The organism is Streptomyces sp. NPDC034111, assembly GCF_055575375.1.
On the sequence record NZ_JBVIST010000002.1, the window covers coordinates 565,144 to 620,418 of the forward strand.

Sequence of the window (55,275 nt, forward strand, 5' to 3'; positions counted from 1 at the left end):
ATCCACGCGGTGATGAGGCCGAGACCGTCGCGTTCCTGGCCAAGCTTTCGGGGCAACAGAACGCCCTGGAACTCGCGGTGGGCACCGGCCGGATCGCGCTGCCCCTCATGCAGGCGGGGGTGCGGGTGGACGGGATCGAGCTGTCGCAAGACATGGTCGATCGGATGCGCGAGAAACCAGGTGGCGATCAAGTCGACGTGACCATGGGCGACATGTCCCGCGTCACCACCGGCCGCACCTACGGGCTGGCCTACCTGGTCTTCAACACGATCGGCAACCTTCTCACCCAAGAAGACCAGGTCCGATGCTTCCAGAACGCCGCCCACCATCTCACCGACGACGGCGTGTTCGTCATCGAATGCCGCATCCCCACCGCACCCTCACGCCCCGGTCATCAGTACCTCGACACCGAGCACGTCGGCCTCGATCACGTCGACCTCGACGCCGGCCGGTACGACCCACTGACCCAGGTCCTCGACCTGAACCACATCCGCATCAGCAGCGGGGGCATCAGGCTCTCCCCCATCAGGCTACGCCTGGCCCACCCGCCCGAGTTCGACCTCATGGCCCGCATCGCCGGACTCCGCCTACGCGACCGGTGGGGCGGCTGGAACGGCGAGCCGTACACCGCCGCAAGTTGGCGCCACATCAGCGTTTACGAACGCGCAGACAGCACTGCGTAACAGACACCCAGCGAGACGCACTACGACCCGCCCGTAGGAGGCGGGCAGTCGGGGGAGGGTTACGGTCGGCGTCCCCAGGCGGAGATCATCGGGGCGGTGGCCAGGTCGAGGCGTCCGGTGGCGATGTTCGCCAGGTGGCGGTCGATCTCCTCGTCGGTGGCGAGTCCTTCCGCCACCAGACGGTGGCGGATCTGCCGCACGGTCGCGGCCTCAAGGACGGCACATGCCGGCGAGGTGATCGGGAAGTACGCGTCGGCCTGAACGTCGTCCAGACCGGCTTCGCGCAGCAGCCTGGGCAGGGTTCGCCCGTACTCGAGGTCCGCGCCGCGTGCCGCCATCAAGGTGCGGAAGCCGGATCGCAACCGGTTGGCGAGCTGCCGCTCGGGGCCCGATTCGTCCCGATACAACAGCGGCTGCAACGCCGGGTCGGCGTCCTCCAGGAGCAGCCAGCCGCCGGGCCGCAGCGCCTGGACCATCTGGCGCAGCGCCTTGGTGCGGTCGGTGACGTGTATCAGGACCAGTCGGGCGTGGACGAGGTCGAAGCCGCCGGGCGGCGGGGGTTCGGCCGCCACGTCGTGGCGCAGTACCTCGATCACGCCACCGGCGATGTCCCGGGTCCAGGACACGTCGATGTCGGTGGCGATCACCGTTCCCGTGGGGCCGACGCGCTCGGCCAGCCCGAGGGGTACGGACGGACCACCGGCACCGACCTCCCAGCACCGCATGCCGGCAGCGATCCCGAGCTGGTCGACGTGCCTGAACGTCACCGGATCGAACAACTCACTGAGGGCATCGAATCGGATCCCTGCCTCCGATTGCTGATTGTCCAACAGGTAGCCGTGCTCCGGGTCGCGTTCAGCCATGCCGCGATTCTGACAGAGGGGCAGTCGGACCCTGGTCGCCGGGTTTTGGGCTGCCAGCGGTCATGCTCAAGATGGTCTTGGCTTGGTGCAGAGGAAACACCCCTCCCAGCGCGGGAGCGCGCTAAGGATCCGGTGTTGTGCACATGAGGCGATGGCACGTTCGTCCGGTCCGGGGAAGTCTCCGATGAGACGGGTGTCGTCGGTCGGCTCGAAGGACTCGACCATGGTGTTGAACTGGTACAGGTAGTCACGGGCGAAGGGAGGGTCATAACCCAGCTCGCTCCAGCGGTGGCGGCTCAGTGCGAGTGCGGTGGCACGCAGCACGAAGTCCCTGACGCGCTCGGCGCGTGGTGTACGCGTGGACGACCCACGCCGCTCACCGCTACGCGTACGAGGCCCGTCACCCGCAACCCGTCACCTCACCCGCCCGGAGCGCCGCACCCCGCCCACCTAACGCGCCCCGGCTACTCGCATGAGATAGGCGACCCATGACACAGCGACCCGCCAACACCCCCTACAACAGTGGCATGTTGAGCAATGACGCGCATCGTGAAGGTGACCGCTTGCAGTCCATCCAACGCAACGTCGACGCGTTCACCACCGGCGTCCTCGACGGCCTTCCCATCGAAGCCTCCTGGGACTGCCTGGAACTGGGCGCAGGCGCCGGCTCCATCGCCTACTGGCTCGCCGGACGCTGCCCGGACGGACGCGTGGTCGCCGTCGATCTCAATACCCGCCACCTCGATGCGGGCCGGGCCACGAATCTGGAGATCCAGGAAGCTGACATCACACACGAGGACTACACGCCCGGCAGCTTCGATCTCATCCACGCCCGCTACCTGTTCTGCCACCTCCCGGAGCGCGACGAGATGATCGCGCGGGTCGCTCGCTGGCTCTCCCCCGGTGGCTGGCTCATCGTCGAAGAGCCCTACCACCTGCCGGCCATCACTTCCCCCTTCCCCGCGATCCAGCGCATCCTCGACGCCTACCAGCACATGTACCACCAGCACGGCGCCGACTTGACCTGGGTCCGCGGTCTACCGGCCCTCCTGGCTCGCAACTCACTGACCGAGGTGGCCTTTGCCGGAAACCCCGGCTGCATGGGCGGACTCGACAAGGACCGCTGGCTCCCCCTCATCACCCAAGCAGCCCCCACCCTTCTCGCCGACGGTCTCATCACGAAGGCCGACCTGGAAGAGTTCGCCACCCTGCTGAAGGACCCAGCCTTCATCGACATCCCCCAGATCACCATTTCCGTGTGGGGCCGTCGTCCTACGGAAGGGACGACTACGGCGATCTGAGCAGAAGACCGACACACCTCACGATCAAGCCCCTCGGGGGCATGGGGGGCGACCGGCTCCAGGCCGCCGGCCCGGAGGGCAATGCCAGCCCGCGCGCGCCCCTGTCTCCTCCTGCCTTCTGCGGCCTTGATGGTGCACATCTCGGCGATTTGACCGAGGAGCTGGCCGGTCCCTGGACGGCGCGGTGCGAGTCGGTTCTGCGGGAACGGCGAGGCCGCAACCGTCGGCGTGCGGCTGGCGCTGGACCGGATCGCCAGCTTGTCTTCGTCGACCGGGTGCTGGTCACTCTGGTCTACCTGCGGCTGCAGCCCATCCCTCGGACCGGGTTGGGCGGGATCCCACCCGGCGAGCTCCATCAAGGCCAGGCCCAGCAGCACGAGCCCGAACAGGTCGACGAGGGCGAGCGCCACCAGGGTCGCGCCCCCGGTGAGGGTGAGCGGCACCAGCGTGCCGCCCGGGTCATCCCCAACCGCCGGTCGGGTCCAGCTCCTCGCCGTCGTCTTCGTCGTCCTCGTCGAAGGGATTGGCGAAGATCGACGACAGCGTTTGTTCGACCGGGTTGCCGACCTCGTCCTCAGTCATGAGGATCCCGCGGAGCATGTTCAGCGGGTACAGGTAGCTTTCCGGGTCACCGGCGACGCCGACGCAGGGATGATCGAGGGGGCCTTCTCCTGCGGGGTCGAAGAACGGCTCGATCTTCCCGCTGACGATGTCGGGGATGTACTTCCACACCATCTTCTGGTTGCGGCAGAACACCTCTCCCACGTACCAGATGGCGCCTTGGATGAAGGGGCTCATGCGCCGGTCGGTGATCTCTTCCATGGTGCTGGCGGTCTCCCGGATCAGTTCGTCCAGGATTCCCAGGGAGGCGGGGGTGAAGTCGAGGACGCCCGCGAAGCTGGTCTGTTCGGCCCACCTTTCGTGGGCGGTCCGGCGCTCGCCGAGCCACCTGAGCAGGTCGGGGTGCCGGGTCGGGTCGTAGGTCTCGTCAGGTTCGGTCATGCCGTCGACGGTAGTAGACACCACTGACACCACCATCGCAGTGTTGACGATTCGACACCCAACACGCTCAACAACCCTTTGTACGCGAGGCGTTGGGAGCCTCTAATGTGTTGGCCGGCGGTCGGCGAAAAGCTGACACGGGGGCCCCAACCAGCCGCCCGCCCGCACCACCTGAGTCCCGTACGTGGCCCCCACGACCAGGGACACACATGAGAACACAGATACCCATCCGTACCCGGCTCCGGCGGCGCCTGACCTCGTGCCTCGCGGTCGTCTCGGCGGCCGGGATGATGCTCGTCGGCCTCCCCGCCACCGCGAACGCGGCGCCCGGCGACTACGCCAAGGTCACGTCCGGCGGACGCTGCGACAAAATGCACCTCGGCAAGACGTTCCCCCGCACCCCGAACAACTCCGGTGCCCCCACCGGCCAGCACCATTGGACCAAGGGTGGTCCGGACGAGGAGTACTACTTCAACCTGGAGTTCAAGGGCTTCGAAGACGTCACCGCACCCACCCGCGCCGACCTGAAACACGTCGGCGACACCGACGCCGACGTCAAGAAGTGGGATGACGCCTACCGGGCGTCGAAGAACCCCGAGGACATGAAGCGCGCCATCTGGGCCCGCTACGCCCGCTATGCCAAGGGGAAGCCGTCCCCGAAGTCGTTCAATAAGTGGGTGCCGCAGAACCTGATCGGCGCTCAGCATTCCCGGAACAAGGGCGGTACCTTCGAGCGGAAGACCGTTCAGGACTACAACCTCATCGGCCCGGACTGGCAGTGTGAGGTCACGGTCGAGATCTTCGACAAGGACGGCAACAAGATCGCCTCCCGCCGGTACGACGCCTGGAACCAGCGGACCGGGGACCTGGGCGAGTTCAAGGCCGACGGCAAGCGGAAGCCCGGCCAGTTCAAGAACGACAAGATCATCCTTCGCCACAAGGACGCGAAGTACGACTTCACAAAGTCGAAGTTCACCATGTTCGCCGGGGAGAAGCCCAACGGGGCCACCACCAAGGAGTACAAGGCGGAGAACGCCAAGCTCCGCGCCGAACGAGGGTCGGGCAACAACCCGATCCGGATCGCGGAGCGACGGGCGACGGCGAAGGGGCTGTGGCCGCAGACGAATTACACCAAGACCTACCCGGTGTTCAATCCGCGGCCGAACACCGGCACCCAGGGCCCGATCAACTCCATCGCCTACGGCTCCGGGAAGAACCCGGCGCAGGCGCGGCAGATCCAGAACCAGCACAACCAGATGAACACCCGCGGTGCCCTCGGCCGCGGCCCCGGCGGCGTCGACTTCTCCACCTTGGAGCTCCAGTACGTCGGCAGCCCCGTCAAGGGCAAGGGGCTGGACTACAGCATGAAGGCCGACTTCATGCCCGACGAGGACAACAATCCCGGCTGGGGCGGGCAAGCGAAACTTGAGCTGGCCTCGGACGCCCTGTTCACGTGGCTGGCCCTCACCCCCGACAGGCAGTGGGTGAACCTGAATCCGGATCAGCCGGACAAGATCATGGATAAGGGGTTCGGGGAGACCGACGCCGGACGCGTCCTCCTCGAAGCCGACATGGAGATGAAGCGGGACTTCTCCCGCGCCATGGACCCCAAGAAGTCCCCCGGCAAAGAGTTCATGAGCGCCACCCCCAAGGTTGACGGGGTGCCGTGCTGGGGATCCGGCCGCAACTGGATCGTTCCCGGCCGGGCGAAGGTCCGCGAGCAGGACGGCGGCATCTACATCCTCGACGCCCCGCTCAAGGTCAACCACGCGGCGATGGACTTCGACACCCCCGTGCAGGGCGAGGACTGCTCGAAGAAGCTCACCAAGGCGGAGAAGGAGCGCAGCCACCGGCTGATCACCCGCTACCTCGTTCCGCACGTTGAGAAGCAGATCAACACCGAGAAGAAGTACGCCGACCTGCGCCGCGTCTACAAGTCCCGTGTAGCCGCCGAGTGGATCCGGCAGCAGGACGCCAAGAAGGCCACCGACTTCCGGCCCATCATCAACAGCAACAATCTCAAGCGGTGGCCGCTGCGGGGTGAGAACGCCGACTGGGACAAGCGCACCGTATGGAAGGAGATGGTGAAGTCCTTCACCAAGGGCGACTTCACGTATGAATGGCCCCTCGGCGACGGACGCATCTGCACCTTCTTCGTCGGCGGCGTCGACTTCTCCAAGGCCCCCAAGCGCAACATCACCCCCGTGGAATTCCAGCTCCAACACCGGCGCCTTCCCCAGACCACGAAGGACAGCGTGCGGGCGCAGACCTCCGCGCGGGATGCCGATGTGACGTTCCTCGGTGGGAACGGGGCCGCGCAGACCGACGACGGCAAGCCCGACCCCACCCCCACGCCGACCCCCACGGACACGGGGAAGCCGACGCCGACCGACGCCCCGTCGACTCCGGCGCCGGATCCCACCACCCCGGGCCCCGGTGACACCGGCAAGCCCACCCAGCCCCCGGCGAACGACCCTGACGGCGACCTCGCCGACACCGGATCGGATACCCCGGTCGGCCTGATCAGCGCCATCGCCGCCGCCGCCGTCGCGGCAGGCGGAGCGCTGACGTGGTGGATGCGCCGCCGTAAGGCGGACACCACCACCAGCTAAGAACAACCCGTAGCTACAGCTACGCGAAGAGGCCCCCTCCCCGCTGCTTGCGCTGGGGAGGGGGCCTCTCGCATGCTCAGGGCCGCCGCGGCCCGGTCAGTTGCCCTCTCCGGTGGTGACGTAGTCCAGAATTTCCCTCCGCGGCCGGCGAATGGTCGAACCGGGGAACACGCGGGCCCTACACACCATGTAGGCGTGTAGGGCGGCAGCGGCCTCGACGTTGCGGTCCTCACCTGCTGCCCGGGCAACGACCAGGCGGTCGAGCACGTTCGCCAGGGCGCCAGGGGCGCGAGCGCACACGTGCCCCAGCCGCTCTGCTTCGATGATTCCCCTCATGCGGTTGGGGAGAAGGTGAGTGGCCAGAGCCAGACCTGCCAACTGGTCCGCGGCTTGAGGGCGTTGACCGCGCTCGTACCCGCCCGGCTTTCGGAGCGCGCCTGCGGATCGTCACCGTGCGCCGAGAGCGTAGGCGTCAGTTGACGTAAGTTGACGCAAAACCTTCGCTTTGCTCCTTCTTTGCTTGTCTTTGAACCTCAATCGCCAGTAGCGTCCGGGCCTGGTCGGGTGATCCCGACCAGGCCCGAGCAACGTCCGAGGCATTCTGCGTCGGAGACGTTTCCGTGCCCAGGCCATACAGGCGGCTGGGGTTGGCCCAGCACGCCACCTGCTCGGCGGCTCTTCGTGAGCTGTTGGATGTCACCGGAGGATGCATGCCCTCGTCTATCGCTGCCGCAATCGCCGCGTCCGCGCTGAGTCTCGGAGCCCTCGCCTCGGGTACAGACGTTGCCACGGCGGCCCCGTCGTCCCCCGCCGCCCGACCTGCTGGCGACGCGCCGTCGTTCCGGCCAGCGATCAACGCGCGTGCCGCGGCCGTTGACCGGTGCAGCTACCAGGTGGTCCGCTCCCACGACTCCCGCTACGTCTACTCCGTGAGCGGGGCCGGCGACGGTGGCGCCCGCGAGCTGAAGATCCAGGCGGAGGACGATGTGAGGGTGTCCGACGACTGGCGTAAGGTCACCCAAGTCGATGCGTGCGCGGGCGGACAGAACCAGGTTCCCGCGACGCTCCGCGTCACAGGAAAGCTGCAGAACCCGGAGCACTACGATCCGTCCGTACCGCGGACCATCCACAGCGACGCACTCAAGCCCGCTGCCGCCTCGGTGATCCCGAAGGCACCGCCGATGACCTCCATCGACCGCCTCGACGCGGCGACCGTCCGCGTCACCTGGAAGCCGGCCCCAGGCAACCCCGACCAGGTCAGCCTGATGGAACGCAAGCCCTTCTACAGCAGCGAGGTCGGGCTGTGGCATCCGTACACCTTCCAACGGAACGTACAGGTCGGCGCCACCTCGATGGACCGCAAGCTGGAGCGTGACCCCGACATCCCCCCTGCGGCCCGCACGCACGCCTACTGGATTCGCGTGGTCAAGGACGGCTTCGTCAGCGACCTGCGCGCCGAGAAGCCGCTCGCCATCGAGCCGTAACCACCTGCCGATGTGTGCCGCGTTCTGCGATACCGACCGCCGTGAGTGATCGGGCAGCGCGGCGACCGCACTGCCCGCCGGCGGTCCAGCACCCGTACCGTCGGCAGCCCGGAGGCCGCAGGGCGCCGTACCGACTGACTTCCCTCAGGCAGCGGAATTCGCGGTGAGTGCGGTCGGTGGAGCGCTGGCGGCGGGCCTGGCGCGAGGGCGGGACGGAGGCCCTGCGCTCGGCGGGGCCGGCGAACACCCGGCCCGTCAGCGATGCGCAGTTCGCCGTGCTCGAGGAAGAACTCGCCAAGGGCCCGGCCGTGCATCGTTTCGCAGACCAGCCGTGGACTGTGGCCCGGGTGCAGGCGGTGAACCGCCGCCTGCGCCAACTGAGTCTGTCGGTGTCGACGGTATCGCGGTTGCTGAAGCGGGCACGGCTGGTTGTGGCAGGGGCTCGCATCCGATGCGGGATGTGACGCGAGCAAGGCTCGGCCTGGTGTCCAAAGGTGCCGCGGGTTCCCCCTCTTGGGGACCTGGTGGTGCGTCGGTGATGTCGGCCATGCCGTCGATAGCGCCATCGCCCGCCTCCGCCCGTTCCCCGCGGTGCCGCGATCACGCCGCGATCACGCCGCGAGGACCGACCGTTCCACCTCCGGGCACGCCTAGTCAGGCCGTACGGAATCGAGCAGGGCGGCGCAACGGGCGAGCAGGCCGACAAGTGTTGCCCGCTCCTCGTCGGTGAACTCGGCAGCCAGTGCCCGCTCCACCCGTACCGCCCGCGCGTCGGCGTTCTCCATGACGGCGCGGCCCTCATCCGTGAGCCGGATCTCCAGGACGTTCTTGTGCCACTCGTGCGGAGTGCGCTCGACGAAGGCGCGGTCCTGGAGGTTCTTCAGCACCGTGTTCATCGTCGGCGGCGTCACTCCGCACGCCCGCGCCAGCGCGGCGGCCGAGATGCCAGGCCGCTCGGAGCTGTAGAGCAGAGCCGCGTACTGCGGGACCGTCAGACCGGCCGGCCTCAGCGCCGCGTGCTTGGCGCCGTTCAGAGCCTGCTCGGCGCGTTTGATGGAAGAACCGAGGCGCTCGGACACGGGCATGGACGTCATCTCCGCATCGTAGCGGCCCTAAAGCAGGGAAGCCCTCACCCGACAATGAGCACTCATACGGAGATTAGAACCTTGACGAAGATTAGAGTTCGAATATAGCTTCGTGCACATTCGATCGCATGCGGACGACGCTCGCATGCGCCGACAACGGGGAGGCACCCACCCATGTCCCAAGCGATCACACGCCGCGCTCTGAGCTCGGCCGCCCTGGCCCTGACCGCCGTCGTCGTGCCGCTCGCCGCCACCGCGAGCAGCCAACCCGCGACCAGGTCACCCGCCGCGCACACCGCCGCCCGGCATGAGACCCGCGCCCGCGTCTCCACCGCGTATGACCTGCCTGGCGCCCGCGTTTACCCGGAAGGCATCGCTGCCGACCCGCGCACCGGCGACACCTACGTCGGCTCGTACGCGACCGGCGCCGTCTACAAGGCGACGCCGGGGCACCGCACCGCCCAGGTCTTCCTGCCGTCCGGCACCGACGGGCGCACCACCGCGAACGGCTTGAAGGTCGACGGCGCCGGCCGGCTGTGGGTCATTGACTCGACCGACGGCGTCGCCGTCTACGACCTGCACGACCGCAAGCTCATCGCCCGCTTCGACGTAACCGGAAGCGCCAAATCGTTCGTCAACGACCTGGCGATCGCCTCGGACGGCAGCGCGTATCTGACGGATAGTTACCGGGGTGTCCTCTACCGCGTCACGCCCCGGCAGCTGGCGCGGGCCGCCGCGCACGGCGGGCGTGCCGAGCTGACCACGGCCTACGACCTGGCCGGTGCGCTCCCCAACGCCCCGGCCGGCGGCGTCGCACTCAACGGCATCGTGGCCGACCCCTCCGGCCGCTATTTGCTGACCGTCGACATGACAGCGGGCACCCTCTACCGCGTCGAGGTGGCGTCGGGCGCGGTACGCCAAGTCTCCCTGCACGGCGGAGACGCGCTGCACGGCGACGGCCTCGAAATGCGCGGCAACACCCTCTGGGTCGTTCACAACGTGACCAACGCCATCAGCCGGTGGAAGGTCGGCGACGACGGTGCGTCCGCCCGCATGGAGCGCCGCATCACCGACCAGGAGCTCCAGATCCCGACCACGATCGTCCACAGCCGCGGCCGGACGCTCGTCGTCCGCTCCCAGTTCGACAAGGGCGGCCCGATGGGCCCCGGGACGCCGCGCCCGTTCACGGTGGCCACGGCGGATGGCATCTGAACCGTTGTCCCGACGAGGAACTTCGAGCGGGTGACGGGAACCGAACCCGCGCTCCGGGCTTGGGAATCAGGGCGCTTTCGCGGGCACCATGCCGCCCTGGCCAGCGACGACACCGCAGCCGTTCAGGGTGTGCCCGGCTGCCTCTCTGTCCCCTGTTGACCGTTGTTTACCGGCCCACCTGGCACGGCATCGGCACAGTGGGCCGTGCGGCCCCGGAACGGAAGCATTCCCGTAGGGGTCGGGTTGCTACGCGCCACGGGCACTGCTTCCTCGCCGGGCACGAAGGCGTTGGGGGTCTCCACGGAGGAGCCGTTGACCTTGGTCAGAGCGTCTGGGGCAGGGTGGGTCGATCACGACCTGGGGTTCGCCAGGGACGGTTTCAAGCTCCAGAAGGGTGGCCGGGCCGGCGGTCCCCAAGATCCCGAGAACGTATTGGCACGGTGGCGGACCGCCCGGAACCGGCTACAGCTGCCGCTTCCAGCGCCAGCCGGATCGGCCTCTCATTCCTGACCTGCCGAAGATGCGCTGGGCCGTTGGTCACGTGGTTGGTCACGCCACTGCCCAGACATGAAGAAAGCCCCTCATCAGGGGCCGTTCTTCGTGGTGTCCGAGGGGGGACTTGAACCCCCACGCCCGATAAAGGGCACTAGCACCTCAAGCTAGCGCGTCTGCCATTCCGCCACCCGGACTAGGTGTGATCTTCACGGGGCGTTCCCCGCGGCGACATGGACAACCATACCAAGGTTTCGGAGAGCCTTTCACCTGCGTATCCGTGCGGACCATAAGCCGCACTTATCGACGACAGGGGGCAAATCGTCCGATCAGCCCCCGTCCCGATGCGTAAGGGATCGGGACGGGGGCTCACGGGCGACGGCCATCGGCCATCGCCCGTCGGCCATCGGTGATCGGTGATCGGCTACGGCATCAGGTGGTAGTCCGGGAAGTTGCCCGGCAGGCGTTCTCCGGCCGGGCCCTCGGTCACGGCGTGGACGAGGAGTTCGCCGCCGACGAAGGCGCCGCTCCAGGAGTTGCCGAAGCCGCCGAAGAGCTCATCGCGGTCGCCGCGGGAGCGTGGCTTGCCGTGGCCGACCTTGAAGGCGCGGATCTGCGGGGCGAGGCGGTCGTAGGTCTCCTTGTCGTCGCAGGAGAGGCTGGCGACCAGGGCGCCGTTGCTGGCGTTCATGGCGGCCAGCAGCTCGGCCTCGGTGTCGACGAGGACGAGGGTGTCGACGGGGCCGAAGGGCTCGGCGTGGTGGAGCGGGGAGGACGGGGGCGGGGCCAGGAGGGTGGTCGGGGGGAGATAGGCGGAGGTGTCCTGGCCGGGGAGGAAGTGGCCGTCGGCGAGGGTGCCGCGGTGGAGGGGGACGGCTCCGCGGGAGATGGCCTCCGTCGTGAGGTCGGCGAGTTCCTTGGCCTTGGCGGCGTTGATCAGCGGGCCGAAGTCGAGCTCGGGGAGCGGGTCCTCGGGGGCGGCGACGGCCAGCGGGTGGCCGAAGCGGACGCTGCGGACGGCCGGGAGGTAGGCGGTGAGGAAGTCGGCGAAGGCCTCGCGCTGGACGACGAACCGGGGGTAGGCGGTGCAGCGCTGCTTGGCGTAGTCGAAGGTCTTGCGGAGGAGGGGCGTGAGGGACTGCCAGTCGGTGAAGTTCCAGATGCCCCAGGTGTTGAGGCCCTCCTGTTCGAGGACATGGCGTTTGCCGAGGTCGGCGACGGCGGTGGCGACCCGGGCCCCGGTGTCCCGGCCGCCGACGAAGGAGACACAGCCGATCTCCGGTGCGCGGACCAGGGCGGGCGAGAGCTCCCCGCCGCTGCCGCTGACCAGGGTCGCCGGGATGCCCTCGCGGGCCGCCAGGGCGCAGGCGAGGGTGAGGCAGACCAGGCCGCCGTCGGTGGGCGTCTTGGCGATCACGGCGTTGCCGGCCAGCGCCTGGACCAGCATCGCGTGGATGAGCACCGACATCGGGTAGTTCCAGCTGGCGATGTTGCTGACCGGGCCGGGGAGGGGAGTGCGGTCGGTGAGCATGCCGTCGATCTCGTCGACGTACCAGCACACCCCGTCGATGGCGCGGTCGACATCGGCCTGGGCGAGCTTCCAGGGCTTGCCGATCTCCCAGACGAGGAGCAGCGCGAGCAGTTCACGGTGTTCGGTGAGGGCGTCGAGGGTGGCGACGATGCGCGCCTTGCGTTCGGGGAGCGGGACCTGCCGCCAGGCGCGGTGCTGATCGAGGGAGGCGCGTACGGCCTGCCGCGCGGTGTCGGCGTCGAGGCGGGGCGGGCCGGCGATGGGGGTGCCGTCGATGGGGCTGGCGGCGGGCAGCGGATCGCCGTCCGGGTGCCAGGTCGCGGCCCAGAGGTTGCGGGCCCGGTCGTCGTGGAACGCCTCGGGGGCGGCGCCCAGGCTGCGCTGCCAGGCGTCCTGCCAGGACGTACCGGGCTTCAGGATGAGGGTCGGGGCGCTTGCGGGTGTGATGGCCATCGGTGTCTCCGCTCTCGGTGCACGGCCGGAGGGGCAGGGTGGTGGCGCTCGGGCGGCTCCCGGGGAAGCCGCTACTGGACGGTAGTGGGCGGGCTGGCACAGCGGGACGGTCCGGCGTCAGGTATGGCGAGTGTCACTCTTCGTGGGCGAGAGGACCACCTGGGTGAGGCGACCGGTGGGTGGGAGAGGCGACCGCAGTGGAGAGACCGGTGGGTGGGAGAGGCGACCGGTGGGTGGGAGTGGACGAACCGGTGGCGGGAGAGGACGAGCGCGCCAGCTCGGGGAGCGGGAGGGCGCTGCGCTTCAGTCGCCTCGACGGCGGGCATCAACTCGCGGTGGCGGTCGGTGAGTTCGGTCGGCGCTCGGTGGTACGTCGAGGTGACGGCGTGCTTCACCAGGGCCGCTGCGGCAGCTGGGCGGACGCGGGCGGCCGGGCCGCGTACGAGGTCAGCCGGCGGCGGGTTCGCTGGGCTCGGTGGGGACGGCCGGGGCGGCGGGGTCCCCCGCCTTCTCCTGCGTACGGTCGGCGATCGCCCGGTGGTGGCGGACCACCTCGTCGATGATGAAGTTCAGGAACTTCTCGGCGAACGCCGGGTCCAGCCGGGCGTCTTCGGCCAGCCGTCGCAGCCGCTCGATCTGGGCGGCCTCACGGGCCGGGTCGGCGGGCGGCAGGCTGTGCCGGGCCTTGAGCTCGCCGACCTGCTGGGTGCACTTGAAGCGCTCGGCGAGCAGATGGACCAGGGCGGCGTCGAGGTTGTCGATGCTGCTGCGCAGGTAGAGCAGTCGCTCCCGGGCCGCCTGATCGGCCACGGAGGCCGCGTCGCCGGCCGTCGGTACTGTGCCCTCGCCCATGTGCCTCTCGCCATCCCTGGTCGCTCGATGATCGACTGCACATTACCCGGCCGGGGGCCGCCGGCCAGGGTCGATCTCGCGTATCGGACAGGGGCTGGAACCGCGCGGGCCTGCCCGCACGGACGGGCGACCGGGCTGGAAGGGGACGCCCGGTGGCAGGCTCCCCCACAGAACCCACCACCGGGCCGTCTCATCGCAGACCGCGCAAGCCCGGGCCGGGGGCCCTGGGCAGCACGTCCGCAGCTCCGCGGCCTCGAAACAGGCCTCTACCCACGCACGTGCGGATCCATCCCTCGTTTTTCGCCCCGGTGTGCGGCCGTCCGACACACCTGCCCCGGACCGCGTCGGTGACGGCCCTCCGCACATGCCGCGGCGTCGGCGGCACCGCCACCCCCTCATGTGCAGGACAATGACCTCGTCGAGGTCACCCGCGGCACGACCACCCGGTGACCCACGGCAGTCTGTGCGCCGAGGGCCGGCTTCCGCACGTACAGCGGCTTCCGGCACATACAGCGACGCCTAGCGGAACGAGTGGGACGGATCGAGGCATGGGACGAGTCACGGAGCGACGCAAGGTGATCCGCATCCGCGACGGTGTGGTGAGCACCCGCCCGGACACCCTTGTCGCCGAAGAGCCGCTGGAGATCCGGCTCGGCGGCACTCCGCTGGCGATCACGATGCGGACGCCCGGTGACGATTTCGCGCTGGCCGCCGGCTTCCTCGTCAGCGAGGGCGTGCTCGCCACCGGCGACGAGCTGGCGAACATCGTCTACTGCGCCGGGGCGACGGACGAGGGCTCCAATACGTACAACGTCGTCGATGTGCGTCTCGCGGACGGGGTGCCGGTCCCGGACATCAGCCTGAAGCGCAATGTCTATACGACGTCGTCGTGCGGGCTGTGCGGCAAGGCCAGCCTGGACGCGGTGCGCACCACCGCCCGCTGGCCGCTGGACACCTCCCCCGACACCCCGGTCCGCATCGAGCCCGCGACGCTCACCGCCCTCCCCGACCGGCTGCGCGCCGCCCAGCGGGTGTTCGAGCGGACCGGGGGCCTGCATGCCGCGGCGCTGTTCACGACGGACGGGGAGTTGCTGGACGTCCGGGAGGACGTGGGGCGGCACAACGCGGTCGACAAGGTCGTCGGACGGGCGCTTCAGCAGGGGCGGCTGCCGCTGTCGTCGGCGGTGCTGATGGTCTCCGGGCGGGCGTCGTTCGAGCTGGCGCAGAAGGCCGTGATGGCGGGGATCCCCGTCCTGGCCGCGGTCTCGGCGCCGTCCTCGCTCGCGGTGGATCTCGCGCAGGAGACCGGGCTGACCCTGGTCGGGTTTCTGCGTGGCGCGTCCATGAACGTGTACGCGGGTGAGCACCGCCTCGCCCTGAGCCCAGCGGCCGCCACGGGCTGAGGCCAGGCCCGCGCGGTCACTCCCCCGGCAGGGCGATCCGGGTCAGCAGCGCGATCAGCTGCTCGCGCTCGGCGGGGGTCAGCGCCGCGGTCAGCTCCGCATTGGCCTCGTCGCCGAGCCGCTGGGTACGGCGCAGCCGCCGGCGGCCGTCGGCGGAGATCGCGACGGCGTTCTTGCGCCGGTCGGTGGGGTCCGGGGTGCGGGTGACCAGTCCGTCCTTCTGCAGGTCGTTGACGATCGCGACCATGTCCTTGGGGTCGATGGCCAGGGTCCGGGCGAGCGCCGCCTGGGAGACCGGGCCGAGTTCGTCGACCGCCGACAGCACGGCGTGATGCATCATCCGCATGCCCTCGGCGGCGAGGGCGTCGGCGACCAGGCGGTGGCCGCGGGCGGCGGCGCGGCCCAGCAGCCAGCTGGGGAGCGCGCGGATACGGCTGGGGGCGTACGGGGTGTCGGCCATGGGGTCACCGTACCGAGGGAGCCCGTGGTCCATTGGGTGCCCCAACGAAAAATCCCGGAAAACCGTTGGCGAACCCAATGGTTTGCGATTATCGTTGGGGAGCCCAATGAAATACGGCCGGCGCCCACCGGCCATCCTTCACGGAGGTGCCGGCCCATGCGCCGTGTCCGATTCCATACCTATGGCGGCCCCGAGGTCCTGCGCGTCGAGGAGGCCGAGGCGCCGGTGCCCGGACCCGGTGAACTGCTGGTGCGCACCGAGGCGATCGGCGTCACCCTGCCGTCCGTGCGACGGGTCCGCGGCGACGGCAAGGGCGGTGGCGATCCACTGCCCTGCACGCCCGGCGGGGAGATCGCCGGTGAGGTCATCGCCCTCGGCCCCGAGGTCACCGGCTTCGCCGTCGGCGACCGCGTCACCTCGCTCACCCTCACGGGCTCGTACACCGAACTCGCCCTGGCGCCCGCCTTCCTGGCGAGCCGGATACCGGACGGCGCGAGTGCGGTGGAGGCGGTGGCGCTGGTGCGCAGCGGACATGTCGCGCTCGCCGCGCTGAGCACCGCGGCGCCACAGGGCGCCGAGTCCGTACTGATCACCGGCGCGGCCAGCGGCACCGGTCATCTCGCCGTCCAACTGGCCAAGCTCCAAGGGGTACCGCGGGTGGTGGCCGCCGTCAGTTCGAGGGCCAAGGCGGAATTCCTCCATGGGCTCGGTGCCGATGAGGTGGTGACCTACGATCAGGAGTCCTGGGGCGAGCCGGTCGATATCGTCCTGGACGGCGTCGGCGGTGAACTGCTGCCACGCGCACTGGCCGCCCTGGCGGAGGGCGGACGGCTGATCTTCTTCAACTCCGGTGGCGGCACGGTCCCGGCGTACGAACTGCTGGCAGGTTCCAAGACCCTCACGGGTCTGACGATGCGCCGGTTCTCCACCGTCCACCGAGAGCTGTACGAACAGCATCGCGCGCAGCTGTGGGAGCTGGCCGGAGCCGGCCGACTGCGGGCCGTGGTCCATGCCGAACTCCCGCTGGACGAGGCGGCGAAGGCACACGAGATCATCGAGGCGCGGGCCAATCTCGGCAAGGTGGTGCTGCGGCCGTGAGGTGCGGCGGGTGCGGGGCACGAGGGGCGCGGCGCCGCGGCCGGCGCCGGGGTACGTCCCGGCCTGGATGACGGGCCCGGTGCGTATTCGGTTGCGCACCCGGCGCGTATCCGGCGCGTACCCGGTGTGTATCCGGTTCACGTCCCGCCGTACGGCATGCCCGGCGCACCCAGCACACCCTTCGCGCCCGGCACAGCCGGCCCGCGCCACGCACCCGGCACTCCCGGCGCTCGCGGCGCTCCGGACGCAGTGCCTGCGAGCCGGGAGAGTGAATTCCGGCTGCGGGGCGGAGAACCGACGCAGGCTCCTTGTGGCGGTCCACACGCGGCAGTAGCTTCCGTCAGGGATGCACATAGGACGTTGGATGTCCTGATGACCCGACCGCCGATGCCTCGAAGGGCAGGCCGGACCATGACGTCAGTTCTCCGCGCACACCCCAGCCCCCGCAGCAGACCCCGGCGCCGCCGCGCGACCGGTCTGCTCGCGGCGTTCACCGCCACCGCCCTCGCGCTCCTGCCGACCGCCCCTGCCCATGCGGCACCTGACGGGGCGTCGGGTGCCTCCTCCCCCACGGTGTCGCCCCCCGTCGACGGCTTCGAGCAGCAGATCCTCTTCAAAGCCTCCCGGGAACAGGGCTACTTCTGCTTCCGTATACCGGCCGTCGTCAAGTCCGAGCGCGGCACCCTGCTGGCGTTCGCCGAGGGCCGGCGCCACGACTGCGGCGACTCCGGCGATATCGACCTCGTCCTCAAGCGCTCCACCGACGGCGGCCGCACCTGGGGCCCGCTCCAGGTCATCAACCACGGCAACGGGGACACCCACGGCAACCCCGCGCCGATCGTGGACCGTCGCACCGGCCGGATCGTCCTCGCCGAGACCTACAACAAGGGCCGTACCGACGGTCTCAGCTGCGATGTCCCCTGCGACCGCACCCCGCACCTCCAGTACAGCGACGACGACGGCGCGACCTGGTCACCGCCCCGGGACCTGACCCCCAGCATCCGGCCCCCGCAGTGGAATTCCTGGTACGCCACCGGGCCGGTGCACGGCATCCAGCTCACCCGCGGACGGCACGCCGGCCGGCTGGTCTTCGGCATAAACTCCGAGAGCTATGCGGACAACCGGGTCACCGCCAACCACGCCGCGCTGATCCACAGCGACGACGGCGGCGCCACCTGGAAGGTCGGCGCGCTGGACACCTGGCCCATCGCCGCGGACGGCACCTTCCGTCAGAAGCCCTCCGAGATGACCCTCCTGGAGCGCTCCGACGGCTCGGTCTACGTCAACGGCCGTGAGCAGGACGGCACCGACCTCGGTCACCGCACCGCGGCGGTCAGCCGCGACGGCGCCGACTCCTTCGCCGCGCCGTTCCGCGCCCTCCCCGGCCTCTACTCGCCGATGGTGCAGGGCTCGGCGCTGCGCCTGCCGCACTCACCCGCCGCGGGCGGCCGCAGCCGCACCCTGTTCGCCGCGCCCGCCGACCCCGACCGCCGCCGGACCATGACCATCCGCTCGTCCTGGGACGAGGGCCGTACCTGGGAGGGCGTCGACCGCGGTGCCCGGGTCACCACCGACTGGTCCGGCTACTCGGACCTGGTCGCCATCTCCCCCGACGTCACCGGCCTGATGTACGAGGGTGGCGCGGTCGACGCCCGGGACGAGATCCGCTTCGTCCGCTTCACCGAGGACTGGCTCGGCCCGCGCCGCGCCCCCGACCCGACGACCCGGGACCGCGCGCCCGGTGCCCGGCCCGCTCTCGTCCTAGGCGGTGCGAGCCCCACCGACGGCCGCTTCGGCAAGGCCCTCTCCTTCGACGGCAAGGACGACGCGGTCCGCCTGCCCTTCCGCAACTCCCTCCCCCTGGGCACCCACGACTTCACATGCAGCCTCTGGTTCCGCTACGACGCCGGGAGCGGTGAACAGCCGCTGTTGTGGATGGGAGGGGTGGGCACCAGGACCCCGCAGGTCGCGGTGGAGGGCGACCCCAGGAACGGCCGGCTCGTCGCCCGGCTCACCGCGGTCGACGGTGCCCGGCCCGCCGCCACCGCCCAGGCCGGGACCGGCAAGGCGTACAACGACGGCGGATGGCACCATCTGGCGCTGCGCCGCACCGACGGACGGCTGCTGCTCACCGTGGACGGCACCGAGACCACCGTCGTCGCCGATGTCCCCGGTACGGTCAGCCGCGGCTCGGTCTTCGGCGTACACCTTGGCCAGAAGCCGGACAGCCGCGCCCAGTTCACCGGCGCACTGGACGACGTACGGGTCTACCGGCGGGCGCTGACCGATGCGGAGCTGTCCGGTGTACGGACGGACGAGGCGTCGGTGCGGGCGCCTTTGGTGCTGGGGCTGTCGCTGGACCGGGTCCGCTAGCGGGCAGCCGGCGCCTCGGTCCGTCGGTCCACCGCCGCCGCGGCGGGCGGGGACTCCCGCCGCGGCTCCGGCACCGCACGGTCCGCGTACCGCCGCGCCAGCACCGCACACACCATCAACTGCATCTGGTGGAACAGCATCAGCGGCAGCACCATCAGGCCGGCCTGGGCGCCGAAGAGGACGCTGGCCATGGGGAGGCCGGCGGCCAGGCTCTTCTTGGAGCCGGCGAAGGTGAGGGCGATCCGGTCCGCGCGGGGGAAGCCGAGCCTCTTCCCGCCGTACGAGGTGGTCGTCAGCATCACCGCGAGGAGCACCGCCTCCACGCCCAGCAGGCACAGCAGCCGCAGCGGCGAGACCTGGTGCCAGACGCCCTGGACCACGCCGGCGCTGAAGGCGGTGTAGACGACGAGCAGGATCGAGCCGCGGTCCACATATCCGAGGGCCTTCTTGTGGCGGGCGATGATGCCGCCGGTCCACCGGCGCAGCAACTGCCCGGCCAGGAACGGCAGGAGCAGCTGGCAGACGATCGAGACCAGGGAGTCGGCCGAGAAGCCGCCGCCGTTCCCGGGCAGTACGAGCCCGGCCAGCAGCGGGGTGACGACGATGCCCACGATGCTGGAGAACGAGCCGGCGCAGATAGCCGCCGCGACATTGCCGCGGGCGAGCGAGGTGAAGGCGATCGAGGACTGGACCGTGGAGGGCACCAGGCACAGGAACAGCAGCCCGGTGTAGAGCGTCGGCGGCAGGACCGCGGGGACCAGGGCGCGGGCGGCCAGCCCGAGCACCGGGAAGACGGCGAAGGTGCAGGCCAGGACGGTGAGGTGGAGCCGCCAGTGGCGCAGGCCTGCCAGTGCCTCGCCGGTGGAGAGCCGGGTGCCGTAGAGGAAGAAGAGCAGCGCCACGGCTCCGGTGGCGGCGCCGTCGGCGACCGTGGCGGCCGGCCCCCGGGCGGGCAGCAGCGCGGCCAGCGCGACGGTGGCCATGAGCGCGAGGACAAAGCCGTCCACGGGCAGCCAGGAGGGCAGCTTGGGCAACGGGTGGCGCATGGTCTCTCTTCGGTCGGCGGCTCTCGGGCGGTGGCCCGGGCGGTGCCCTCCAGGGTGCCGGGAGGGGCGGCAATCGGGAACCCCTCTTACTGTTGTCACTGTCATCATGGATTGTGATGAGCGACGAGGGGTGAGGGGTCATGTTCGAGCCCGTGCAGCTGCGTACCTTTCTCGCGGTGGCGCAGACGCTGAGCTTCACGCAGGCCGCGCACCGGCTCGGGCTGCGGCAGTCGACCGTGAGCCAGCATGTACGCAAGCTGGAGGAGGCCGCCGGGCGGCGGCTGTTCGTCCGGGACACCCACGGCGTGCAGCTGACCGAGGACGGGGAGGCGATGCTCGGTTTCGCCCGCACGATCCTGGAGGCGAACGAGCGGGCCGCGGGCTTCTTCGCGGGTACCAGGCTGCGTGGCCGGCTCCGCTTCGGCGCCTCCGAGGACTTTGTGCTGACCCGGATGCCGGAGGTGCTCGAAGGGTTCCGGCGGGAGCACCCCGAGGTCGATCTGGAGCTGACCGTGGAGCTTTCGGGAACCCTGCACGAGCTGCTGGCGGCCGGGCGGCTCGATCTCGTCCTTGCCAAACGGCGCTCGCAGGACTCACGCGGCCGGCTCGTATGGCGCGACCGGCTGGTGTGGGTGGGCGCCGAACGGCTGCGGCTGGACCCGGAGCGGCCGGTGCCGCTGGTCGTCTACCCGCCCCCGGCGGTGACCCGGGCCCGTGCACTGGAGGCGCTGGAGCGGCACGGCCGGCAGTGGCGGATCACCTGCACCAGCGGAAGCCTGAACGGACTGATCGCCGCAACCCGGGCAGGTCTGGGCGTCATGGCACATACGAGGGGCATGATCCCGCCAGGCCTGGTCCAGACCCCGGCGCGCGCCGGACTGCCGGACCTGGGTGAGGTGGACTTCGTCCTCCTCCACGGCGAGCGCGACCGTGCGGCGCGCGGCCCGGCGGAGGCGCTGGCCGCCGCGATCCTCGCGGGCGGTGACAGACTGCAGCTCCCGTAGCTGCGGGCCCATCCTGGGCGGCTCGTGCGGGCCCGGCGCCCGAATCGGTGTCAGGTGCAGAGATTTGGTGCAGATATGGTCCCGGCGTCGTGAGCGTACGGCGTCGATGCCACTGGATCATGTCCGTGCTCCCCCAAAGTAACCCGATTTCTCCGGTTGGCCAGTTCACGTGGGGGCGCGTTCACGCCGTGGTACGGCACTGCCGGATGTCGTTCCCGTGGGGTACGGTCGCGGCCTTGTGAGCAACACCACGAGGAGCTGGGTCATTGCGCGAGTTCACCGTCCCGCCTTTGGCGACCGCGCCCCGGGTCGGCGGGCTGGCGGATGCCGTCTACGACCACGCCGAGGCCGACCCCGACCGCGTCGCTCTGGCGCGTAAGGACGACGCGGGCGACTGGCAGGACGTCACCGCCGGACAGTTCCGGGACGAGGTCCTCGCGCTGGCCAAGGGCCTGCTCGCCCAAGGCGTCCGGTTCGGCGACCGGGTCGGCATCATGTCCCGTACGCGCTACGAGTGGACCCTGTTCGACTTCGCGCTCTGGTCGGTCGGCGCCCAGTCCGTGCCGCTGTATCCCACGTCCTCGGCCGAGCAGGTCTTCTGGATGCTGCACAACGCGGGCGTCTCGGCCTGCCTGGTCGAGCACGAGGACCATGCGATGACCGTCGGCTCGGTGATCGACCGGCTTCCGCAGCTGCGCAAGCTGTGGCAGCTGGACGCCGACCCGGTGGCCGAACTGACCGCGGCCGGTGCGCACATCGACGACGAGGTGGTGCACCGCCACCGCATGGCCGTCACCCCGGAGGCCACGGCCACGATCATCTACACCTCCGGCACCACCGGCCGCCCCAAGGGCTGTGTGATCACACACGCCAATTTCATGGCCGAGTCCGACAACATCGTCATGCGCTACGAGACGGTGTTCACCTCGAAGGCGGGCGAGGAGGCGGCAACGCTGCTGTTCCTGCCCCTGGCGCACGTCTTCGGGCGGATGGTGCAGGTCGCCGCGATCCGCGGCCGGGTCAAGCTGGGGCACCAGCCGGAGCTGGCGGCCCGTGCGCTGCTGCCCGATCTCCAGGCCTTCCGGCCGACGTTCATCCTGGCGGTGCCGTACATCTTCGAGAAGGTCTTCGCCGCGGCCCGGCGCAAGGCGGAGGCCGACGGCAAGCTCGGGCCGTTCGACAAGGCGGTCGAGATCGCGGGCCGTTATGCCGAGGCGCAGGAGAACAAGGCGTTCGGCCTCGGCTCCGGCCCCAGCGCCTCGCTGCGGATGCAGCACCAGCTCTTCGACAAGCTGGTCTACAGCAAGGTCCGTACGGCGATGGGCGGCCGGATGCGGTACGCGATGTCGGGCGGCTCGGCGATGGAGCGCCGGCTCGGGCTGTTCTTCGCCGGCGCCGGGGTGCGGATCTTCGAGGGCTACGGCCTGACGGAGAGCACCGCGGCCGCCACCGCCAACCCGCCCGAGCGGACCCGCTACGGCACCGTCGGCACCCCCATTCCCGGCACCACCGTGCACATCGCCGAGGACGGCGAGATCTGGCTGTACGGCGGCCAGATCTTCCAGGGCTACCACAACGACGCCAAGGCGACCGATGCCGTGCTGCACGACGGCTGGTTCTCCACCGGTGACCTGGGCGCGCTCGACGAGGACGGCTATCTGACGATCACCGGGCGGAAGAAGGAGGTCCTGGTCACCTCCGGTGGCAAGACGGTCTCGCCGGTGGGTCTGGAGGACCGGGTGCGGGCGCATCCGCTGGTCGCCCAGTGCATCGTCGTCGGCAACGACCGGCCGTTCATCGCCGCCCTGGTGACGCTGGACCCGGAGGCGGTCGCCCACTGGCTGGCCATGCGCGGCAAGCCGGAGATGCCGCCGACGGACCTGGTGCGCGATCCGGACCTGGAGACCGAGATCCGGCGCGCCGTGGTCGCCGCCAACACCCTGGTCTCGCAGGCCGAGTCGATCCGTACGTTCCGGATACTGGCCAACCAGTTCAGCGAGGAGCACGGGCTGCTGACGCCGTCGCTGAAGCTGAAGCGCAAGGCGATCGAGACGGCGTACTCGGCGGAGGTGGACGCGCTGTACCAGGCGTGACGCAGCCGCGCGTGCCCCGTTCGGTCGCCGCCACGACCGGCTCCCCCGTACGGCGGAGCCGGATCGCCCGCAGGCCCGACGTCCACCGCGGCGGTGCCCGGCAGGGTCGGGGCCATGGACTCTCGCCGTCTCACCCTGCTCGGCCGGATCGCGGTCATCGCCTGTGCCCCGTACCTCACGCTCAAGCTGCTGTGGGTGCTGGGCTTCGACATCGGTGTCGTCGACACCGAGCGCCTCGGCCGCGGCGTCTGGGTGGCCGCCAACGCCGTCACCTTCCTCCTCGATGCCGTCGCGGCGGTGGTGGCGCACACCCTGACCCGCCCGGCGGGCCTGCGCACCCCGGCCTGGCTGCTGGCGTTCCCGCTGTGGATGGCGTCCGGGCTGCTCCTGCCGCTGATGACGGGCTTCGTCGGGGGCACCGTCACCGGACTGCTCACCGGCGCCGCCCATCCGATGGCTGCCGGCGATTTCCTCGCCCCCTGGGTCTTCGGCGTCGTCTACGGCGGTTTCCTCGTCGAGAGCGTCACCCTCCTGGGCGCCTTCGTCCTGTACGCGCACCAGCGCTGGGGCGGGCTGCTGCGCCGGCCGCTGCGCGAGCTCCCGGACACCGGAACCCGGGCGCTACAGCGGATCTTCCTGGTGCCCGCCGCGGTGGTGCTGGCGGCGACGGGCACGGTCCGGGTCCTGTGGGGTGCGGGCTCGACGCTGGGCGAGGACCCGGCCGCGGCGGACAACGGCAATGTCCTCACCTCCGCCGCGGACTGCGCCCAGGGCCTGTTCTCCCTCATCGGCGCCGGTGGCCTGCTGCTCCTGGCCCTGCCCGGCCTGTGGTCCGGGCTGCGGGTGCGGACACCGCTCGTCATGGCCTGGGCCGGCAGCGCCGCGGCCTTCGGCTGCGGGGGCTGTCTGTGGCTGGGACAGGCGGTGACCGAAGGCCTCTCCCCCGGGGTGTCCGCGGTCCCCGCCGGGCTGCCGGGTCTCGTCGGCGCCCTGGAGCTCTTCGCCGGCGTCGTGGTGCTCGCGGCCGGGGCGTTCACTCTCTGCGAACTGACGGCCGGCGTGCGGGGGAATGTGGGGCGTCCGATGATCGTTGAACCCTCCGGAACACGAACGTCGACGTAAGGACCGATTCCCCCGTGAGCAAGGTTCCGTCCATCACGCTCAACAACGGCATCGCGATGCCGCAGCTCGGCTTCGGTGTCTGGCAGATCGAGGACGACCAGGCGTTCACCGCCGTGAGCCAGGCCCTGAAGGCCGGGTACCGCAGCATCGACACCGCGGCGATCTACGGCAACGAAGAGGGCACGGGCAAGGCGCTCGCCGCTTCCGGTATCCCCCGTGACGAACTGTTCGTCACGACCAAGCTGTGGAACTCCGAGCAGGGCTACGACTCCGCGCTGCGCGCTTTCGACGCCTCCCTGACCAAGCTCGGCCTGGAGTACGTGGATCTCTATCTGATCCACTGGCCGCTCCCGGCCCGGGACAGGTACCTCGACACGTACAAGGCCTTCGAGAAGATCTACGCGGACGGCCGCGCCAAGGCGATCGGCGTCTCGAACTTCCAGCCCGCCCATCTGGAGCGGCTGCTGGGCGAGAGCTCCGTCGTCCCGGCCGTCAACCAGATCGAACTGCACCCGCAGTTCCAGCAGGCCGAGTCCCGCGCCTTCCACGCCCGGCACGGCATCGCGACCGAGGCCTGGTCGCCGCTTGGCCAGGGCAAGGGGCTGCTCGAGGACCCGACGATCGCCGGGCTCGCCGCCAAGCACGGCAAGACGGCCGCCCAGGTGGTGCTGCGCTGGCACCTCCAGCTGGGCAATGTCGTCATTCCGAAGTCCGTCACCCCCTCGCGGATCGCCGAGAACATCGACGTCTTCGGCTTCGAGCTGGACGACGCGGACCTCGGCGCGCTCGCCGGTCTGGACGCCGGCCAGCGCCTCGGCCCGGACCCGGCCACCTTCGACATGGCCTGACCGTCGCCCTTCCACGGTGCCGCCCGGCAGCTACGGGCGGCACCGTGGCGTACGACCGGTCCGAGTGGCGGGCTCGGCGGACGCCAGGAAGTGTGGAGGGTGAGCGTGGTGCGGCCTTGGCGGTGCGCCGCCGGGGCGACACTCCGCTTTGCTCTGCCCTGCTCCTTGCCCATGCCGCCACGGCGTGGGCGGCGCCCCCTCGAGGAGGCCACGATGCCTGAAGTCACCTCTCCGTATCAGCCCGGGACACCCTGCTGGGTCGATCTCGCGGCCCCTGACCAGCAAGCCGCCATCGACTTCTACTCCAGCGTCTTCGGCTGGACCGGCGAGATCGGGCCCTCCGAGACCGGCGGCTACGCGGTGTGCGAACTGAACGGCAAGCCGGTGGCCGGCATCATGGCCGCGATGTCGATGGGCGGCCAGCCCCCGCCGCCGACCGTATGGACCACCTACCTGGCCGCCGCCGACGCGGACACCGCCTCGCAGGCGGTGAGCAATGCCGGCGGCACGATCCTGATGCCCGTCATGGACGTGATGACGCTCGGCAGGATGTGTATCGCGGCCGACCCCACCGGGGCGGTGTTCGGCGTCTGGCAGGCGGTGGACTTCCCCGGCGCGGGCATCGTCAATGAGCACGGCGCGCTGATCTGGAACGAGCTCAACACCACCGACCGCTCCGCAGCAACTGCCTTCTACCAGGCCGCCCTCGGCATCGAGAGCACCCCCTTGGAAGGCGCCGACAACTACTACGCGCTCAAGGTGAACGACCGCCCGGTGGGCGGGATGCAGCCGATGTCCGAGCAGATGCCACCCGACACTCCCTCGCACTGGCTGCCGTACTTCTCGGTGGCGGACACCGACGAGACGGTGAAGAAGGTGACCGCGGCCGGCGGAGCGGCGCTTCAGCAGCCGTTCGACATGATGGCCGGCCGGATGGCGGTGGTGACCGACCCTCAGGGCGCCACCTTCGCCGTCATCACCCCGAAGCCGCTGAACGAGGGCTGACGCCACGACGGCCCAGGGCGCTTGCTACGGCGCGCAGGCCGTGTGCACCGTACGGACCGCCAGTACGAACACATCGGACCGGCGGACCACCCCGGCCGCATCGTCCGGGTCGGTGAGGCGGGCGAGCGTGGTGCGGTCGTCCTGGGCCAGTCGGTGGCCGTAGGTGTCGTCGGCGCAGGCGAGTTCGGCCTGCACATGGGCCCGGCCGTCGGCGGACAGCGGGGCCGGCAGATCCAGCAGGAAGCTGCGGGTACGCGGGGTGCGCAGACCGGCGTCGGCGAGGAAGGCGGGCCAGTCCTCGATCTCGGCGGCGGCGTCCGGCAGCGCCGCACGCAGCTCGCTGAACCACTCCTCCCCGGCCGCGTCGAGCCGGGACTGGAGCCCCGGGCGGCCGAGGCCGATGTCGCGCGGCAGATACCGCGGGCTGAGGCCGCCCTCGGCGATGGCCAGCAGTCCGCCGGGCCGCAGATGGGCGGCGAGCGCGGCGACCGCGGCACGCTGGTCGCCGACGTGGTGCAACGCCCTGCTCGACCAGATGAGATCGGCGCCGCCGAGGGCGTCGAGCCCTTCCGGCACCGCGGCGGTATGGGTGCGGATCCGGTCGCCGAGGCCCAGCCGGCCGGCCCGGGCGCGGGCCCGTTCCAGCAGCGCCTCGCTCGTATCCACCGCGACCACCTCGGCGGACGGGAAGGCGCGCGCCAGCAGCGCGCTGACCACGCCCGGACCGCTGCCGATGTCCAGCACCCGGCGCACTCCGTCCGGCCCGGCGCCGCTCGTGCCGGTGAGCAGTTCCCGCAGCCAGGCGGTGACCTGGTCGTAGAGCGGGGTGTGCAGCTCGGCGGCCCGTTCGAGCAGGGTGCCGAGCACCGCCCAGTCGATCTGCCCGCCTTCGAGGGGCGCCGGGTGCGGCCCGGCGCCGGGCCGGTCGTGATCGCTCATGGCATCGAGCCTCCGTTACGGGCCGGGCCGGTGCAACCGCCGTTGCCGGCCCGGCAACCCCAGCTTCCGGCCGAAGCCCTGGTGACCGTAGGGTTTTGGCCCGTGGCTACTCCAGGATGGATGCCGCCGACGGATACCGAGCGGCGGCTGTGCGAAGCGACGGCGCGTGGTGACGTGGACGGACAGGTCGCGGCGATCGCCGGTGAGGACCTGTATCTGGCGGCGCCGCAGCAGGGTCAGGACCCGCTGCCCGTCTACGACGACCCGACGGCGGGCGGTAAGTGCATTCCCGTCCTGACGCGCGGCATGCTGCCGCCGTGGCAGCCGCAGCAGTTCTTCGACCGGGTCTCCCTGGAGGAGCTGGCGCAGGACTGGCCGAACGACAAGTGGAAGCTCGCCGTCAATCCCGGCACGCCGTGTGCCGCGTATCTGTCCGCCTCCCCGGACCGGCGCACCGGCTGGCTGCGGATCCGCGCCCAGGTGGGGGCGCGGCCCGGCGGGCTGCTCGTCACCCACTTCGGCGGCCCGCTGCACGGCCCGGTCGCCCAGGGGCTGGCGTGTGGTGCGCCGCTCGCGGTGCACCACAGCGTGCCGTGGAACGAGCTCGGTACGGCCTTCCTCGACCATGCCGCGGACGCCCGGACGCTGCGTGAACAGTGGTCGGTGACCGACCCCGTCAGCTGGCAGCAGCGCCTGGACCAGCTGCTCGGCGGGCAGTTCGTACCCGCCGACACGGAGGCGGCGCTGCGCGCCCGGGCGGCCCGCGGAAACCCGGCGGATTCCGGGACCGGCACCGAGCCGCCGGAACTCCCGGATCTCGTCGCCAAGTACGAGGAGCGCTTCCGCGCGGACGGACTGCTGCCGCCCGAAGGCCAGGTGGTCTCCCTCCTCGCACTGGACTACGCGCACGCCGTCACCCTCGTCCGCTGGGGCCTGGGCGCCCGGCTGTGCGCGCCCCAGCAGGCCGAGCAGGCGGTCACCCAGATCGGCGCGCGGGCCCGGGACGCGTACGGCTCGTGGGAGGAGTTCGCCGCGGGCTATGCACTGGGCCGGGGGCTGGCCTTCGACAACGGCTGGTTCGGGCAGCCGTACGCGGAGACCCTGCACCTCCACCGGGTCCTCACCCAGGACCCGTCCTCGCCGTGGCGGGGGCTGCCCTTCGCGTGAGGGGCGGGGCGCCGGTGGGCGGCGGTTCGCGGGGTTACGCCTTCGGTGTAGATGTATGTCATGGATGTCGCGGTCTGTCTGTTCAGCTCCGACCTCCGGCTCCACGACCAGCCGGTGCTGGGAGCCGCGCTGCGCTCGGCGCGGCGCGTGGTGCCGCTGTTCGTCGTCGACCGGGGCGTGGTGGACGCCGGGTTCATGGTGCCCAACCGGGCCGCGTTCCTGGACGATGCGCTGGCGGATCTCGACGCGGGGCTGCGTCAACGCGGCGGTCGGCTGGTCGTCCGTACGGGCGATGTGGTCGCCGAGGCCTGCCGGGTGGCGGCGGAGAGCGGAGCCGGGGAGGTGCATCTCGCGGCCGGGGTGAGCGGCTATGCGCTGCGCAGGGAGCGGCGGCTGGCCGCCGCACTCGCCGGCGAGGGACGGGCCCTGGTGGTGCACGACGCGGTGATCACGGCGGTGCCGCCGGGAGCGGTGCTGCCGTCCGGGCCGGGCAGGGACCACTTCGCGGTCTTCACGCCCTACTTCCGGCGCTGGCGGGCCGAGGGCCTGCGGCCGGTGGCGGCCGCGCCGCGGTCGGTACCGGTGCCGGAGGAGGTGCGGTCCGAAGCCCCGCCGTCGGCGGCGGTCCTCTGCCCGGGCGGGAGGCCGTCACCCGCGCTGCCTGAGGGTGGCGAGCGCGTCGGACGCCGCCGGTTCGGGGCCTGGCAGCGATCGGCGCGGGCCGGCCCCCGGGACGGGCAGGACGATCTGGCCGGCGACACCACCTCGCGGCTGTCACCGTATCTGCACTTCGGCTGCCTCTCGCCGGTGGAACTGGTGCACAGGGCCGCCCAGCGTGCGGACGCCGGCGCCGAGGCCTTCGTACGGCAGCTGGCCTGGCGGGACTTCCACCACCAGGTACTGGCCGCCCGCCCCGGGGCGGCATGGCAGGACTACCGCTCCCGGGGCGACCACTGGCGGTACGACAGCGCCGAGGTGACGGCGTGGCAGGAGGGCCGCACCGGCTATCCGGTGGTCGATGCGGCGATGCGACAGCTGCGGCACGAAGGGTGGATGCCCAACCGGGCCCGGATGCTGGTGGCGAGCTTTCTGACCAAGACGCTGTATGTGGACTGGCGGATCGGGGCCCGGTATTTCCTGGATCTGCTGGTGGACGGCGACCTCGCCAACAACCAGCTCAACTGGCAGTGGGTGGCGGGCACCGGCACCGATACCCGCCCCCACCGCGTGCTGAATCCGCTCGTCCAGGCCCGCAGGTTCGACCCGGAGGGTGAATATGTGCGCCGCTGGGTTCCGGAGCTGGCCGGGATCGCGGGCGCGGCGGTGCACCGGCCGTGGCGGCTGACCGGGCCGGAGCGCGCCGCCTGCGACTACCCGGAGCCCCTGGTGGACCTGACGGAGGGGCTGCTGCGGTTCCAGCAGGCGCGCGGGCTGGTGTAGCCGGGCGAGGCGGTGGCCCGCCCTCGTGCCCTCGCGCTCGTCGGCGGCCGTGGCGTGGACGGTCCTCGCGCCGGGAGATGATGCAGGACGTAACGACGGAGAGGACGGATACGACATGGGCGACAGCGGTATGCGCCGTGGGCTGGACCGGACGCTGCTGGACCGTGCGCTCGGTGCGGCCGGGCCGCGGCGGCCGCCCGGCCGGCCGACCTGGGCCCAGTGCCGCACCGCGCTGCGCCGTACCCCGCTCTCCGTGTGGCACGACGATGTGACGGACTGGGCCGCGAGCCTGACGTACTACTCGGTGCTGGCGCTGCTGCCGTCGCTGATCGTCACGGTGTCGCTGATCGGTCTCGCCGACCCGGCGGCCACCGAGCAACTGATCAACCAGATCAGTGCGATCGCGCCGGCGGAGTCGGGCCCGACCGTCCACCGGGCGCTGGTCACCATGGCGCATCAGCGCACCGCCGCCTGGGTGGTGGTGGGCGGCGCCCTGGTCAGCGCGCTGTGGTCGTCGTGCAGCTATCTGGCGGTGTTCCGCCGGGCCCTGCACTCCATGCACCGTACGAAGGACGACCGCCCGCCGTGGCGGAAGGCGCCCCGGATCCTGGTGACGGCGCTGCTGCTGATGGCGCTGCTGATCAGCAGCGCGGTGGCCCTGCTGGTGAGCGGGCCGATCGCGGCCTGGGCAGGCCGGGCGGTCGGGCTGGGAGAGGCCGGCGAGGCGACCTGGAACCTGATGAAGTGGCCGCTGCTGGTGCTCCTGGCCACGGTACTGGCGATGGTGTTGTTCCGCTCCGGACCGCCCAGCTCCCGCGGGCTGCGACGGGCGGGCCCCGGCGGAGTGGTCGCGGTGTTCCTGTGGCTGGTCTCCTCCGCGGCCTTCGCCCTCTACGCCTCGTACGTCGGCACCTTCAACCGGCTCTACGGCTCACTCGCCGGGCCCGTGGTGTTCCTGATCTGGCTCTGGTTCTCGCATCTGTCGCTGCTGTCCGGCGCCCAGTTCAATGTCGAGCTGGCGCGCGCGGGGCGGGTGGTGAAGCCGCGCTCGGGCGACTGACGCCCGCCGACGGTCAGCCGGCGCCGTGGGCCGGCGCGATCTCCTCGATACGACGGGCGAGACCGAAGTCGAGGTGGGTGATCCGGCCGCCGATGCTGTGGGTGTTCACCGCGACGCCGAGTCGGTTGTAGCCCAGCGTCAGATCGGCGTGGTGGTTCAGATCCTCCTGGATCTGGGCGATGTGAAGGGCCATCACGGCCGCGGGCAGATGCCCGTGAAAGGTGTAACTGCGGCGGAGCTGCCCGCCCTCCACCGACCAGCCGGGCAGCTCCGCAAGCCGCTCCTCGATCTCCGTATCGCCGAGCGCTTCCAACCGAGCGTTCATGTCCCTCACCTCTCGCCGTCCGCCGTGCGCTTCCGTCGGCTCCCGCCGGCCTCCGCTGTCCACTCACCCCACCAATAACACCGATACCACCGACAACACCGGCAACCCCACCACGCCCCGCTATCTCGATCGTATGCCGCACCCCGTATCGGCTACCGTCCCACCCATGACGACTGCTGCCACGCCCTCACCGGAGACGACCACGGGCGTGGGCGCGCTGTTGCGTGAGTGGCGCGACCGACGCCGGATCAGCCAGCTGGAACTGGCGCTGCGGGCCGACTCCTCCGCCCGGCACATCAGCTTCATCGAGACCGGCCGCTCCCGCCCGAGCCAGGAGATGGTGCTCCGCCTCGCCGAACACCTCGACGTCCCCGTACGTGAGCGCAACGCCCTGCTGATCGCGGCCGGCTACGCCCCCACGTTCCCCGAGACGCCCCTGGACGACCCCGCCATGGACGCCCTGCGCTCCGGCATGGAAAGGCTGCTGACCGGCTATGAGCCGTTCCCCGCGCTGGTGGTGGACGGCGTGTACAACGTGCAGGCGGCGAACCGCGGTATCACCATGCTGCTGGCGGGCGTCGCCCCGTCCCTCCTCCGCCCGCCGCTGAACGCCATGCGGATCACCATGCACCCTGAGGGCCTGGCGCCCCGCATCCGCAACTACCTCGAATGGCGCGCCCACCTCCTGGCCCAGATGGACCGCCAGCTGGCACTCATGCGCTCCGCACCCCTGCGCGCCCTCTACGACGAGGTGAGCGGCTACCCCCTCCCCCCGGGCGGGCACGAGCGGGCCGCCGGCTCCGACCACGCCCCGTTCGCCCTGCCCATGATCATCGAGCATGACAACACGGTGCTCTCCTTCATCTCCACCATCGCCACGTTCAACACCCCGATGGACGTGACCGTCTCCGAACTGGCCCTGGAGACCTTCCTCCCCGCCGACCCGGAAACGGCCACCTTCCTCCAACAAGTGGCTCTCTAACGGGACTTCGACGCCCGGAGAGCGCGCTACTCCGCAGCCGGAACCCGGTCCAGGAACCCGGCCACGGACCGGATCCGCCCGTCCTCCCCCAGCCGCACCACATCGAACCCGGCCACCGGCGCCGCCCCGTCGGCCACGCTGACCAGCTCCCACCCGAACCGCGCAATGTCGTGGTGCCCGTCCACGCCCCCCAACGGCCGGAACACAAACCCCGGGAACTGCGCATGCGCCCCGGCAATCACGGCCGCCAGCCCCTCATGCCCCGCGACATCCGCCAACGGGTCGGTATACGTCGCCCCCTCGTCGAACGCCGCAGCCACCGCCTTCCCGATCTCCTCCTCCCCCGTCGCATTCCACGCCTCGAAGTACCGCGCCACCGCCGCCACATACCGCTCGTCCTGCGTCATGCCCACTCCTCCTCATATCCGCCCAACGGACACCGACTTCTCCCGAAAAGCCGGCCCACGGACCGGAGTGCGCCGGCCCGTGAACCGCTGCCCTCAGCCTGCCGGGGAACGGGGTGGGGGGCGATTACGCGGGAGGTAATGGCGAGGGGTGGAGCGCAGGTCTTCGGTGCAGGTCACGGGAGACCTGCACCGAAGTCACTGGCTCGTCTCCCGACCTGGCAGGCCACCGGCCAACCCGCTCCACCCACCACATCGGCTACCGTCCAGAAAGCCTCATTTTGGCCACATGGTAGGCCCATGCATGCGTGGACACCTTCTTTTCGACAGCGAAATGTCGCCCAGTCGCCCTGTCCAGCACGCGATGGTATTCCTCCATAAACACCCAAGAGACTGCGGCGAAATCCTCATCCGACCACCCGTACAGGTGCCGCAGCTCGAACTGCACGGCAGTCAGAAATTCCATCTCGCCGCGGTCAACTGGCTCCGTCCTGCCGCCACTAGCCTTTACCCAGAGCTTCACTTCTTCGGGGGCACGCGACCATTTGCTGCCCGAATCCCGCATCTCTGCATAATCAATCCACGCCCAGAACGCCTCGGCATCCGCTATATCTGGCGCCTGCTTATGGTGGTCTACACAGAGCAGGGCGAAGTTTCGGACATCCATCGATCCCCCCAGTGAGGCTGGGACAACGTGCGCTCGCTCGACTGGCGAACCCCAGCAGATCAGGCACTCTTCAGCAATCCCTAGGTAGTCCATGATGGCTTTCTTCGATGGGTACGTCTTTCTGCCGCCCGCCTCCGTCTCTCGCGTACGCAAGGGGAGAGAATCAATGTCGTACCAAAAGTCCTTCCCCTCACCTTCCGGATACCCAATGCGCATTTCGTCAGGTACTCTATTGTCCTGCCGGTGAGGATTTTTCGCGGTGTACATTGGAGTATGTAACTCCACCAGATAGGGGAGTGCCACCTCGGGAAGGAAATGCCTGATCATCTCCCATGAGTCGCGATCGTACCCATTCTCGCTATTTCGATGCCCTTGCACATCGAAATAGAGGATGCGAGGGGCGTTCGGCGAGGTTTCCTGGGCTTTATGGATAACCTCAAAAATTCTGGGTGCGCAGCGCTCAAAGTTTTCATATACCGCCATATCGTGGTAGAGGGCCACAGGCTTGGTTCGGGGCAACTGCTTCCGCTGAGGCTTCCTTCGGTTCTTCTTCTTGGGCAACGCCGCACTCCCGTCTGACAGAGCTGGACTGGGACAGGGTGGCACCAGCCACTGACACTCACTCAAATCCGCAGGTGAGGGGCGACCGGGAGTTCGGCAACCATTTTCGGGCGGGACGAGGAGACTGGCTGAGGGCTGTCCCGTAAATGATCTCCAGCAGCCGTGCGGACAGCTCGTCCACCCGCCGCGGCTTCATCTCCTTCGGTCGAAGCAACTGCCCGGCGGTTCAGTCAACTTGAGACTCACAGCACCGAACCGTCGCACGCAGACCGAATCGCCTGCAGTCACGGTGCCGGGGCCTCGACGGCATCGTCGCCCGGTACTCAACAGTCCGCACACCGGCCGAGCTGCTGCCAACGGTGTGCGCCGAGTGCCACCGGGTCATGGCTCCGGGTGCTCGCTTGCTCCTCGCTTTCAAGGTCGGTGAAGAGTATTGCGTTGACACCTGGACCAGTCATACAGCCACGAACTCTCGCTTGATGCCTACTGGATGCAAGCCTTCTTCCTGGCACACGAGCCCACGAAGTCGCGACAAGAAACCAAGGTTGAGTAACACAGCGGACTCCCGGTGTGGGGTGGAGGCAGCCCCACCTCTTGGGGCCGGTGGGCCCCCGGGTGGTGCGGGGGTGGGTCGGCTGTTGGGGGGTGGGGGTGGTCGGGAGACTCGGGTTTATGAGGACGGGTGTGGCGGGTGCTGGTCCGGACGGTGGGCCGGGCGACGCGTCGACGACGGCGTCAGTGACGCCGTCGGTAGCGGCGTCGGTGGCGGGGTTGGTACGGCCGCGGTGGCCTGGTTTCTACGGCGTGCGGCTGTTGTTGGTGGGGGCGGCGTTCGTCGTGGGGTGGGTGGTGTTCTTCGCGCTCGGGGACAGCTGGTGGCAGCCGGTGGTGGCCGGGGGCTGGGCGCTGGTGTCCGGGCAGTTGGCGCTGGTCGTCCGGGAGGGGGCGCGGTGGCGGGCGTTGCGCGGGCGGCGGCCGTACGGGTTCGGCGGGCGGCTCGTGGTCAACCTCGGCGTGGGGATGTCGTACGGCTGGTGGGTGGGCCCGGTCGCGGATACGGACACCCGGTGTCAGGTGAACGTCCGTGGGGCGCGGTGGCGCCGTCCGCTGCCGCTGGTGGTGTGCTGGAGGGGTGCGAGCTGCGGATGGCGGGGGTGAGGGCGCTGCGTTCTCCCACGCTGAAGGCCTGGGGGACGGAGGCGGTGCTGCTGCTGGCGCACCTCACGCTCTACCTCTGTGCGTTGTTCCTGGTGCTGTCGCCGGGGAAGGCGTTGGCGTTTCTGGTGGTGCACCAGGGTGGTTTGGGGGTGTATGTGGCGTTGGTGAGGTGCAGGGGCGGGAAGCGGCGTGTGCCCCTGCACCGGGGCGCATCGGCCGGTGAGTCGGTGCGGGAGTGGGTCAGGGGACCGGTTCGGTAGCCGGTTCGGGAGCCGGTTCGTCGTGGGGGCTGGGGGTGGCCGGGGTTTCCGGGGAGGTCTGCTGGGCCTCGCGGCGGGCGGCCATCCAGGCGTAGACGAGGATGCCGGCGAACAGGAACAGCACGCCTTGGTAGATCGCGGCGTAGCCGGCGCCGGCGACGAGCCAGAAGGTGAAGCCGAAGGCGGCCAGGGCGAGGGTCAGATCGCGGGCGAAGCGGGCCGGGCGGACCTTGTCGCGGCGGCCGGTGAGCAGGAAGTAGATCTGGGCGCCGGCGGCGAGGAGGTAGGGCACGGTGGCGGAGAAGGTGGTGATCAGGACGAGAATCTCGAAGACGCCGCCGCTGCCGATGAAGTAGTTGATGACGGTCAGGGCACTGGCGAGGACGCCGGCGGCCAGCACGCCGAAGGTGGGGACCCCGCGGCGCTTGGTCAGGAACCGCGCCGGGAACAGACCGTCCTTGGCGGCGGCGTACGGGGACTGGGCGCTCATCAGGGTCCAGCCGTTGAGGGCGCCGATGATCGAGACCACCGCCGCGCCGGCGATCAGCGTGCCGCCCCAGTGGCCGCCGAACATCGCGTTCACCGCGTCCGAGAACGGGGCCTCGGACTTGACCAGCTTGTCGTGCGCAACGGTGCCGAAGACGGCGAGGGTGCCCAGGAGGTAGACGAACGCGGCGCCGAGGGTGCCCAGGACGGTGGCCCGGCCGACGTTCCGCTCCGGGTCGCGGACCTCGCCCGCGCTCATCGCGGCGGACTCCACCCCGACGTAGGAGTAGAGGAGGATCGCGGCGGCGGCCGACATGCCGCCCAGTGCGCTGCCGTGCCCGGCGTTGAACGAGCCGAGGTTGGCGGGGTCGAAGAAGAAGAGGCCGACCACCGCGATGAAGAGGAGCGGGACGAACTTCAGGACGGTGGAGACCAGTTGGACGGCGCCCACGTAGCGGGTGCCGGCGAGGTTGGCGAGGGCCGGGAGCCAGAGGGCGCCGAGCGCGACCGCGAGATCGGTACCGCGGGAGGCGTGGCCGGGGACGAGGACATGCACATAGCCGACCGCGGCGACCGCGAGCGCGGCGTTGCTGACCCAGGTCATGGTCCAGTACGACCAGGCGGAGAGGAAGCCGGCGAAGTCGCCGAACGCCTCGCGGGCGTAGACGTAGGGGCCGCCGGTGTCCGGGTGGCGTTCGGCGAGCCGGCCGAAGACCAGCGCGAGGGCGATGGCACCGATGGTCAGTACGCCGAGGGCGACCAGGCTGACGGTGCCGAAGGGGGCCACCGAAGCCGGCAGCAGAAAGATGCCGCCACCGATGATGTTGCCCATCACTAGGCAGGTGGCGGTTCCCAGTCCGAAGCGGCGGGTGTGCCGGTCGTTCATGGCGTGGTGGGCCTCTCGTCGCGCGCTCTACACCCGGGATTACCGAGCCTGCTCATGTTCGATGATCGGCGGCCCGCGCCAAAATCAGCGGCAATTGTGCGGTGGGGTGCGGTGTGGCGGAGGAAAACCTTCGGGGGCGGGTGCGCTGCGCCGTACGTCGTCCGTACCGGGTCCGACGGGGAGTTGGGGGCCGTCGGCCTCGCGCAGCCAGCGCCGCAGCACCCGGTGCACCGCTTCGGCGCCGGTCAGCGGCTCGCCGTCCGGGGCCGGCGGGGTCAGCTCGACGGGCCAGAGGAGGAAGGGGCGGCTCTGGGCGCCGCCCATGCCGCCGTGTGAGCCGATCTGCTCCTCGAAGGCGTGCACCGTGCCGGTCGCCGGGTCGAACGCCGAGTTGATCATGAGGTCGGCGGTGTGCGGGAAGCGGTCGGTACGGCGTACGGCCGCGGCCGCGTCCGGGCCGAAGGGCGCCAGCGGGTCGCTGCCGATGACGCGGCCGGTGCCGAGGTGGTGCTCGGCACCGGCAGGGCCGAGGACGACCGGGCCGTGCACGGCGGAGCGGACCAGCAGAAAGCCGATGCCGGGGTGGTTGGCGAGGGTGCCGAGCAGGGCGGGGTACCGCCGGTCCAGCTCCTCCCGGGTGATCCGTCCCGGCACCTCGGGGAAGGACACCAGGCCGAGATTTCCGGAGGCCAGCACAAGGGGGCCCGGGCGGGGCGGCCCCGGCCCGTCCCGCCCCTCCGGCACCTCCCGCCCCTCCTCCCGCTCCGGGCCCTCCGGCTCCTCCGGGCGGTGCAGGGCGGCCCGCGCGGCCTGCCGGGCCTCCGCACCGCTCGGGGTCCGTCCGGCGCGGCGCGGCACCGGGAGCCCGCACCCGGCGCGTACGAGATCACCCAGGCTCAGCCCGTAGCGCTCCAGGAACGTCGGGCCGTGGCTCTGGCCATGGTCGGAGAGCACCACGATGCGGTACGGGCGCGGGGCGTGCCGGGCGGCCCTGGCGATCAGCGCAACGGCCCGGTCGAGGCTGCGCAGGACCTGGTGGGTGTCGCGGTGCGCGGGCCCGGAGTGGTGGGCCACCTCGTCGTAGCCGACGAGGTCGGCGTAGACGGCGGTGCGGCCGGCGAGCATGTCGCCGATGACGGCGGCGACCACCACATCGCGTTCGACGACGGTGGCGAAGGCCCTGATGACGGGGTAGAGGCCGGCGCGCCTGATCCGTGGCAGCTCGTGGCGGAAGCGGGCACGCAGCGACTGGACGATCTCGCGGACGACCTCGGCGACGAAGGAGACCGCGGTGCGGGTGGCGTTGGCCGGGTCGGAGAAGTACGCGAAGTAGCCGGCCCGGGAGCGGTTGAACCGGCCGCGCCGGGCGGCCACCGACATCACCAGGGCGACCTGGTCGGCGCCGCCGCTGAAGAGATTGCCGCGGCTGGCTCCGTCGTGGGCGAGCAGCCCGCCGTTGCCGGTGCGCTCGACGGCCCGGCGCTGGAGTTCGGCGGCGCTGCTGGGCCGGTTGCTGACGAGCAGGGTGCCGGTGTCCTTCTCGTACCAGCGGAAGGCGGGCAGGTCCTCGTTGCTGCCGTGCAGGAGGGCGAGCTGGCTGGCGCCGGTCTGGCTGGACCAGTCGGTGTGCCAGGGGGTGAGGCGGTGGCTGGTGCGGGTCCAGCGGGCGACGGTGGGCATCAGCGGCCGTGCGCCGCGGGTGGCCTCGCGCAGCAGATCGTGGCCCAGGCCGTCGAGCTGGAGGAAGACCGTACCCGGGCCGGCCGGAGCGGGCAGGGCGCGGGCCCGGCGGCCGCGGCGGCGCCCGGCGAGCCGCACCAGCCGGCGGTGGTAGGCCTCGTCATTGCGTACGGCCAGGAAGCCGGAGGTGGCGGAGGAGGCCGCGGACATCGCGGCCGCGACGATCACCGCGGTCTCCGGCGCGGCCTGGCCGCGCCCCTCCGGGATCAGATCGAGGGCGAGCAGCAGCAGTGAGCCGTTGAGGAAGAAGACCAGCAGACCGAGTACCAGCGCGGGCACCAGCAGCAGTGCCCTGACCAGCACCGGCCACACCAGGGCGCTGAGCAGGCCGAAGGCGCCGGCGCCCAGGGCGGCGGTGAAGGCGGTGCGGGTGAGGCTGTCACCGCCGGCGTCCTGGAGCCGGAAGTCGGGCAGCAGGGCGGCCAGCGCGAGCAGGGTGAGGGTGGACACCAGCCAGACCGCCAGCACCCGGAACAGGGCGCCGCTCAGCGATTTCCACCGCGGCATCCGCACGCCGTCCCACCTCACGCTCCGGACCGCGCCCCAGCCGCGCGGGCCTGCCACCAAGCCTGTCACAAGCGCCTGGTGGACGACGTGCGCCCGGTACGGGCGGGCCGCACCCAGGAGCCGTACACGGGCCCGATGGTGGAAGATCGGAGGATGGAGGTCACCTGGTGGGGGCATGCCACCGTGACGGTCGAGGACTCCGGGGTCCGGGTGCTGACCGACCCGCTGTTCGTGCGCCGGCTGGCCCATCTGCGGCGCCGGCGGGGTGCGCTGCCGCCACCGGAGGCCGCGCGCGCCGATCTCGTCCTGGTCTCGCATCTGCACGCCGACCATCTGCACCCCGCGTCGCTGGCCCGGCTCGCGCCGGGGACCCGGCTGGTGGTGCCGCGCGGGGCACCGGCCGCGGTCCCGGCGCTGCGCAGGGTGGCCGCGGAGCGGGGGCTGCGGGTCACCGAGCTGCGGGCGGGCGAGGAGTGCCGGGCCGGTGCGGTGACGGTACGTGCGGTGCGGGCGGCGCACGACGGGCGCCGCCTGCCGTACGGACCGCGTCGGGTGCCCGCGCTCGGCTATGTGGTGCACGGCGCGGTGCGCACGTACTTCGCGGGTGACACCAGTCTGTTCGAGGAGCTGGCGGAGGAGGTCGGGCCGTGCGAGGTGGCGCTGCTGCCGGTGGGCGGCTGGGGTCCGTTCCTCGGGCCCGGCCATCTGGACGCGCGGCGGGCGGCCCAGGCGGCGGCGCGACTGGCACCGTCCAGTGTGGTCCCGGTGCATTACGGCACGTACTGGCCGATCGGTATGGATGCCGTACGCCCGCATGAGTTCCATGCGCCGGGCCAGGAGTTCGCGCGCCAAGTCGCCCTGATGGCACCGGAGGTGATGGTGCATCAGCTGGCGCACGGAGAGTCGGTGCGGCCGGAGACCGGGCGGTGAGCGCGATGCCGGGGACGGCTGTGGCGGCCGCGACGACCGGCGTGGGCGCGCTGCCGTTCGCCGGTGCCCTGAGTGACCTGATGCGCGGTGTGCCGCCGGAGTCGACACAGCAGGCGGTGGGCTATCCCACGCTGTTCCTGCTGGTGGTGCTGGGGTCGCTGGTGCCGGTGGTACCGACCGGGGCGCTGGTCAGTTCGGCGGCGGTGGTCGCGTTCCATCACACCGCGCCGTTCTCGCTGCTGCTCGTCTTCGTGGTGGCGTCGTGCGCCGCGTTCCTGGGCGATGTGGGGCTGTACTGGCTGGGACGGCGCGGCACCCACTCCCGTAACGGTTCCCGCCGGCTGTCCCGGCTGCGCGCCCGCGCCGCGCCGGAGCGGCTGGCGCTGGCCCAGCACAAGCTGCGCGAGCACGGGGTCCTGGTCCTGGTGCTGTCGCGGCTGGTGCCGGCCGGGCGGATCCCGGTCATGGTGGCGTGTCTGCTCTCGGCGATGCCGCTGCGGCGGTTCGTGCGGGGCGATCTGCCGGCGTGTCTCGCCTGGGCGGCGATGTATCAGCTGATCGGGCTGCTGAGCGGTTCGCTGTTCAGCAAGCCGTGGCAGGGGGTGGCGATGGCGGTCGGGCTGGCGCTGCTGATCAGCGCTGCACCGGCCGTCCGGCGCCGCCTCCGCCCGGCCGGACGCGCGGACGACACCTAGAGGTAGTGACCCGGAACCTGGCGTCTGCCGAGGGGAAAGCACGGCCCGCGGACGGTCATCCCTCTGTGATGTCGGCGCTGACGATCACACCGTCGGACACCGTGTACGTCCCCCGGTACACCTTCACCGAGCCATCGCTCTGGGTCGCGTGGAGGACGGCGCTGACCTCCCCGGGGCTCTCGTTGTTCACCGCGTTGAGCGAGATGCTCACCGTCGTGTCGAAGCCCGCCACCCACGCCGAGTAGGAGGTGCCGCCGATGTTCTTGCCACCGAGCTCCCAGGCCGCCGTGAAGTCCCGGTTGCTGATGTCCTGATAGAACTCCCGCACGATCGCGCTCGCGTCGTCGGCGGGCGGCGTGGTCTCCGGCGGGGAGGGGGAAGAGAAGTCGGTCGGCGGTGCGGAGTAGATATCGGTCGGCGGTGCGGACGAGGTGTACGAGCCCAGGGACGGGTCGGCCGACCGAACGACCTCGACCGCCTGCTCCGAAGACCCGGATGACGAGTTGAGCAGCACATACGCGGTCACACCGCCCACCGCGACCAGAGCCGCCACCAGCCACAGCAACCACTGCGGGAGGATGGTGGACCCCACGCGGACATAGCCGTACCCGGTGGCCCCGGCGGGCTGACCGGTGCCATCCACACCGCCCTCGTGCGGCATTCCGCACCTCGGGCAGCGGGCCGCGCCGGCATCATCGAAGCGCGCACCGCAGTGAATGCAGGATGGCATGGTCATCTCCCCCGACGTTCCTTGTGCCCTCATCCGGGCCCTCGCGTGAGGGCCGGCTACAGGCCGCGGATGGCCTCTTCGATCGACACCGCCAGGGAAGCCAGCGCGGTGAACCCCGGCACCGCGCCCACGAGCGCCCTGGCGAACAACTTCAGCTTGCCCTTGCGCGGCGTCTCCGCGGCGAGCTCCTCGCGCGCATCCTCCGCGGCCTCGATCAGATCGGCGCGGTCGGGGTGATCGGACCGGCCGAGCTCCTCGATCAGCCGGGCGAGCAGATCCCCGATCTCCTGGGGCGACCGTTGCCGCCCGCCGTCGGACCGGGTCAGCCCGCTGTCCCGTACCTCGGCCTTCGCGTTCCGGCCGCTGGCGACCGCGTTGCCCACGACGTTCGAGCCGCCCGTCGCGATGATCCCGTCGTTACTCCGCATTCCGGTTCCTCATCCCTCTCGGTTCTCAGTCCACGTTCAGCAGCGGGATCTTGTTGAGCATGCTCACCGAGATCCGGGCCTTCTCGCCGGAGGCGACGGAGCTGGCTTCGACCTTCGCTCCGTGGGCCGCGATGATGCCGTTGTTGATGATCATTTCCTGACGCTGGATCAGTTCGCCCACGTCGATGTCGCGCGCCTCGGCGAATTCGACGAGGGCGTCCAGGGCCCGCTTCTCGACCGTCTTCAGGACCATCCCGCTGTCGGCCTTCTGGAAGTAGCGCTGATGCTGTGTGGCCGCGGCCTGGCGGCGTACGCTCTGCCGCGCCCCGTAGTCGAACCTGCGCAGCCTGCTGATCAACTTGTGCTGACGGCGCAGGCGCCAGGACATCCCATAGTCCGGGGCGAACCCCGCGACCGCGCGCACCGGCGAGGCCAGCAGGACGAACACGGTGCTGATCAGCGTCTCCGAACAGAGCTTGACGAGCTCGCGCACGGACGGGCGGGGCATGAGGGTGTCGATGACCCGGTAGCGGTCGAGCAGGGGAAACAGCACCGTCTGGACGGCCTCCACCGAAAGGTTGGAGTCCGACCGGACGAAGCGCAGGAACAACGAGGTGACCAACTCACCGCGCCAGCCGGTGGAGTGCACGGCCAGGTAGGGGCGGGCCCCCTCCTCGGGCTTCCGTTTCAGCGCATCCAGCTGTGCCAACGGAATCCGGGCGACGGGCCGGCCCAGTGGATCGGGCAGGAAGCGCGTGTCGTCCAGGAGGGCCGAGCCGTCGACGAAGAGTCGTTCCTCGATTTCCAGACAGGGCAGGATCAGGGTGCCCAGGCGCCCGGCGATATGGGTGTACAGATCCGTGACGTCGAAGTCCTGCGGCGTGACGCCCGGTCGGCTCGATGTGGTGACGTCGAACGTCAGGGACCAGGAGTCGAGTTCGGACCCGTAGCCGATGAACGGTGAGTAGCCGCTGTACGCGGTGGTGTTTCCGTCGGCGTACGCGCCGATCTGGCGCAGACGCGCCGCGATGTCGCTGTTGAGCGGCGGAGGAGCGGCCGCGGGGTCGAACCGGTCCGGGCGGAGGCTTTGCAGATGGCGGCCGTACTTGGTGGAGAGCTCGAAGGAGAGCACCGTCACCCAGGAGAGGAGCAGCACCAGCAGGGTGACCTCGTAGCTGCCGACCCAGAAATTGAAGACGAAGAGCAGCAGGAGCAGGACGGTGAGCACGAGGTCGCGGCCGTGGCGGCGGGCGTTGGCCAGGTAGGCGTGCCGGAGCAGCACAGGGACGTCGCACGCCGGGGCCGGCGCCACGCCCAGATGGGGTTCGGCGGCGACCTGTTTGATGAGCGACTTGGCGTACTCGCGGTCCAGGTATGCGGCCGCGCACAGATACCTGGTCACATCCCGGCCGTTACCCCACCGCGGCACGGCGGTGCGGGGGTCGGCGGCACTTCCGGTGCGGGGCACCGTGGACGCCGTCGGCACGGCCGCCGAAGGACCTGGTGAAGCACTCAAGGGCAGCGGAACCGTCGCGGCCGGCTCGCCGGCGTCCACGGCCGCACCGCAGGTGCCGCAGAACGCGGCCCCGGCAACCCTGCCCCCGCCGCATCCTGGGCATGCAGTCGAATGCGTCATCGCTCCCCCGCGCATGAGACGACCCCACGTCCACCAAGTGCACCACAAGGGCACCATGCAGAAACGTTTAAGTGACTCTTCGCGGCGGGGACTGTTACAGATCAGGAAGCGCAACTCGTGGTCGGACCCCCGTCAGGGCCCCAGGGGCTCGTCCTGGCGGCGCCAACGGCGGGTCCGTCAAAGCGAGTTGTGGCCTGCCGGCTCCTCCGGTGTGAGGGGGCACCAGTAGCGCACCTCGGGGACGTTGCTGCCGCCCACCTCGTAGGTCTCCTCCGCCCCGTCCGGCACAAAGCCGGCCCGCTCGTAGAAGCGCCGGGCGCGGGAGTTGCCGAGGACGACCCACAGGTACAGCGCACGGAAGCCCTTCGTCCGCGCGCGGTCGGTACTCGCGGCCATCAGGGCGCGTCCGACGCCGGTGCCGATCAGTGCGGGTGTCACATACAGGGCGAGCAGCTCACCCCTGGTCGGGCGGGGTGCGGGCAACTGCTCGGCGCCCGGGGCGAGATCGGGGTCCCGGGCCGGCCCGACACAGGCCCAGCCGACCACCTCACCGGCCACCTCCGCCACGAGGTCGACCACCTCGGGCGACCGGCGCCCGAACCATGAGCGGCGCCGCTCGGCGTCCGCCGCCACGCTCATCCCGTCCAGGTACGCCTGCGGCATCAGCCCGCGATAGGCCGCCTGCCAGCCGCGGACCCGGACCGCCGAGACCGCCTCGATATCGGCCGCGGCCATCTCCCGTATGTGTATGTGCTGCTGTGGGGGTTCCTCCGTAGACCGGTCCATGCCGGAAAGGCTAGGGGGTGTCTCCCCGGTCTCCGGTGGACCGTGGTCGGTCAGCGCTCGGCCAGTACCCGGGACGCGCCGACGGGCAGATCCCACAGGTCCTCGCGGGGACGGCCGGTGGTGGCCCAGGCGGCGCGGACCCGGCGCAGCGGCTCCAGCGGGGGCTCGCCGGAGAGCAGGAAGGTCGACCAGTGCATCGGCACCAGGGCCCGGGCGCCGAGGTCCAGGCAGGCCCGTACCGCCTCCTCGGGGTCGGTGTGCACCGGCCGCAGCATCCAGCGCGGGTCGTACGCCCCGATGGGCAGCAGCGCCAGATCGATGCCGGGGTAGCGGCGGCCGATCTCCTCGAACCAGTGGCCGTAGCCGGTGTCCCCCGCGAAGTGGATCCGCCGTCCGTCAGGCGCGGTGAGCAGCCAGCCGCCCCACAGGGAACGGCAGGTGTCGGTCAGCGTCCGCTTGCTCCAGTGGTGGGCGGGGACGAAGTCGAGGCGTACGGGGCCGCCGGGGCCGGGCAGTTCCACCGCCTCCCACCAGTCCAGTTCGGTGACGTGGGTGAAGCCGCGCCGGCGGGCCCAGCCCGCGAGTCCGGCGGGCAGCAGCAGCGGAGTGTGCCGCGGCAGCCGCTTGAGGGTGGCCGCGTCGAGGTGGTCGTAGTGGTTGTGACTGATCACGACGGCGTCGACGGGCGGCAGGTCCTCCCAGCGGACGCCCACGGGCGTGACCCTGGCGGGCGTGCCGAAGATCTTGCGGGACCAGACCGGGTCGGTCAGTACGGTCAGACCGCCGATCCGGATGACCCAGCTGGCGTGTCCTGCCCAGGTGAGGGCGAGGGTGGTGGCGGTGGCGGCGGGCATCGGGCCCGGTTCGAAGGGCAGTTGCTGGATCTCCAGGAGCGTTTCGGGGGCCGGACGCAGCTTGCCGTCCCGGGCGATCCGGGCGAGCGCGCGGACACCGGGCAGAGGGGCGGTCAGCCGATCGGTGAAGTCCCGGGGCCAGCTGCGGATTTCGCCCAGCGGACGGGGTTCGCCGAGCGGAGGCGGGGTGGCGTGGGGCAGGACCGGCGCACGGCCGGTCTCGGGGTGGGGAAGCCGCTCGGCGTCGGCGGGCTGCCCGGTGAGGGAGCGCTCGGTCTGTTCGGTCATCGAGGGGCTCCATTCGGTGGACTGAACCGGGACGGTTCGGGGCGGGTCGGGGCGGCGGCCGGCGACCGGGGCCGGCGGATCAGCCGTCCGCGGATACCGTGAGGGCGGCCAGGGCGCGCGAGAGGGCGGTCAACGCCTCGGTGATGTGCGGGAGTTCCAGCGGATCGGGCGCATCCAGGACGCGTTGCCGCAGCTCCCGGTCCGCGCCGAGCAGCGCCTCGGCTCCGAGCCGTACCCGCAGGGCGCCCGGGTCGTCGCCGAAGCGGTACCCGCCGTGCGCCGCCCAGGGCGCCAACTTCCTTTCCAGCGCGGTGGATTCGACGACACCGTGGGCGGCCAGGGGGCGGCGCAGCGGTTCGAGGTCGGCGTAGATGTGACTGCCGGAGTGCGGCGGGCGGCAGAGGGCGCCGGCCTCGCTGACGATGTGGTGGAGCGCCGCGGTGAGGGTGCCGTGGACCCGGGCGACGGCGGCCGTACGCTCACGTACCGCGTCGGGCTCACCGAGCGCATGGGTCGCGGCACAGGCGATCGGTCCGGGGAGCGGGGCGCCGAGCGCGGTGAGCGCGTCCAGCGCGGCGGCCCGCAGGACAGCGCCCCGGTCGGTGGCCGGGAAGCGGGCCAGCGCGACGGGCCAGGAGGCGGGCACGAGCGTGGCCCGCAGGTCGGTGAGCACCACGACCTCGTCGGGCAGCATCTCGGCGGGGCTGAGGACGACGGTGTCGTGCGGATCGTGCAGCAGATCGCGGCGGGTCTCGTCGCTGAGGATCCACATCCCCTCCCCGGCCGCCGCCTCGCAGACTTCGTGCAGCTGTTCGGGGGCCGGGCAGGTGCCGGTCGGGTCGTCGGCGACGGACAGCACCAGCACGCGCGGGCTGTCGCCGTGCATCCGGGCCCGGCGGACAGTCTCCAGCAGCGCGAACGGATCGGGCATACCGCCCGATTCCGCCGGGACGGGCGCGAGGTGCACCGGCCGCCCGAGCAACCGGGCGGGGGGTGCGTACGACGCGGAGCAGGGCCGCGGCAGTACCACCGCGCCGTCGGCCGCGGCGAACAGCGCGAGCAGCAGGGTGCTCACGCCGGGCGCGGCGAGGACATGGCCGGGGGCGGTGTCCAGTCCGCGGCGTTCCCAGTAGCCGCAGGCGGCGGTGCGCAGCGGCGCGGCGCCGCCCGGCGGGTCGGCCTCGGTGCGGCCGGCGGCCGCGGAGAGGTGCGCGGCGAGGTCCGGGAGGACCGGCAGGCCCACCGGCGGATCCGGCTGCGGATCCGGGGCGGTCCGCTGCATCCGTACCTCCACTCCACGACGGCGGGTCGATCGTGGGCCCATCAGATGATGGGCGGCCCCGGCCAGCTTTGCAGATCGCGGGGGTGGCGCCCGGGGGCGACACGTCAGCAGCGGCCTAATGGACCGGGCCCGCCACCGCTTCGTAGTGATGCACCGTCACCATGCCGCCCGCCCCCCAGTCCTGCCGCTCCGTCGCGCGACGGATCCAGCCCAGCCGGTCGTAGAGGGCGACGGCCTCGGTGTTGGCCGCGTGCACCTCCAGTACGGGGCGCAGCCCGCGGGCCACGGCCTCGTCCTCGGCGGTGCGGAGCAGGCGGACGCCGAGACCTGTGCCGCGCGCGGCGGGTGCGACGTAGAGCCGGCTGATCTCGGCTCCGCGCAGCGCCGCATGGCCGACGACCCGGCCGTCCTCCTCGGCTACCCAGGCGGCGGTCAGTCCGTCGGGGGTCAGCCAGCGCGGCGGGTCGTCCGGCCAGTGGTGTGGATAGCCGCTGTGGGTGTGCACCTGGGCCAGTACGGCCACACAGGCGTCGAGGTCGGTGTCCTGCCGTCTCCTGATCATCAGGGAAGGGAAGCACGGTTCCGGCTGCTTCGGGGTACAGGAGCCGCATGCGATCGCTACTGAGCAACCTCGACCGACGCGCCTTCGCCCTGATCGCCACCCGCCGGTGGCCGGGCGCGCACAAGGTGCTGCCCCGGCTGACCCGGAGCGCCGATCACGGGCTGCTGTGGTTCGGCATTGCGGGGGGTGCGGCCGCGCTCGGTGGGCGGCCCATGCGCCGGGCCGCACTGCGCGGGGTGGCCTCGCTGGCCGTGGCGTCGGCGACGGTGAACACGCTGGGCAAGCGCTCGGTGCGCCGCACCCGTCCGCTGCTGGACGCGGTGCCGGTGGTGCGGCAGCTGAGCCGCCAGCCGTTCACCTCGTCCTTCCCGTCGGGGCACACCGCCTCGGCGGTGGCTTTCACGACCGGGGTCGCCTTCGAGAACAAGTGGTGGGGGCTGGCGCTGGCGCCGGTCGCAGCGTCGGTGGCGTTCTCCCGCGTCTATACGGGGGTGCACTATCCGGGTGATGTGCTGGCGGGTGCCGTGCTGGGGGCGGGGGCGGCGTTCGCGGTGCGGGGGATCGCGCCGACCCGTGCCCAGATGGCGCCGCCGGCCCGGCCGCGGGCGGAGGCGCCCGCGCTGCCCGGTGGCCGGGGGCTGGTCGTGGTGGCCAACCAGGGCTCGGGGATGCGGACCGGCGTCCGTCCGGACCGGGCCGAGGAGGTGCGGGGGGTGCTGCCGCAGGCCGAGGTGCGGGAGTGCGGCGGGCCGGAGGGGCCGCCGCTGGAGAAGGTGCTCGAGGAGGCGGCGGAGCGGGCCCGGGAGCTGGGCGGTGCGCTGGGGGTGCTCGGCGGGGACGGTTCGGTCAATGCCGCGGCGGCGGCCGCGGTGCGGTACGGGCTGCCGCTTGCGGTGCTGCCGGGCGGGAGCCTGAACCATTTCGCGTACGACCTGGGGATCGAGACCGTCGGGGCGGCGGCCCGGGCCGTGGAGACCGGGGAGGCGGTGGCGGTGGACCTGGCCCGCTTCCGGACCGGGCCGGCTCCGCAGGGGCAGTACTTCCTCAACACCTTCTCGGTCGGGGTGTATCCGGAGCTGGTGCGGATCCGGGAGCGCTGGGCGGGCCGGATCGGCGCCTGGCCGGCCGGGGTGCTGGCGGCGTGGGAGGTGCTGCGCACCGCCGAGCCGCTGACCGTACGGATCAATGACCGGCGGCGGGCGGTATGGCTGCTGTTCGTCGGCAACTGCCAGTACCGGGGGCTGGGGTTCGCGCCGGTGCGCCGGCACGACCTGGCGGACGGGGTGCTCGATGTGCGGGTGGTGCACGGCGGCCGGCTGGCCCGTACCCGGCTGCTGGCCGCGGCGCTGATGGGCATCCCGCACAGCACGCCGGTGCTCGGCGAGGCGCGGCTGCGGCGGCTGCGGCTCGGCGATCTGCCCGATGGTGCGTCGGTGGCGTTCGACGGTGAAGTCGCCAGCGTCAAAGGGGAGTTGACGTTGGAGAAGAAGCTGGAGGGGCTGACCGTCTACCGCCTGCTGCCCGAGTGAGCCGCCCCCGGCCGATCAATGACTTGCCGCATAGTGAGATGCCACTCTCATGATGCGAGATACAGGCGTACGGTGGGAGCTCCAGGCCGAAGCATGCGAAGGAGTTCGACCATGCCGCAGGAGTCCGCCGTCTACACCCACGGCCACCACGAGTCCGTACTCCGCTCCCACACCTGGCGCACCGCCGCCAACTCGGCCGGATACCTGCTGGATTCCCTCGAGCCGGACATGCGGATCCTGGACATCGGCTGCGGCCCCGGCACCATCACCGCCGATCTGGCCGCACTGGTCCCGGACGGGCAGGTCACCGGCCTGGAGCACGCGCCGGGGGTGCTGGAGCAGGCGCGCGCCACCGCGGCCGGGCGGGGGCTCGGCAATGTCCGCTTCACGGTCGGAGATGTCCACGCACTGGACTTCCCCGATGACACCTTCTGCGTGGTGCACGCCCATCAGGTACTCCAGCACGTGGGCGATCCCGTCCAGGCGCTGCGCGAGATGCGCCGGGTCACCCGGCCCGGCGGGATCGTCGCCGTCCGCGATGCGGACTACTCGGCGATGACCTGGTATCCGGAGGTGGCGGGGATGGACGACTGGCTGCGGCTGTATCTGCGGGTGGCCCGGGCCAACGGGGGCGAGCCGGACGCCGGGCGCCGGCTGCACGCCTGGGCCCGTCAGGCCGGTTTCGCCCCGGAGGCCCTCACCACCACCGCGGGCACCTGGTGCTACCGGACCCCGGACGAGCGGTCCTGGTGGAGCGAGCTGTGGGCGGACCGTACGGTCGGCTCCTCGTACGCGCGGATCGCGGTGGAGGGCGGGCACGCCACACCGGACGAGCTGGACCGGATCGCGCGGGCCTGGCGCGCCTGGGGCGCCGAGGAGGACGGCTGGTTCGCCGTCCTGCACGGCGAGATCCTCTGCCGCGTATGACCCCAACGGCGCAGCCCCGCCCCTCCCCCGGCTGATAAGTCCTATTGATCCCGGTATGGATGGGGCGTGAGCCGATACCGAATAGCCACCGCCGCGGCACTGACCGCGCTCCTCGCGGCGGGCTGCGGCGCCCAGCGCGCCGCGGCCCCCGAGCGCCCCTCACCGCCCGCCCGGCCGGGCGCCTCCCAGGCCTCCGCGGCGGCCGGCTTCACCCTGCTGGCCAGCGGCGACGTACTGCCGCACAACGAGATCATCAAGCAGTCCGCCAGCGATGCGCACGGCCGTGGCCATGACTTCCGTGCCATGTTCGCCGGGGTGAAACCGGTGGTCTCCGGCGCCGATCTGGCGATCTGCCACATGGAGACGATCTACGGCAGGGACGGCGGCCCGTTCACCGGCTACCCCTCCTTCAAGTCCCCGCCGCAGGTCGCCGCCGCCCTCAAGGACACCGGATACGACTCCTGCTCCACCGCCTCCAACCACACCCTCGACGACGGTGCGGACGGGGTGCGCCGCACCCTCGGCGCGATGGACGCGGTCGGTCTGCGACACAGCGGCTCGGCCCGCTCCGCCACCGAAGCGGCCCGGACCACTCTGCTCAGGGCCGGCGGCGCGCGGGTCGCCCAGCTCTCCTACACCTACGGCACCAATGGCATCCCGCTGCCCGGCAATGCGCCCTGGACGGTCAATCTGATCAACCAGAAGAAGATCATTGCCGATGCCCGGGCGGCCCGTGAGGCGGGCGCCGACGTGGTCGTCGTCAGCATCCACTGGGGCACCGAGTGGCAGCAGCCGGTCGACGAGCAACAGCGCACACTGGCCCGGGCGCTGACCGCGGCGCGCACCGCGGGCCGGCCGGACATCGATCTGATCCTGGGCACCCATGCGCATGTCCCGCAGGCGTACGAGAAGGTCAACGGCACCTGGGTCGTCTACGGCATGGGCGACCAGCTGGCGGGCCATATGTTCAACCACAGCGACCAGCCGGACGGCCGGGGCAATCTGAGTTCGATGGCCCGCTTCACCTTTGCCGGGCCGGCCGGGCCGGGGCAGCGCTGGACGGTACGCAGAGCGGAGTTCATCCCCCAACTCACCGACGTCAACAACGGGTTCCGGGTCGTGAACCTCAATGCGGCGCTCGCCGGGCAGCCCGGGCGCAGCGACTACCGCAAGGCCCGCGACGCCATCCGGGACGTCGTGCTGTCACGGGGCGCGGCGAAGTACGGTCTGATCATGGCCAAGTGATCGCGTACCGGCGGCACCCCAACTAGGGTTGCCCGCATGGACATTCTCGGGACCTCCTTGCGGGTGTGCGTCGGTGATCTCAATACCGCGATCGGCGTCTACGAACGGCTGACCGGCGCCGAGGCGATCCGCTTCCAGCGCGGCGGGGTGGCGGTTGCGGCGGTCGGGTGCTTCTTCCTGATGAGCGGCCCCGAGGCGGAGTTGTCGGTGCTGCGGAAGATCACCGCCACCCTCGCGGTGACGGACGTCGACGAGGCGGTGGCCGATCTGAAGGCCGTCGGCGCGGACATCATCGCCGGTCCGCTGCCGACGCCCATCGGCCGCAACCTCGTGGCCCGGCACCCGGACGGCTCGGTCTTCGAGTACGTCGACCGGAAGCAGGGCACGGAGGCCTGAGCGGACTCCGTGCCCCGCTCGCCGGGGAGCGGAACGTCCCGCGGTCAGGACACCTCCAGGACGATCTTGCCGCGGGTCCGCCCCTCCTGGCTCTGCCGGAACGCCTCGGCGGCCTCGGACAGCGGGAAGACCGCATCGACCGGCACGGTCAGCTTCCCGGCGTCCGCGAGCGCACCGAGCGCGGTCAGGTCCGCGGTGTCCGGGCGTACCCACACCATGTGGCCGCCCTTCGCCGTGACCTCGCCGTCGGCGATGGACGCCACCCGGCCGCGGTCCTTGAGCAGCTGCTGCGAGACATCGACCACGCCACCGCCGACGAAGTCCAGGGCCGCATCGATGCCGTCGGGTGCTAGTGCCCGCACCCGGTCGGCGAGGCCGTCGCCATAGGTGACCGGCTCGGCGCCCAGCGACCGCAGGAAGTCGTGGTTGCGCTCGCTGGCCGTGCCGATGACGCGGGCGCCCTGGGCCACCAGGATCTGGACGGCGAACGAGCCGACCCCGCCGGCCGCGGCGTGCACCAGGACCGTCTCGCCCGCCCGCGCGCCGACCCGCTTGATCGACTGATAGGCCGTCAGCCCGGCCAGCGGCAGTCCGGCGGCCTGCTGCCAGCTGAGCGCGGCGGGCTTGCGCGCCAGGGTCCTGACGGGCGCGGCAACCAGCTCGGCGAAGGTGCCGTGCTGGACGGCGTCCTTGCGCACATAGCCGATGACCTCGTCACCGACCGCGTACTCGGTGGCGTCGGCGCCGACCGCCTCGACCACGCCCGCCACGTCCCAGCCCGGGACGAGCGGGAAGTACACATCCATCATGGGGTCCAGATAGCCCGCGAGGACCTTCCAGTCGACGGGGTTGACCCCGGCCGCCTTCACCCGGACCAGGACCGAGTCCGGGCCGACCTTCGGGTCGGGCAGGTCGGTGTAGGCGAGGACCTCGGGGCCGCCGTATTGCTGCGCGCTGATTGCCTTCATGATGCGCCACAACGCGTCCAGCTCCGGGATCATTCCACGGGCCGGGTACGTTCACCGGACCGGCGTAACGGCCTCGCCCGCCGGCGGACCGTCCGCCGGCCGCATCCGGTACTCGTAGCGCTCCGGGAGCGGATGCCGGGTCCGGGCCCTGCCGCGTACCTCCTCGGTGACCGGCCCGCCGCCCGCGGTGAGCTGCTCGGCGATGGCGTACCAGGTGTCGCTGAGCGTTTCGTCGCCCTCCCGCAGATCGGCGATCTCGAAACCGGCGTCGAAGATCTCACGGGCGGCGTCCGGCCAGCCCTGGGCGAGCAGCAGCTGTGCGGTCAGCAGCCGGAAGCGTCCGTCGGCCAGGTCTGCCGGTGGCAGCCCGGCCAGCAGCTCCGCGGCCTCGTCGGTCCGGCCGACGGCGAGCAGTGCGGGAACGGCCTCCCGGGCGAGCGCGGTGCGCACCGCGCGCCAGGCGCCGCCGTCCGGGCCGTCCGCCGAGGCCGGTCGGGCGGCCACGGCACAGGCCTGCGCATACCGTTCGGCGGCGCGGCCGGGCTCGCCCGCCGCGGTCTCGGCGACGGCCAGGCAGTACAGCGGCAGGGCACCGGCGCCCTCGCGGAGTGCGCGCTCCCAGCTGCGGACGGCCTGGGCGCGGTCGCCGGCCTGCCACTGGGCGAGGCCGAGGTGGTAGTCGGTGGCCGGGCCCGACGGCGCGGACTCCAGCAGCTCGCGCCAGGCCGGTGCGGTCAACACCGAGGAGGACAGGGCCCCTTGGTCGGGCAGTTCCCCGGTCCGCAGCAGCGTCAGCCAGGGCTCCTGATCGGGCCCGAGGGTGGCCGGGTCGAACGGCGTACCCGGCAGGTCCAGGTCCGCCCGGGCGACCTCCAGCGCGCCCCAGCCCGAGCCGGTGGCCAGCGGTTCCTTCGGTTCCCGGTCGGCGTACGGCAGCCAGGCGGCGTAGGCGGCCTCGACATCGGCCCGCGGCAGGGCCGCCTCCAGGCGGTCCGCGACCTCACCGCGGGCCGCCGCCCAGTCCGCGCCGTGCACGGTCGCCGGGTCGGTCGCGAGCGGGCCGTACGCCTCCAGCCAGCTGAACGCGCCGCCGCCGTCCAGCGGCAGATGCTCCAGCTGCGTACGGGCCAGCCCGGCCTGGATCTCGGCATAGCCACCGGTGCCCGGCTCGGTGAGCCACTGCTGCCAGCGCCGCCCGGCCCGCCCCGCGCCCCACAGGAACAGCTTGCGGCCGCGCAGCGCATCGGTGGAGGTCTGCACCAGTCCGCGGCCATCCGCGTCGAGCGAGGTGATCCAGCGGCGGGCGCCGTCCGGCACGTCGTAGAAGTAGTCGGCAGGGAACTCGCTGCGCAGCGGGTAGGTCCGGTCGGCACCGTCGGAGTCCGGGACCGGAACCCGCCGCAGGGTCCGCTCGTAGCCGAAGTGCCAGGCCGCGTCGGCGGGCGCCAGGACGCGGCTGCCCTCCGCCTCGGGTACCGCGATGTTGGACCACCAGTAGACGGGGACGCTGTGGTGGTGGGGATTACGGATGCGTACGCCCACATAGAGGAAGTCGGAGCCGTCCGGCAGCCACAGGTCCACCTGGAAGGGCAGATCGCGCAGCCGCTCCCACTCCCACAGCCGCAGCATCTCCCCTCCCCCACTGCCTTGACGGCGTGGGAGGTGCCCCCAGTCCGGGGCCGGGACGCGGGCGGCGTGCAGCGGGGCGCAGGAGAGGGTGGTGTGGCCGGTGGCGCCGATGTTCCACTCGATGCCGCCGGAGAACCAGGCGCCGTTGAGGGCGAAGGCGGCGGGCTGCACCACCGGGTTGCGGTAGAGCAGTTCGCGGCCGGTGGGCTTGTGGTGCAGGGAGTGGACGCGGCCGCCGAGGCCGGGCAGGACGGTGGCGCGCAGCCGGTCGTTCTCGATGACCAGCGCCTCTAGATCGGTGGCGCGGCGGGCCCGGCCGTAGCCGTCGCGCATCCGGGTCGGCAGGATCGAGCGCAGCGGCCGGTGGCCGATCTGCCGGGCCATATCGGCCGGCAGGGCGGTGTCCTGGGGCACTTCGACGCGGTGCAGGTCGTGGCCGCCGCGGAGGGCGGGGAGCGGGTTGTCCGGACCGAGGGGGGCGGCGGGAAGGGTCAGGGTGGTGCGTCGCACGCTCGTGGCCACGGCTGCCTCGCAATGCTGGACCGGGCCACCTCGGCTGCGGCGGCCTCCTGTTGACCATGGAACCGCGTGCTCGCCGGTCTGCACAGGGCCTCTTGCGGCCGGGCGGGGTCAGGGTTGCGCAAAGACGTCCTCAAGGAGCCCGGCGAGCAGGGCGGCGCCCTCCCCTTCCGGGTCGCGGTCCGGGTCGTAGATGGCGACGGTGATGCCGGTGCAGCGCGGTGCGGCAGCCAACGGGCCGAGCAGCGCGCGCAGTTCGTCGGTCAGCAGGCCGTCCGGGTCGGGACTGTCGACGGCCGGCATGACCGAAGGGTCGAGGACGTCCGCGTCGAGATGGATCCAGAAGCCGTCGAGCGCGGGGGTCTGGAGGTGGGTGAGCGCCTCGCGGGCGACCGTGTCCGGGCCGCGCCGCCGGATCGCGCCGACCGGTGTGTGGCTGATGCCGAGCGCCGCGAACTCCTCCTGGTCCTCGTCCGCGTCGCGGATCCCCAGCACGCTCACGTCCTCGTCGCGGACGTACGGCCGCAGCCCGTCGATGTCCGTGAGATCGGCCTGTCCCCGCCCGGTGATCTGCGCGACGCCCTCCCCGGCCGCGGCTCCCAACGGCCCCGATACGGCCACGTTCCCCGGATGCCGGAAGTCGCCGTGCCCGTCCAGATAGGCCACGCCGTAGCGCCCGAGCCGCCGCAGCCCGAGGACGGCTCCCAGCAGGATGCTGCAATCCCCGCCGAGCACCACCGGGAAGTCGCCGCCGCGTACATGGTCCTCGACGCGGGTGGCCAGTTTGCGGGTGTACGCGCCGAGGGCCGCGGCGTTGAAATCCCCGTCCACCCCCTCCCGCCACTCCCCCAGGTCGTAGCGCGGCGGCACCACCACCCCGCCCTCCAGCGCCCCGAGGCGGCGCAGCAGCCCCTGCTCACGCAGGGCACCGGCGAGCTTGTAGCAGCCGGGGACGGTGCCGGGCGCGGGCGGGCGCAGGCCGAGGTTGGACGGGGCATCGATGAGGACGGTGCGACGCATAGGAAGATCGTCACACGGGCCGCCGGAAAATGCGGAGGTTCCGCAAGATTCATCGGCATACCCTGGCGATCCGGCCAACTGGCTTGTGCAGAACGGAAGTCCGTACCGATGGCGACGACCCGGCAAACCGTCAGCGCCGTCAGGACCCGGCCGGGCCCGGCTCGTTGAAGCGCAGCTGGTTGCCGAAGGGGTCGGTGAGGGTGAGGCAGGTCCCGGTCTCGTCGCGCTCCAGGCCGGGGCGCAGATA

The 55,275-nt window shown here is 71.3% G+C and carries 51 protein-coding genes, 1 tRNA gene and 1 pseudogene (2 of these 53 cut by a window edge); 25 read left to right on the forward strand and 28 right to left on the reverse strand.

Annotation, left to right across the window (positions count from 1 at the left end; translation table 11 throughout):
* A protein-coding gene (locus ACZ55A_RS08245; protein ID WP_468836031.1) for a class I SAM-dependent DNA methyltransferase crosses the window boundary here: on the forward strand, window positions 1–683 show its 3' portion. It extends 61 nt beyond the left edge of the window; only the last 683 of its 744 coding nucleotides appear in the window; its start codon lies beyond the left edge, outside the window; the stop codon is at window positions 681–683.
* A 59-nt stretch (window positions 684–742) separates the two neighbouring features.
* On the opposite strand, the gene ACZ55A_RS08250 is transcribed toward ACZ55A_RS08245, so the two are convergent.
* Entirely contained in the window at window positions 743–1,546 is an 804-nt protein-coding gene (locus ACZ55A_RS08250; RefSeq protein WP_468836033.1) for a methyltransferase domain-containing protein, read from the reverse strand.
* Window positions 1,547–1,612: 66 nt separating this feature from the next.
* Window positions 1,613–1,870, reverse strand: coding sequence for a hypothetical protein (locus ACZ55A_RS08255; protein ID WP_468836035.1), 258 nt, complete (start codon window positions 1,868–1,870; stop codon window positions 1,613–1,615).
* Window positions 1,871–2,109: 239 nt separating this feature from the next.
* Between ACZ55A_RS08255 and ACZ55A_RS08260 the strand changes: the two genes are divergently transcribed.
* On the forward strand, window positions 2,110–2,847 hold the full coding sequence (locus ACZ55A_RS08260) for a class I SAM-dependent methyltransferase (protein WP_468836037.1): 738 nt from the start codon (window positions 2,110–2,112) through the stop codon (window positions 2,845–2,847).
* Between the two features lie 459 nt (window positions 2,848–3,306).
* Here the strand turns inward: ACZ55A_RS08260 and ACZ55A_RS08265 are convergent, their stop codons facing one another.
* Window positions 3,307–3,849: a hypothetical protein gene (locus tag ACZ55A_RS08265; protein ID WP_468836039.1), complete on the reverse strand. Its 543-nt coding sequence runs from the start codon at window positions 3,847–3,849 to the stop codon at window positions 3,307–3,309.
* A 209-nt stretch (window positions 3,850–4,058) separates the two neighbouring features.
* On the opposite strand from ACZ55A_RS08265, the gene ACZ55A_RS08270 reads away from it, so the two are divergent.
* Entirely contained in the window at window positions 4,059–6,461 is a 2,403-nt protein-coding gene (locus tag ACZ55A_RS08270; RefSeq protein WP_468836041.1) for a hypothetical protein, read from the forward strand.
* A gap of 96 nt (window positions 6,462–6,557) precedes the next feature.
* Here ACZ55A_RS08270 and ACZ55A_RS08275 read toward each other — a convergent pair whose 3' ends face one another.
* Window positions 6,558–6,797, reverse strand: a complete 240-nt coding sequence (locus tag ACZ55A_RS08275) for a hypothetical protein (protein WP_468836043.1) — start codon at window positions 6,795–6,797, stop codon at window positions 6,558–6,560.
* 557 nt (window positions 6,798–7,354) lie between these two features.
* Here ACZ55A_RS08275 and ACZ55A_RS08280 point away from each other — a divergent pair.
* On the forward strand, window positions 7,355–7,945 hold the full coding sequence (locus ACZ55A_RS08280; protein WP_468836045.1) for a hypothetical protein: 591 nt from the start codon (window positions 7,355–7,357) through the stop codon (window positions 7,943–7,945).
* Between the two features lie 167 nt (window positions 7,946–8,112).
* A pseudogene (locus tag ACZ55A_RS08285) lies at window positions 8,113–8,401 on the forward strand (helix-turn-helix domain-containing protein); the annotation flags it as partial.
* A gap of 194 nt (window positions 8,402–8,595) precedes the next feature.
* Here ACZ55A_RS08285 and ACZ55A_RS08290 read toward each other — a convergent pair.
* The gene (locus ACZ55A_RS08290; protein WP_468836047.1) at window positions 8,596–9,039 is read right to left on the reverse strand and encodes a MarR family winged helix-turn-helix transcriptional regulator; all 444 of its coding nucleotides are present in this window, start codon (window positions 9,037–9,039) and stop codon (window positions 8,596–8,598) included.
* A 165-nt stretch (window positions 9,040–9,204) separates the two neighbouring features.
* Here ACZ55A_RS08290 and ACZ55A_RS08295 point away from each other — a divergent pair, with 165 nt between their 5' ends.
* Window positions 9,205–10,242, forward strand: a complete 1,038-nt coding sequence (locus ACZ55A_RS08295) for an SMP-30/gluconolactonase/LRE family protein (protein ID WP_468836049.1) — start codon at window positions 9,205–9,207, stop codon at window positions 10,240–10,242.
* Between the two features lie 601 nt (window positions 10,243–10,843).
* Here ACZ55A_RS08295 and ACZ55A_RS08300 read toward each other — a convergent pair.
* The 3 genes from ACZ55A_RS08300 to ACZ55A_RS08310 form a co-directional block, all read right to left on the reverse strand.
* Window positions 10,844–10,931: transfer RNA gene (locus ACZ55A_RS08300), tRNA-Leu, on the reverse strand.
* A 227-nt stretch (window positions 10,932–11,158) separates the two neighbouring features.
* Complete coding sequence (locus tag ACZ55A_RS08305) at window positions 11,159–12,718, reverse strand: aldehyde dehydrogenase family protein (RefSeq protein WP_468836051.1); 1,560 nt, start codon at window positions 12,716–12,718, stop codon at window positions 11,159–11,161.
* A 447-nt stretch (window positions 12,719–13,165) separates the two neighbouring features.
* Window positions 13,166–13,570, reverse strand: coding sequence for a chorismate mutase (locus ACZ55A_RS08310; protein ID WP_468836054.1), 405 nt, complete (start codon window positions 13,568–13,570; stop codon window positions 13,166–13,168).
* Window positions 13,571–14,118: 548 nt separating this feature from the next.
* Here ACZ55A_RS08310 and fdhD point away from each other — a divergent pair.
* Window positions 14,119–14,973 (forward strand): formate dehydrogenase accessory sulfurtransferase FdhD, encoded by an 855-nt coding sequence (fdhD, locus tag ACZ55A_RS08315; protein ID WP_468836056.1) that lies wholly within the window; start codon window positions 14,119–14,121, stop codon window positions 14,971–14,973.
* A gap of 16 nt (window positions 14,974–14,989) precedes the next feature.
* Here fdhD and ACZ55A_RS08320 read toward each other — a convergent pair whose 3' ends face one another.
* Window positions 14,990–15,433, reverse strand: a complete 444-nt coding sequence (locus ACZ55A_RS08320) for a MarR family winged helix-turn-helix transcriptional regulator (protein WP_468836059.1) — start codon at window positions 15,431–15,433, stop codon at window positions 14,990–14,992.
* 156 nt (window positions 15,434–15,589) lie between these two features.
* Between ACZ55A_RS08320 and ACZ55A_RS08325 the strand changes: the two genes are divergently transcribed.
* Both ACZ55A_RS08325 and ACZ55A_RS08330 read left to right on the forward strand, forming a co-directional pair.
* Window positions 15,590–16,531: a quinone oxidoreductase family protein gene (locus tag ACZ55A_RS08325; protein ID WP_468836061.1), complete on the forward strand. Its 942-nt coding sequence runs from the start codon at window positions 15,590–15,592 to the stop codon at window positions 16,529–16,531.
* A 411-nt stretch (window positions 16,532–16,942) separates the two neighbouring features.
* Window positions 16,943–18,904 (forward strand): exo-alpha-sialidase, encoded by a 1,962-nt coding sequence (locus ACZ55A_RS08330; RefSeq protein WP_468836063.1) that lies wholly within the window; start codon window positions 16,943–16,945, stop codon window positions 18,902–18,904.
* Here the strand turns inward: ACZ55A_RS08330 and ACZ55A_RS08335 are convergent.
* Complete coding sequence (locus tag ACZ55A_RS08335; RefSeq protein ID WP_468836065.1) at window positions 18,901–19,950, reverse strand: bile acid:sodium symporter family protein; 1,050 nt, start codon at window positions 19,948–19,950, stop codon at window positions 18,901–18,903. The two genes, ACZ55A_RS08330 and ACZ55A_RS08335, sit on opposite strands and share 4 nt — an antisense overlap.
* A 140-nt stretch (window positions 19,951–20,090) precedes the next feature.
* Here ACZ55A_RS08335 and ACZ55A_RS08340 point away from each other — a divergent pair, with 140 nt between their 5' ends.
* From ACZ55A_RS08340 to ACZ55A_RS08360, 5 genes are all read left to right on the forward strand, one after another.
* Window positions 20,091–20,954 carry a LysR family transcriptional regulator gene (locus tag ACZ55A_RS08340; RefSeq protein WP_468836068.1) on the forward strand — a complete coding sequence of 288 codons (864 nt, stop codon included), beginning with the start codon at window positions 20,091–20,093 and terminating at the stop codon, window positions 20,952–20,954.
* Window positions 20,955–21,220: 266 nt separating this feature from the next.
* A complete protein-coding gene (locus ACZ55A_RS08345) occupies window positions 21,221–23,047 on the forward strand; it encodes an AMP-dependent synthetase/ligase (RefSeq protein ID WP_468836070.1) in 1,827 nt (608 codons plus the stop codon).
* A 114-nt stretch (window positions 23,048–23,161) separates the two neighbouring features.
* The gene (locus ACZ55A_RS08350; protein WP_468836073.1) at window positions 23,162–24,169 is read left to right on the forward strand and encodes a hypothetical protein; all 1,008 of its coding nucleotides are present in this window, start codon (window positions 23,162–23,164) and stop codon (window positions 24,167–24,169) included.
* 14 nt (window positions 24,170–24,183) lie between these two features.
* Entirely contained in the window at window positions 24,184–25,017 is an 834-nt protein-coding gene (locus tag ACZ55A_RS08355) for an aldo/keto reductase (protein ID WP_468836075.1), read from the forward strand.
* A gap of 213 nt (window positions 25,018–25,230) precedes the next feature.
* Window positions 25,231–26,022 carry a VOC family protein gene (locus ACZ55A_RS08360; RefSeq protein ID WP_468836077.1) on the forward strand — a complete coding sequence of 264 codons (792 nt, stop codon included), beginning with the start codon at window positions 25,231–25,233 and terminating at the stop codon, window positions 26,020–26,022.
* A 24-nt stretch (window positions 26,023–26,046) separates the two neighbouring features.
* Here the strand turns inward: ACZ55A_RS08360 and ACZ55A_RS08365 are convergent, their stop codons facing one another.
* On the reverse strand, window positions 26,047–26,961 hold the full coding sequence (locus ACZ55A_RS08365; RefSeq protein ID WP_468836080.1) for a class I SAM-dependent methyltransferase: 915 nt from the start codon (window positions 26,959–26,961) through the stop codon (window positions 26,047–26,049).
* A 120-nt stretch (window positions 26,962–27,081) separates the two neighbouring features.
* On the opposite strand from ACZ55A_RS08365, the gene ACZ55A_RS08370 reads away from it, so the two are divergent.
* The 3 genes from ACZ55A_RS08370 to ACZ55A_RS08380 all read left to right on the forward strand — a co-directional run bounded on the left by ACZ55A_RS08370 (window position 27,082) and on the right by ACZ55A_RS08380 (window position 30,628).
* Entirely contained in the window at window positions 27,082–28,128 is a 1,047-nt protein-coding gene (locus ACZ55A_RS08370; protein ID WP_468836082.1) for a DUF1266 domain-containing protein, read from the forward strand.
* 60 nt (window positions 28,129–28,188) lie between these two features.
* Window positions 28,189–29,568, forward strand: a complete 1,380-nt coding sequence (locus ACZ55A_RS08375; RefSeq protein WP_468836084.1) for a cryptochrome/photolyase family protein — start codon at window positions 28,189–28,191, stop codon at window positions 29,566–29,568.
* A 115-nt stretch (window positions 29,569–29,683) separates the two neighbouring features.
* Window positions 29,684–30,628, forward strand: coding sequence for a YihY/virulence factor BrkB family protein (locus tag ACZ55A_RS08380; protein WP_468836086.1), 945 nt, complete (start codon window positions 29,684–29,686; stop codon window positions 30,626–30,628).
* A gap of 13 nt (window positions 30,629–30,641) precedes the next feature.
* Here the strand turns inward: ACZ55A_RS08380 and ACZ55A_RS08385 are convergent, their stop codons facing one another.
* Window positions 30,642–30,953 carry a 4a-hydroxytetrahydrobiopterin dehydratase gene (locus ACZ55A_RS08385; RefSeq protein WP_468836088.1) on the reverse strand — a complete coding sequence of 104 codons (312 nt, stop codon included), beginning with the start codon at window positions 30,951–30,953 and terminating at the stop codon, window positions 30,642–30,644.
* Window positions 30,954–31,119: 166 nt separating this feature from the next.
* Here ACZ55A_RS08385 and ACZ55A_RS08390 point away from each other — a divergent pair, with 166 nt between their 5' ends.
* A complete protein-coding gene (locus tag ACZ55A_RS08390) occupies window positions 31,120–31,935 on the forward strand; it encodes a helix-turn-helix domain-containing protein (RefSeq protein ID WP_468836090.1) in 816 nt (271 codons plus the stop codon).
* A 26-nt stretch (window positions 31,936–31,961) separates the two neighbouring features.
* Here ACZ55A_RS08390 and ACZ55A_RS08395 read toward each other — a convergent pair whose 3' ends face one another.
* From ACZ55A_RS08395 to ACZ55A_RS08405, 3 genes are all read right to left on the reverse strand, one after another.
* On the reverse strand, window positions 31,962–32,342 hold the full coding sequence (locus ACZ55A_RS08395; protein ID WP_468836092.1) for a nuclear transport factor 2 family protein: 381 nt from the start codon (window positions 32,340–32,342) through the stop codon (window positions 31,962–31,964).
* 256 nt (window positions 32,343–32,598) lie between these two features.
* Window positions 32,599–33,567, reverse strand: coding sequence for a hypothetical protein (locus tag ACZ55A_RS08400; protein WP_468836095.1), 969 nt, complete (start codon window positions 33,565–33,567; stop codon window positions 32,599–32,601).
* A gap of 797 nt (window positions 33,568–34,364) precedes the next feature.
* Window positions 34,365–34,631 (reverse strand): hypothetical protein, encoded by a 267-nt coding sequence (locus ACZ55A_RS08405; RefSeq protein WP_468836098.1) that lies wholly within the window; start codon window positions 34,629–34,631, stop codon window positions 34,365–34,367.
* 3 nt (window positions 34,632–34,634) lie between these two features.
* Here ACZ55A_RS08405 and ACZ55A_RS08410 point away from each other — a divergent pair, with 3 nt between their 5' ends.
* Window positions 34,635–34,985, forward strand: coding sequence for a hypothetical protein (locus tag ACZ55A_RS08410; protein WP_468836100.1), 351 nt, complete (start codon window positions 34,635–34,637; stop codon window positions 34,983–34,985).
* On the opposite strand, the gene ACZ55A_RS08415 is transcribed toward ACZ55A_RS08410, so the two are convergent.
* Window positions 34,966–36,357, reverse strand: a complete 1,392-nt coding sequence (locus ACZ55A_RS08415; protein ID WP_468836103.1) for an amino acid permease — start codon at window positions 36,355–36,357, stop codon at window positions 34,966–34,968. The two genes, ACZ55A_RS08410 and ACZ55A_RS08415, sit on opposite strands and share 20 nt — an antisense overlap.
* Window positions 36,358–36,441: 84 nt before the next feature.
* Window positions 36,442–38,604 (reverse strand): phage holin family protein, encoded by a 2,163-nt coding sequence (locus tag ACZ55A_RS08420; protein ID WP_468836624.1) that lies wholly within the window; start codon window positions 38,602–38,604, stop codon window positions 36,442–36,444.
* Between the two features lie 153 nt (window positions 38,605–38,757).
* Here ACZ55A_RS08420 and ACZ55A_RS08425 point away from each other — a divergent pair, with 153 nt between their 5' ends.
* A complete protein-coding gene (locus ACZ55A_RS08425) occupies window positions 38,758–39,534 on the forward strand; it encodes an MBL fold metallo-hydrolase (RefSeq protein ID WP_468836626.1) in 777 nt (258 codons plus the stop codon).
* A gap of 80 nt (window positions 39,535–39,614) precedes the next feature.
* Window positions 39,615–40,229, forward strand: coding sequence for a DedA family protein (locus ACZ55A_RS08430; RefSeq protein ID WP_468836628.1), 615 nt, complete (start codon window positions 39,615–39,617; stop codon window positions 40,227–40,229).
* A 55-nt stretch (window positions 40,230–40,284) separates the two neighbouring features.
* On the opposite strand, the gene ACZ55A_RS08435 is transcribed toward ACZ55A_RS08430, so the two are convergent.
* The 7 genes from ACZ55A_RS08435 to ACZ55A_RS08465 form a co-directional block, all read right to left on the reverse strand.
* Complete coding sequence (locus ACZ55A_RS08435; protein ID WP_468836105.1) at window positions 40,285–40,890, reverse strand: hypothetical protein; 606 nt, start codon at window positions 40,888–40,890, stop codon at window positions 40,285–40,287.
* 125 nt (window positions 40,891–41,015) lie between these two features.
* Window positions 41,016–41,387 carry a hypothetical protein gene (locus ACZ55A_RS08440; protein ID WP_468836108.1) on the reverse strand — a complete coding sequence of 124 codons (372 nt, stop codon included), beginning with the start codon at window positions 41,385–41,387 and terminating at the stop codon, window positions 41,016–41,018.
* 25 nt (window positions 41,388–41,412) lie between these two features.
* A complete protein-coding gene (locus ACZ55A_RS08445; protein WP_468836111.1) occupies window positions 41,413–42,789 on the reverse strand; it encodes a zinc ribbon domain-containing protein in 1,377 nt (458 codons plus the stop codon).
* Between the two features lie 411 nt (window positions 42,790–43,200).
* A complete protein-coding gene (locus ACZ55A_RS08450) occupies window positions 43,201–43,758 on the reverse strand; it encodes a GNAT family N-acetyltransferase (protein ID WP_468836630.1) in 558 nt (185 codons plus the stop codon).
* Window positions 43,759–43,859: 101 nt separating this feature from the next.
* Window positions 43,860–44,951, reverse strand: coding sequence for an MBL fold metallo-hydrolase (locus ACZ55A_RS08455; RefSeq protein WP_468836113.1), 1,092 nt, complete (start codon window positions 44,949–44,951; stop codon window positions 43,860–43,862).
* Window positions 44,952–45,030: 79 nt separating this feature from the next.
* A complete protein-coding gene (locus tag ACZ55A_RS08460) occupies window positions 45,031–46,233 on the reverse strand; it encodes an aminotransferase class I/II-fold pyridoxal phosphate-dependent enzyme (RefSeq protein WP_468836116.1) in 1,203 nt (400 codons plus the stop codon).
* A 115-nt stretch (window positions 46,234–46,348) separates the two neighbouring features.
* Window positions 46,349–46,795, reverse strand: coding sequence for a GNAT family N-acetyltransferase (locus ACZ55A_RS08465; protein ID WP_468836119.1), 447 nt, complete (start codon window positions 46,793–46,795; stop codon window positions 46,349–46,351).
* Window positions 46,796–46,842: 47 nt separating this feature from the next.
* On the opposite strand from ACZ55A_RS08465, the gene ACZ55A_RS08470 reads away from it, so the two are divergent.
* From ACZ55A_RS08470 to ACZ55A_RS08485, 4 genes are all read left to right on the forward strand, one after another.
* Window positions 46,843–48,324 (forward strand): phosphatase PAP2 family protein, encoded by a 1,482-nt coding sequence (locus ACZ55A_RS08470; protein WP_468836122.1) that lies wholly within the window; start codon window positions 46,843–46,845, stop codon window positions 48,322–48,324.
* Between the two features lie 111 nt (window positions 48,325–48,435).
* Entirely contained in the window at window positions 48,436–49,251 is an 816-nt protein-coding gene (locus tag ACZ55A_RS08475; protein ID WP_468836125.1) for a class I SAM-dependent methyltransferase, read from the forward strand.
* A gap of 66 nt (window positions 49,252–49,317) precedes the next feature.
* Window positions 49,318–50,496: a CapA family protein gene (locus ACZ55A_RS08480; RefSeq protein WP_468836127.1), complete on the forward strand. Its 1,179-nt coding sequence runs from the start codon at window positions 49,318–49,320 to the stop codon at window positions 50,494–50,496.
* Between the two features lie 36 nt (window positions 50,497–50,532).
* Window positions 50,533–50,892, forward strand: a complete 360-nt coding sequence (locus tag ACZ55A_RS08485) for a VOC family protein (RefSeq protein ID WP_468836129.1) — start codon at window positions 50,533–50,535, stop codon at window positions 50,890–50,892.
* Between the two features lie 44 nt (window positions 50,893–50,936).
* Here the strand turns inward: ACZ55A_RS08485 and ACZ55A_RS08490 are convergent, their stop codons facing one another.
* The 4 genes from ACZ55A_RS08490 to ACZ55A_RS08505 all read right to left on the reverse strand — a co-directional run.
* Window positions 50,937–51,860, reverse strand: a complete 924-nt coding sequence (locus ACZ55A_RS08490; RefSeq protein WP_468836131.1) for an NADP-dependent oxidoreductase — start codon at window positions 51,858–51,860, stop codon at window positions 50,937–50,939.
* A gap of 51 nt (window positions 51,861–51,911) precedes the next feature.
* Window positions 51,912–54,011, reverse strand: coding sequence for a DUF5107 domain-containing protein (locus ACZ55A_RS08495; protein ID WP_468836134.1), 2,100 nt, complete (start codon window positions 54,009–54,011; stop codon window positions 51,912–51,914).
* Window positions 54,012–54,119: 108 nt separating this feature from the next.
* Window positions 54,120–55,028, reverse strand: a complete 909-nt coding sequence (locus ACZ55A_RS08500; RefSeq protein ID WP_468836136.1) for an arginase family protein — start codon at window positions 55,026–55,028, stop codon at window positions 54,120–54,122.
* A gap of 139 nt (window positions 55,029–55,167) precedes the next feature.
* Window positions 55,168–55,275 carry the final stretch of a glyoxalase superfamily protein gene (locus tag ACZ55A_RS08505; RefSeq protein ID WP_468836138.1) on the reverse strand. It continues 270 nt past the right edge of the window, so the window shows 108 of its 378 coding nt (coding positions 271–378); the start codon falls outside the window, past its right edge; its stop codon occupies window positions 55,168–55,170.

What these genes read in the sequence shown, in the direction of transcription:
- ACZ55A_RS08250 (WP_468836033.1), bottom strand. Translation starts at nt 1,546, where the DNA reads ATGGCTGAACGCGACCCGGAGCACGGCTACCTGTTGGACAATCAGCAA.
- ACZ55A_RS08265 (WP_468836039.1), bottom strand. Translation starts at nt 3,849, where the DNA reads ATGACCGAACCTGACGAGACCTACGACCCGACCCGGCACCCCGACCTG.
- ACZ55A_RS08270 (WP_468836041.1), top strand. Translation starts at nt 4,059, where the DNA reads ATGAGAACACAGATACCCATCCGTACCCGGCTCCGGCGGCGCCTGACC.
- ACZ55A_RS08275 (WP_468836043.1), bottom strand. Translation starts at nt 6,797, where the DNA reads ATGAGGGGAATCATCGAAGCAGAGCGGCTGGGGCACGTGTGCGCTCGC.
- ACZ55A_RS08290 (WP_468836047.1), bottom strand. Translation starts at nt 9,039, where the DNA reads ATGACGTCCATGCCCGTGTCCGAGCGCCTCGGTTCTTCCATCAAACGC.
- ACZ55A_RS08295 (WP_468836049.1), top strand. Translation starts at nt 9,205, where the DNA reads ATGTCCCAAGCGATCACACGCCGCGCTCTGAGCTCGGCCGCCCTGGCC.
- ACZ55A_RS08305 (WP_468836051.1), bottom strand. Translation starts at nt 12,718, where the DNA reads ATGGCCATCACACCCGCAAGCGCCCCGACCCTCATCCTGAAGCCCGGT.
- ACZ55A_RS08310 (WP_468836054.1), bottom strand. Translation starts at nt 13,570, where the DNA reads ATGGGCGAGGGCACAGTACCGACGGCCGGCGACGCGGCCTCCGTGGCC.
- fdhD (WP_468836056.1), top strand. Translation starts at nt 14,119, where the DNA reads ATGGGACGAGTCACGGAGCGACGCAAGGTGATCCGCATCCGCGACGGT.
- ACZ55A_RS08320 (WP_468836059.1), bottom strand. Translation starts at nt 15,433, where the DNA reads ATGGCCGACACCCCGTACGCCCCCAGCCGTATCCGCGCGCTCCCCAGC.
- ACZ55A_RS08325 (WP_468836061.1), top strand. Translation starts at nt 15,590, where the DNA reads ATGCGCCGTGTCCGATTCCATACCTATGGCGGCCCCGAGGTCCTGCGC.
- ACZ55A_RS08330 (WP_468836063.1), top strand. Translation starts at nt 16,943, where the DNA reads ATGACGTCAGTTCTCCGCGCACACCCCAGCCCCCGCAGCAGACCCCGG.
- ACZ55A_RS08335 (WP_468836065.1), bottom strand. Translation starts at nt 19,950, where the DNA reads ATGCGCCACCCGTTGCCCAAGCTGCCCTCCTGGCTGCCCGTGGACGGC.
- ACZ55A_RS08340 (WP_468836068.1), top strand. Translation starts at nt 20,091, where the DNA reads ATGTTCGAGCCCGTGCAGCTGCGTACCTTTCTCGCGGTGGCGCAGACG.
- ACZ55A_RS08350 (WP_468836073.1), top strand. Translation starts at nt 23,162, where the DNA reads ATGGACTCTCGCCGTCTCACCCTGCTCGGCCGGATCGCGGTCATCGCC.
- ACZ55A_RS08360 (WP_468836077.1), top strand. Translation starts at nt 25,231, where the DNA reads ATGCCTGAAGTCACCTCTCCGTATCAGCCCGGGACACCCTGCTGGGTC.
- ACZ55A_RS08365 (WP_468836080.1), bottom strand. Translation starts at nt 26,961, where the DNA reads ATGAGCGATCACGACCGGCCCGGCGCCGGGCCGCACCCGGCGCCCCTC.
- ACZ55A_RS08370 (WP_468836082.1), top strand. Translation starts at nt 27,082, where the DNA reads ATGCCGCCGACGGATACCGAGCGGCGGCTGTGCGAAGCGACGGCGCGT.
- ACZ55A_RS08375 (WP_468836084.1), top strand. Translation starts at nt 28,189, where the DNA reads ATGGATGTCGCGGTCTGTCTGTTCAGCTCCGACCTCCGGCTCCACGAC.
- ACZ55A_RS08380 (WP_468836086.1), top strand. Translation starts at nt 29,684, where the DNA reads ATGGGCGACAGCGGTATGCGCCGTGGGCTGGACCGGACGCTGCTGGAC.
- ACZ55A_RS08385 (WP_468836088.1), bottom strand. Translation starts at nt 30,953, where the DNA reads ATGAACGCTCGGTTGGAAGCGCTCGGCGATACGGAGATCGAGGAGCGG.
- ACZ55A_RS08390 (WP_468836090.1), top strand. Translation starts at nt 31,120, where the DNA reads ATGACGACTGCTGCCACGCCCTCACCGGAGACGACCACGGGCGTGGGC.
- ACZ55A_RS08395 (WP_468836092.1), bottom strand. Translation starts at nt 32,342, where the DNA reads ATGACGCAGGACGAGCGGTATGTGGCGGCGGTGGCGCGGTACTTCGAG.
- ACZ55A_RS08415 (WP_468836103.1), bottom strand. Translation starts at nt 36,357, where the DNA reads ATGAACGACCGGCACACCCGCCGCTTCGGACTGGGAACCGCCACCTGC.
- ACZ55A_RS08420 (WP_468836624.1), bottom strand. Translation starts at nt 38,604, where the DNA reads ATGCCGCGGTGGAAATCGCTGAGCGGCGCCCTGTTCCGGGTGCTGGCG.
- ACZ55A_RS08425 (WP_468836626.1), top strand. Translation starts at nt 38,758, where the DNA reads ATGGAGGTCACCTGGTGGGGGCATGCCACCGTGACGGTCGAGGACTCC.
- ACZ55A_RS08430 (WP_468836628.1), top strand. Translation starts at nt 39,615, where the DNA reads ATGCGCGGTGTGCCGCCGGAGTCGACACAGCAGGCGGTGGGCTATCCC.
- ACZ55A_RS08435 (WP_468836105.1), bottom strand. Translation starts at nt 40,890, where the DNA reads ATGCCGCACGAGGGCGGTGTGGATGGCACCGGTCAGCCCGCCGGGGCC.
- ACZ55A_RS08440 (WP_468836108.1), bottom strand. Translation starts at nt 41,387, where the DNA reads ATGCGGAGTAACGACGGGATCATCGCGACGGGCGGCTCGAACGTCGTG.
- ACZ55A_RS08450 (WP_468836630.1), bottom strand. Translation starts at nt 43,758, where the DNA reads ATGGCCGCGGCCGATATCGAGGCGGTCTCGGCGGTCCGGGTCCGCGGC.
- ACZ55A_RS08455 (WP_468836113.1), bottom strand. Translation starts at nt 44,951, where the DNA reads ATGACCGAACAGACCGAGCGCTCCCTCACCGGGCAGCCCGCCGACGCC.
- ACZ55A_RS08460 (WP_468836116.1), bottom strand. Translation starts at nt 46,233, where the DNA reads ATGCAGCGGACCGCCCCGGATCCGCAGCCGGATCCGCCGGTGGGCCTG.
- ACZ55A_RS08465 (WP_468836119.1), bottom strand. Translation starts at nt 46,795, where the DNA reads ATGATCAGGAGACGGCAGGACACCGACCTCGACGCCTGTGTGGCCGTA.
- ACZ55A_RS08470 (WP_468836122.1), top strand. Translation starts at nt 46,843, where the DNA reads ATGCGATCGCTACTGAGCAACCTCGACCGACGCGCCTTCGCCCTGATC.
- ACZ55A_RS08475 (WP_468836125.1), top strand. Translation starts at nt 48,436, where the DNA reads ATGCCGCAGGAGTCCGCCGTCTACACCCACGGCCACCACGAGTCCGTA.
- ACZ55A_RS08485 (WP_468836129.1), top strand. Translation starts at nt 50,533, where the DNA reads ATGGACATTCTCGGGACCTCCTTGCGGGTGTGCGTCGGTGATCTCAAT.
- ACZ55A_RS08490 (WP_468836131.1), bottom strand. Translation starts at nt 51,860, where the DNA reads ATGAAGGCAATCAGCGCGCAGCAATACGGCGGCCCCGAGGTCCTCGCC.
- ACZ55A_RS08500 (WP_468836136.1), bottom strand. Translation starts at nt 55,028, where the DNA reads ATGCGTCGCACCGTCCTCATCGATGCCCCGTCCAACCTCGGCCTGCGC.